The sequence below is a fragment of the Cystobacter fuscus DSM 2262 genome, from assembly GCF_000335475.2.
Classification (GTDB): Bacteria; Myxococcota; Myxococcia; order Myxococcales; family Myxococcaceae; genus Cystobacter; species Cystobacter fuscus.
Genome location: NZ_ANAH02000009.1, coordinates 112736 through 169815 on the forward strand (window position 1 = coordinate 112736; position 57080 = coordinate 169815).

Consider the following 57080-nt stretch of genomic DNA (forward strand, 5'->3'; position numbering starts at 1 on the left):
GTCCGGGCCCCTTCCTCGCGCCGGTCGCGCGGGCTCGAGGTGAGCTGACGGAGCCCACGAAGGCCCCGGTAGAGCAATCCACTGCTGGCGAGCGCCATGACTGTTCCTCCCAATGAACGGCGCTGGAGGCCGAGCGTCAGCAGCGCCCCCCCGAGCACCACGGATGCCATCTTCTCGAGTTGTTCCTTGTCGACCCGCGCGGTCAGCCGGGTCGCTTCATCCTGGACGAGTGCCTTCATGTGCCGCTGCGCTCCTTCCTCGTGGCGGCTCCTTCCGGCACGGCCGGAGGCAAGCGCCTCGGCGGCCATGAGAAGTCCTGCCTCCGTGAGGGAGCGCCCACACTGAAGGTGGGAGGACCCCCTCTGCGCGACAACCGGGGGGAACTCCTTCGAACAATCATCGGGGAGGGCCCTCGCTCCGCCGCCTGCTGCCGGGCGCGGGGGGCCAGCTCCCGTCAGAAGCTCGCGTCGAGCTGGAGCCGGGCGAGGTGGCGCGGCTCGCCCGTGGCGCCGAAGATGTAGAAGTAGTCGCCCTGCAGCTTGAAGGCGTGCCCATTGAGATAGACGTTGAAGCCCGCGCCGACCTGCTTTCCCTGGGTCTCGACGAGCTGGAGGAACTGCGGGTCGGTGCCCCTCCGGGCGAAGAGCTGCTCCCAGCGCGCGGTCAGCTCCACCTGGGGGCTCACCAACTGGCCCCCCTGCACGAAGTAGCCGTAGCCCGAGCGCGTCACGTCCCGGGTGGGGGTGGTGCCGGTGGTCTGCTCGAGCACGTCCGTGTTGGCCTTGCGCCACAGGCCCTCGGCGAGCAGTGAGAAGCCCCGGTACTTGAACACCACGTCCGCGGCCAGGTGGCTGTAGTTGGCCGTGCCGGCGGTGAAGGCCGTTCCGATGGTGCTGTTGCGGCGCGACGTCCGGTAATTGTAGGCCGCCGCGACCCCCAGGCTCAGGCGGGGCTTCGCCGAGCGCGTCAGGTCCGCTTCCTGGTCGTCATCGAAGGCGCCGAAGGGCCGCAGCGTGAGCCGCAGGACGGTGAGGGGGCCCGGCGCGTACGCCGCGAAGCGGTTGCGCCCGTCGCCTCCACCGATGAAGAACTGGTAGCCGAGCCACTCGTTCAGACCGAAGAGGTTGTTGGACGAGAGCATCACGCCCACGTCGCGGTCGAGGTTCAGCTCGCGCACCACCTGCTGCCGGTCCACGAACTGGAGCGCGAACTCGCGGATGGTGCGGGCCCGGTCGAGCGGCACGAAGAACTGACCCACGCGGATGTTCACGTCGCGCCAGCGCGTGTACTCCACGAAGGCGTCGAAGATGGGTGAGGAGCTGCCCGTCTCGAAGTCATTGCCTCCGAAGGCGAGCTGGATGTTGTAGCGCAGCTCGGGCGCCAGCACGTTGCCACCCACGATGAGGCGCAGCGTGCGGACCTGGATCTCGTGGGTGTCGCTCTGGTCGAAGTGGAGGAAGGTGTCGCGCAACTGGATGCGTGCCCGGAGCCCGAAGGAGAAGCGCTCCCCGGCCTTCACCACGATGCCGCGACCGGGCTCGGCGGTGATGGTGGTGGGGGGCGGGGGCTCGGCCGCGGGCGCGGGGGTGGAGGGTGGCGGACCTTCCGGGGAGGGCGGCGTGGGGGCGGAACCGCCCTGGCCCCGGGCAGGGGCCGCCACCGCGAGGAACAACGCCAAAAGCAGACGGAGCGCGCCCGAGGCGCGCGGAGAGACGTGCGAGTGCATGGAGGGATTTCCTGAAGGTCACCGCTGTCGCGGCGGGGTCTTCCATCCGCTCGGACGCGCGAGGTCGGCCCGGGCGGGAGGCGTGGCGGGAACGATGAGGGTCAACACCGGAGACGGCAGACGCTCGTCATGGACATGTCCAATATAGCGGATGCCCCCGGAGGGAAGGGCGGTCCGTGGCATCCGTTATAGCGGATGATGGCCCGGCGGTCTTCAGGAATCGAGCAGGACGCCGGGCGGACGGTGCCCACGGGGCGAGCCTCCAGGCAGGCCGGCCCATTCGGGTCGGGCGCGTGCCAGCCTGCCCTGTCGTCTCCAGCTTCCAGGAAACTCCTCGTGTGGACAGGGGGGCGGCATGTCTTCGGAATGGGCGCAGGAAGCGGAGCGGCAGGCGAAGGCGATCACCCGGGATCTCATCGAAGTGGGCCGGGTGAAGGGCTTTCGTGTGATGTACCAGAAGAGGGAGGCGCGCTTCGCCCTCCGGGCGGGGACGATGACGGCCTACTTCTCCGCCCATACCTATGACACCCCACGGGGCATGGATTGGCTCCAGTTGCGCATCGACATCCTCATGCATGTGCGGCGCGGGTTGCAGCTCGAGCCGCGGGAGGAGTCCGCCCCGGCGTCTTGAGCTTGTCTGGGACCTCCGCCGGGGGCGAGGCTTCAGGAGACCCCTCGGGGCCGCGTGTGCCGAGGCTGGTGACACGGGCCGTGTGTGGTGACCTTCACTCGTGCCCGGACGCGGGTCCGGCCCATCGTGGAGGCACAATCACATGGCACAGAGCATGGACTCGAAGATGTTGTCGTCTCTTCAAGAGCTGCTGCACATCGACGTCGACGCGGTGATGCTCTACGACGCGGCGCTGCGGAGCATCACCCACCCGATGGCGGAGCAGGCCCTGATGGAGTTCCGCTCCGATCACCTGCGTCACATCCGGGAGCTCAACGATTGCATCGAGCAGTTCGGTGGGGAGCGGGCGTGCATCGGGGTCAATGCCGAGCAGTGTGATCTCCACGGCTTCACCCCCATCGAGGAGGGAATGCCCCTGGAGGCCGTCTTCATGGCCCTGGTGGATGGCGAGCAGATCACCAACCAGACCTACGAGCGCATCCTCAAGGAGGAGTGGACGCCGGAGATCCGCTCACTCATCGATCGCAACTTCGTCGACGAGCAGCGCCACCTGCTCTGGGTGCTGAAGGCGTCGCGCACGCGGATGTGGGAGCGGGACGCGGGAGTCAGGCCCGACGTCTGAGCGCCTGATGTGGACGTTAGGCTCCGCGCGTGGACGTGGTGTGTGAGTCTCGCTCCTCGGGGACGGTCTGGCAGGGCTTCTGCACAGGCTCCCGGGAACCTGTCCTTCCCGAGGTGCCCGCATGCCGCGTCTGGCCTTCCTGCTGTGTCTGTTGTTCATCCCGCTCGGGTGTGAGGCTTCTCGTCAGGAGTGGCTCGGCCTCTACGAGATGACCGGCACCGCCCACTACAGCATTCCGGGGCTGGGTCACCTGTCTTCACCCGTGTCGGCGACCTGGCGCGTGTCGGAGGGGACGGCCGTGGAGCTCCTCCTCTCCGACGTGGCGGGCGGGTGTTCCCTGGGCGCTCACGTCGAGGAGGAGCGGGCCCAGCTCGAACCCGGAGCCTCGTGCACCTGGAATGAGAACGGTGTCCTCTTCACCCTCTCCGCGGTGCACGGTTCGATCGTGCTCGCGGACGGCCGGGGCCACTTCGAGATGGCGGGCCGCGTGACGGCCACCGCCTGGGGGAAGCTCTACCCGGGGGAGTTCTTCCAGAACGCCACGCTGACCCGCGTGGGGCCGTAGCCCCGCGGGTCCGCGGGCCCGGGACTACTCCCGCAGGGGCAGCACCCACAACTCGGCGCCGTGGCCCGGCGTGTAGGCCGTGAAGTAGACGGAGGCACCGACGCGGGTGAAGTCGTGCGGATAGGAGAAGTCCTGCCCGGGGGCGAGATCCTGGAGCTGCCGCGTTCCCTCCGCCGTTCCGTCGCTCACCCAGGGCTCCAGTCCCTGTCCCTCGCCGATGTTGCTGTAGAGGATGCGATCATCCAGGGTGAACAGCTCGCTCTGGAATTCATCCGACAAGCTCAGGGGCCGGGACACCTGCTGCGTTCCGTTCGCCGTTCCATCGGTCATCCAGAGCTGCACGTCCCGGGGCGCCGGTCCCGACGAGGAGATGTTCACGCTGAAGAAGAGCCGGCCACCCGCCACGGTGGAGGTGCCGATGAGGGGATCCGAATCGGGCTGCTCCGAGAAGGCGTTGGGCAGCGTCGCCACGAGCCGCTCCTGTACCGCGCCCGCGTCGTCCACCGTCAGGGAAGACAGGCGCAGGAGGTGATCCGACGGCGTGGAGAGCGTGAGGAACAACTGGCTGCCCGGGCCCTCCATCAGGTTGGGGATGGGGCCGTCCGAGTCCGCGGACAGCTCCCGCACGCGCACCGTGCCCTCGCTCGTGCCGTCCGTGCGCCACAGCTCGCTGCCATAAGAAGGCGTCGAGGTGAGGAAGAACACCGACGTGCCCAGCTTCTGGAGGTGGGCCGGGTAGGCGCTCGCGGGACCGGCCTGGATGTCCTTCACCAGCACCGTGCCCTCGGCCGTGCCGTCCGTCCTCCACAACTCGGTGCCATGCTCCGCGTCCGTGAAGACGAAGAAGAGGGTGTTGCCCACGAGCACCTGCGAGAAGCTCAGCGAGGAGTCCGGCCCCATGTCGCGCACGAGCACCGTGCCCGCCTCCGTGCCATCGCTCCTCCACAGCTCGGTGTGGCCGCTGTCCGTGCCGGGGATGTAACGGAAGAAGAGCAGTTGGCCGCCCACCACGGTGAGCTTGTAGGGCGCCGAGTCGCCGCCCGTGCCCGGCGTGAGCTCCTTCACCTGCCGCGTGCCGCCGGAGGTGCCGTCGGTGACCCAGAGCTCCGGGCCGTGCGCCGCGTCTCCCGCGACGAAGAAGAGCTGGGAGCCCAGGGGCGTCAGTTCCGTCACGAGGTCCGTGGTCGTGTCCGCGAGCGCGGGAAAGTCCTTCACCCGCGCGGTGCCCGCTTCGGTCCCATCACTCGCCCACAGGGCATGGGTGCCGTCCTCGTAATGGGTCGCGAAGAAGAGCCGTCCCTGGAAGTCCACCAGGCTCGAGGGGCCCGGGTCGGTCCGGGAGGGGCGATCGGAGGGCGGGAAGACATCCTTGACGAGATGCGCGGTGCCCAGCGTCGGACGGGCCGGTGGAGCACTCGCGCGGTCGCCTCCTCCCCCAGCGGGCACACCCGCGGGCGGAAGTTCGCTCTCCGGTGTGGGGGTTTCCGAGCCCAGCCCACCACCACAGCCCACCATCAGCGAGCAGAGCAGTACCGCGCTTCGCCACGCATCCATCCCCACCTCGACTTGTCTGGGTTGAGAGGAAAGGTTGGGCAGGGCGTGGCAATCCGTCCAGTGGTGGTCAGCGAGAAACCCATCTCCGCATTCCCCTCGTGGAGGGGGGCTTCACTGCTCGTCCTCGGAGGAAGAGACCCCGCTGGGATGCAACGTGGCCTCTTGAACAGATGGGCGCGGGGGCTCGGAGTTCAACTCGCGGTGCTGAGGATCACGGCGGACCGCATCGGCGATGTCTGTCCTTGGCGGGCCCGCAGGGAGCCGTAGTGGCGGCGGAGATAGTCATGGAGGACGAGCTCCTGCGCACGGACCGCGCAATGGGCCATGCGGTTGGCATTCATGTGCAGCAGACTGCCCGCCAGCTCGGCGAGCGGTACTCGCAGCCTTCCCGCCTCGGACAGGGCCCGGAGCGCGGTGGTGATGGGCGCCTGCCGCTCTGATCTCCGAGCGAGCACCGCCAGGCCCTGGGCGAGCATCGGCTGTTGGACCCGGCGCGTGACGAGCAGTTGCTCGAGGCCGCGCCGCTCGCGGCGATAGCGCTCGCTCAACTGGTGCTCGGTGGCGCGCTGGACGTGGAACTCGCGGCCGAAGCCCTCGCGCAGCGCGGTGACCAGCCGCAGCTTCGCATCCAGATCCATGCCCAGGTCCGACAAGAGGGAGTCCATGCTGGCCAGCATCAAGCGCCAGCGCGCCTCCGCGCGGTCGTCGTCCCGGAGCAGCGCCAACAACTGGAGTGCCGCCTCGCTGTCCACCTGGAAGAGGCGTTCGCACAGCCTCATGCCCTCCATGCCCCCGTAGCGCTCCACCTCGCGCTCGTAGGTGTCGAGCTGCACCTTCCAGACGAGCCCCTCCCGACGGGCTCGCGACAGCATGCTCATCAGCTCGTGCTGCACCTCCTGGAGCCGCTCGGGCGCGCCGTGGAAGCGCAGCCGCAGGTGCCAGTCCGGGTCTGCTTCGCGGACGAAGAACCACCCGTCGGCCGCGGAGGAGCCCAGCGCGGCGCGCACCAGCGGCGCCACCAGCCCGGTCAGCAGCCGGTCCGCGGTGGCCGCGCCGGTGTAGAGCCTGGCGTCCAGCCACTCCGAGCCGGGCAGGAAGCCGCGGGCGGAAAGCTCGGGACGCGGCCCCGGCACCTCGTGGAGCCGCCGGGGCTCGGCGGGCGCGGGGCGCGTGCGGCCGAAGGGCACCACCACCTCGTGGTGGAAGCGGCCCTCGGGGCCGTGGGCGCACAACTCCTCGGGCCGGGGGAACAGCTCCACCAGCGTCACCCGGGGCCGGTCCTTGATGCGCTGCACCAGCGTGTCGACGCTCAGCACGTTGTCCAGGTCGACCGGCAGGATCTGGTCGCCCTCCTCCAGTGCGATGAAGCGGGGCAGGCGGTATTCGGCCCGGAGCGCCTGGATGGCGGCGAAGCGCCGGGCGCCGGTGATCGTGCCGAGTCCCTCCAGGGTGTCGCGCCAGAAGTTCCACCGGGCGACGGAGAGCACGAGCCGCCCGTGGGTGACGCGCGGCAGGAAGTGGGCGTGGGCGAGCGGGCCCCAGCTCCATTGCAAGGCGCCGCACTGGTGCTGGGTGGCCAGGGTGCACAGGAACCTGTACAGGCCCAGGCTCCGCGCCCCGTGGTCGTGGGCGTTGGTCATCCGGGGGATGATCTCGAGCCCCAGCCGCCGCGAGCGCAGCACGATGCGGCGGCCCTGGAGGGAGATGAGCAGATCGGACGCGTCGATCTGCTGGTCCTCGGGGGCGCCGGAGCGGCCCAGGTAGGTGAGCTCATGGTCGCGCAGCACCGGGCGGGCGAGGATGTTGCCGACCCGGCCCTGGGGCAGGTGGACGATCTCCGCGTAGACCGCGTCCGGGCGCGACGACTCCTCGGCGCGCAGGTGCTCGCGCACCTTCTGGTGCAACTGCTCGTCCCCCAGACACAAGCGGCCCAGGACGTTGGCGCCCGAGGGACCCGCCGCCATGAGCAGGCGGACCTGGAAGCGGCCCCGGGCGAGCGACTCCTCGGACTCGGCCGCCACGGTGGCCATGGCCATGAAGGCGTCCGGCAGGGGCGCGCGGGACGCGTTCTCCAGTTGGGCGAGGTCCTCGTCGCTCAACTCCATCACCTGGCTGCCCGTGCGCTGCACGTGCTCGAGCTTGTGCAGCAGCCGGGCCTCGCGTTCGCCGAAGCTGGCGCGTGCTTCCCGGGGAGCGCCCAGGCTCAGCCCCTCGAGCAGGGGGACGGCTCGCGCGTCCGGGGCGCCGGACGTCACGAAGCCGATGCCGGATTCCTCGTCCAGCACCTCCAGCAGGGGCAGCTCCCGGCCCGCGTAGCGCTGGAGGAACGCGTCGCGGAAGGCCTCCAGGCCATCCTCCGGAGGCGAGGGGTGGAGGCGGTGCAGCAGCCGCACCCCCTTCTCCAGCTCGCGCAGCACCTCCTTGCCCAGCACGGCCTCGGGGGCGGGCTTGACGAGGTCCACCTGGAAGAGCCGCGGCAGCTCGACGGGGGCGGGCAGCTTCGCCAGCATGCGCGCCACGTCCAGGTAGCGCTCGCTCGACGCGCCAAGCCCCTCGCGGTCCAGGTGCTCCAGGCAGGATTGGACGGCGCCCAGCGTCTCGGTGAGGGACGTGGTGCCGGGCAGCTGGCGCAACTGGGAGATGAGCTCGGGGAGTGCCTCGGGCCCGGTGACCGGGGGGTGCAGCTCGGACACGAGGAGCTGACTGTCGATGAGCTCGTCGACGTAGCCCCTCGCCTCGTGGAGGCTGACGTCGGGGTCCAGCTCCACGAGGAAGCGCGCCAGCTCCTCGGGCCGCGCGCCGTGACGGGCCCGGGCGAGCGCGGCCTCGAGGTACTCGGTCGGCTCGATCGCCATGAGGTGGTAGGCGCGGTGGCGTGCCGCGAGGCGCCGCTCGGCGTAGCGCAGCTGGTTGCTGGCGCGGTAGAGGCTGGTGCTGGGCCGGTGGGGGATGTGGGGGCGCAGCGTGGGCGAGCGGGAGAACGCCTCCGCGAGCAGGCACGCGTAGTCCATGTCCAGGCGGGTGTGGCGTTGGTAGCGCTCGCGGGGCCCGGTGCGCAGCCGGGTGTGCTCGCCCAGCTCTCCCACGGAGTAGCCCGCGAAGAGGCCGAAGGGCGTGGGCCGGCCGGCCATGCGCGACAGGTAGCGCACGAGGCCGCGCTCCAGCTTCACTCCCTGCTCGCTCTCGGGGGCGCGCTCCCACTGCTCCAGGTGATCGTGGAAGCCGGGCGAGGCCACGAAGAGCGCCTCACGCACCTCGGGCCGGCGCACCAGCTCCGCCAGGCGCGCGCGCAGCGTGGCGCGGTCGCGTTGGAGCGCCGGCTCCAGGGGCAGGCCCGGCGGAAGGCGGGGGGCCTCCATGCCCTGTCCCCAGGTGTCCAGCTCATCGAAGGGGAGCAGGGGCGTGCGGAGCACGAAGAAGCCGGAGGGGGCGAAGGGGAAGTCCCACGACGTGTTCTCGGTCTGTGCGGTTTTCATGGGGAGCGGACCGGATCAAGCGGGGATGGAGGCCATCAACATGCCGTCCCACAGCGGGGTGTGGGGCTGAGCGGCGGCGAGCAGGGCGAGCGCGGTGCCGGTGACGCCGTTGAGCAGGCTCTTGTCGGCGATCCACCCCATGTCCTCGTTCTTGCCGGTGGGCGAGGACCAGAAGACGAAGCCGGCCACGCCCTCGCCGGGGCGGCGCATGCGCAGCGTGCGGGTGAACCACTCGGTGGCGGTCTGCTTGAACGTGGCGTCTCCCGACACCTGGTAGAGCCGGTTGTAGATGTGGCCGAGGCCGGCCGCGCCATGGCACAGGCCCGCGTCGCACACGCCGGACTGCTCCTCGGGGCGCAGGGCGGCCTCGCGGGCGATGGCCAGTGCCTCGCGCTCGAGCTGCTCGTCTCCGAGCGCTTGCGCGGTGACGACGAGGCACAGGACGACGCCGGGGTCGCCGTGGCACCAGGCCGAGCGGCAGGGCGTCACGTCCACGCCCGGCGCCACGGCCGAGGGAAAGCGCGCGCCGGGGCTGTGCGGGAGCGCGTTGGCGAGCAGCCAGCGCGCTCCCCCCTGGGCGAGCTCACGTGCCTTCTTCTCCGCCACGCCCGTGCGGGAGATCAACGCGAGCAGGGCGACGACGGCGGGCACGCCGTGCGCGGCGCCCAGGTTGAAACAGCCCGCGGTGTACATGGCGCGCTGCTGGGGCGGCAGGTGATGGGGCGGCGTCCACCACGACAGGCCCGAGCCCGCGCGGGTGGAGCGTTCCTCCAGCCGCGCGACGATGGCCTCCAGGCATTGGACGGCGAGGGGGCGCGGCAGGCGCTCCAGCGCGTAGACGCCCAGGCCCACCAGGCCCTGGAGGAGATCGTACTCCGCGCTCCACGGCTGCCGCGTGAGGAGGTCGAGCAGCACCTGGTCGATCTCGTCCATGTCCTCGAGTCCGTGGAGGCCGAGGGCGCCGAGCCGCTCGATGGACCAGGCGATTCCGGTGAAGCCCCCGTGGAGCCAGGGCAGCAAGGGTTTTTCCTCGATGGCCAGCGCCGCCTGGTGGATGAGCCGCTCCGCGTGGCCGCCGTGGCCGAGCTGGGGCCGGCCCCGCTGCAACTCGGCGAAGAGCAGGGCGCGTCCGGCGAGTCCCCCCACGAGCGAGGGCCCTTCCAATCCCTGACTGAACTGGAGCACCTCGGCGATCTCATCCACGGTCCGCAGTGCTTGTTCCCGCAGCTCGCCGTCCAGCAGTGTCGTCCAGTTCTTCATGGATTGCCCCCCGTCCCGATGTGTTGGGTATTCGTGCTCTGGAATACGGCGATATTGGCCGCTCTCTCGTCTTTCTCAGGTTTAACGGTTCTCTGCCTGGAGGGAAATGCGCTCGGGGGGCAGGTCAGTGTCCCCGTGGCGACATGCCGCGGGAGTCGCGTGAAAGGAAAAACCCCCGGGGGCGTGGGCCGCCTCCGGGGGTTCTCCGCGTGTCCTCTGTCTTGTCGTTCGGGCTGGGAGAGGTGTCCGTGGCGTGAAGCGTTTCACTCACTGTTCGCAGAGGCCGCAGTCCTGGGTGCAATGCGCGGCGTCCGTGCCAAGGCCACACGACTCGGTGAATTGGCAGACGCCATCGCCACACGTGTAGATCTCCTGGGGGCGGATGCGGGTGGTGATGGCCGCGTAGGTGGTGCCGTCGAGGGTGCAGTGGGTGTAGTAGGTGTTCGTGGGATCGGGCGTGCACCGTGAGGCGCAAGGGCCCACCTGGGTGATGGGCGCGCACGCGTTCTGGCCGGACTCGAGCGCGCAGGCGCGCACGCTGCTCTCCTGGGGCGACAAGAGCGGGTCGTCATGTCCCACGAAGACGCCCTCCGCGGTGAAGAGGTTGCCGAAGAAGCACCCCTCGCGCTGGGAGAAGGTCTGGAGTTCCTCGGCCGAGGTGGCGATGGGTTCGTCGTGCGCGCTGCGGCCCAGGACGGAGATGGGCACGGTGCGCCCGAACTTGTTCACGTGGGCGGCCAGGCACGCGGAGACGAGCTGCTGCTCCGTCACGGTGGCGGGACGGCCGCTGACCCAGTCCGGCGCCAGCCCCAGCGAGCCGCTCCAGACCCGGACCTGACCCTGGCTGTCCGTGTACGTGCGCGTCTCCCCGGCGGGCGCCGCGCACGCCGTGACGTACTTCATGACGTTGTCGGCCAGGGCCGGATCCTGGTCGTACCAGGAAGAGAAGGCCGCGCTGTTCAAGCCATTGAAGGCCAGGCCATTGAAGGCGAGCCCGTTGAAGGCCAGGCCATTGAAGGCGAGCCCATTGAGGGACTCTCCGTTGTCGGACGAGAGCGTCTGGCTCGCGGAGGCGATGGGCTCGAGGGCACTGGAGGTCTCCAGGGGCTCCTGCCGCATCGGACCGCACGCCACCGTGCCGCAGACCCACAGCACCCCCGCCATCCCCCATTCCCGCCTCGAACGGCTCCCCTGGCTTTCGACCGCCTTCATCTCCGACCTCCTGGAAAATATCGGGAAAAACCGCGCAATCGGAAATACGGTCGCCTGCTCGCTTTTGGTGAGGTCAATGGAGACGAAGCCCGGGGAGAATGTCGTTCACGGACGGTTTCCGGTCCGGGTGCTGCCGGCGGGAAGAGGACTCCGTCCTGCGCGAGACACTTGGGTAGGATGGGGTGGCCGTCAGGGAGGGCGGCCGCATGTCCGTACCCAAGCAACAGGCCGCGTCCATGTTCGTCGATTTCGAGCGCGATGCGTGGAGGGCGTTGCGCGCGTCGACTCCGCTGCTGCTCGACGCGGCGGAGGTCGAGAGGCTGCGAGGACTGGGCGAGCAGCTGGACTTGAAGGAGGTGGAGGAGGTCTATCTGCCCCTGTCCCGGCTGCTCAACCTGCACGTGGCGGCGGCGCAGAGCCTGTGGACGGCGCAGCAGGCGTTCCTGGGCGGCTTCACCCAGCGGGTGCCGTTCGTCATCGGCATCGCGGGCAGTGTGGCGGTGGGCAAGAGCACCACGGCGCGCATCCTCCAGGCGCTGCTGTCACGCTGGCCGGACCACCCCCACGTGGAGCTCGTCACCACGGACGGCTTCCTCTACCCCAACCGGGTGCTCACCGAGCGCGGCCTCATGCTGCGCAAGGGCTTCCCGGAGAGCTACGACCGGCGCGCCCTGGTGCGCTTCCTCGCGGAGATCAAATCCGGCCGCGCCGAGGTGAGCGCCCCCGTCTACTCGCACCTCGTCTACGACATCGTCCCCGGTGAGTTCCTGTCCATCCGCCGGCCGGACATCCTCATCCTCGAGGGGCTCAACGTCCTGCAGACGGGGTCCGTGGAGGGGGGGAAGCTGCCGCACACCTTCCTGTCGGACTTCTTCGACTTCTCCATCTACGTGGACGCGCACGAGCAGGACATCCGCCGCTGGTACGTGGACCGCTTCCTGAGCTTGCGCGAGACGGCGTTCCGCGACGAGCGCTCCTTCTTCCGGCGCTTCGCCGAGCTCTCCGAGGAGCAGGCCACGGCGCGCGCCCTGTCCATCTGGGCGGAGATCAACGGACCCAACCTGGCGCAGAACATCGCGCCCACGCGCTCACGCGCGCGGCTCATCCTGCTCAAGGGCTCGGACCACAAGGTGCGCCGCGTGCGCATGCGCAAGATGTGAGGCGGCACTCCTCGCGGGATGTGCCGCCCCCCGCGCGCCGTCAGCTGCGGTAGTCCGCGTTCTCGCTGATGTACTCGTGGCTGCGGTCCGAGCCGAGCACCGTGCACGCCGCCGAGCCCAGCCCCAGGTCCACGTCGAGCTCCACCGCGCGCTCGTGCGGGGGCCACGTCACTGGAGGCCGGAAGGTGAGCCCGTCCGCGGGCGCCACGCTCGCGTACAGCTCGGCCTCCTTCATGTGCGCCACCAGGGCGCGTTCGGCCTCGTGGTCGAGCCGGAAGGTGCCCTGCTGGAGGATGACGCGCCCGCCCATGCGCAGCGTGCAGCGCGACAGATCCATCCCCGGGTGGTGGGCGCCCACGTACTTGCCGATGGCCATCACCAGCCGGCCCACGTTGGGATCGTTGCCGTTGACGGCGCACTGGAACAGGGGCGAGTTCACCACGGACTTGCCGATGCCGCGCGCCACCGCCTCGTCCGGCGCGCCGTGCACGCGCACGCGCATGACGTGGTGGACGCCTTCCCCATTGCGCACCAGGTCCTCGGCGAGGTCGGCGCACACGCGCTCGAGCGCGGACTCGAACTGCTCCAGGGAGGGGCAGGGCACCTGGCGCGAGGAGAGGAGTGCCACGGTGTCCGAGGTGCTGGTGTCGCTGTCCACGCTGATGCAGCCGAACGTCCTGGCGGCCACCGAGCGCAGGGTGGCGCGCAGGGCGTCGCGGGGCACGTCCACGTCGGTGAGCAGGTAGACGAGCATGGTGGCCAGGTTGGGCTCGAGCATCCCCGCCCCCTTGGCGATGCCCACGATGCTTCCCTGGCCCACGGAGGCCCGGCGCACCTTGGGGTAGAGGTCGGTCGTCATGATGCCCTCGGCGGCGGGCATCACGGAGCGGGCGTCGAGCGAGGCCACCGCCGCGGGCACCGCGCCCACCATGGCGTCCACCGGCAGCCGCCACCCGATGACGCCCGTGGAGCAGGGCAGCACCTGCGTGGCGCTCAACCCCAGGCCCCGCGCCACCTCCGCGCACAGCCGCTCGGAGGCCTCGACGCCGCCCGGCGCGCACACGTTGCTCACCTTGTTGTTCACCACCACCGCGCCCAGCGTGGGCTCGCGCAGCCGCTCACGGCCCACGAGCACTGGCGCCCCGGGGAACGCGTTCGTCGTGAACACCGCCCCGAACGCCGGCGTCGGCTCGTCGAGCACGATGAGCGTGAGGTTCATCTTCGCGGGCTTGTCCACCTCGGCGGGCACGAAGTCGAAGCGCGTCCGACCGACACGGAATCCTCGCGGCAGGGCGGACTGCTCCTCCAGCCAGGTGCGGTGGGCCTCGACGGACGAGAAGGTCAGGTTGGTGCTGGGAATGACGGTACCTCACGGCGAAAGGACTGCCGCTTGGTGCCGCAATCCCCGCCCTGAATCAATCCAACATTCCGGGCCCTGAAGTCTGGACCTGTAACAATTTCCACCAGTCGCCGCGTACGCCCCGCCAAGTCTCCGGAATCACGAGGGATGGGGGTGGCCCGATTCGTGCTCAAAGGGTTGGTGAACACTGAGTGCCTGCGCATGAACCCCACTGCCTACACCGTCGAGATCGACCCGTCAGCCTGGAGCCAGTTGGCCCTGCTGCGGGGGGATACGTACCGCCGGGTTCGCGAGGCGCTCACGAATGTGGCCTCCACGGTGACGCCCGCCGAGGTGGCCTGCCAGGCGGGGTCTCCGCTGGTGGTCGACGGCACGGTGGCGCACTACGACGTGGACCACCTGCGGCGCCGGGTGTTGCTGCGCGAGGTGGCACCCTCCACGCAGGAGGCCTGAGCGGCCCGGGTGAAGCGCGGCCTCAGGGCTGGGCGTCACCCGCGAGGTTCGGAGCGCCGGGCTCGGGCGGGGGGACGAGCTCCTCGCCCTCGATGGGGGCGGGGGTGATGGCGCCGTCGCTCGTGACGACCCAGGAGTTGTAGCGCCGCGCGCTCATGTTCTGCAGCTTGCCGTCCACGTAGCAGAGCGTGGTCAGGATGAAGCTGGCCGCCTTGAGGCTGGGGCGGCCGTACTGGAGGCATTCCTGATCGCCGCGCTGCTCCCGCCCGACGGGCGGCCCGAGGATGCCGGAGACCTCCTGGGGCGTCATTCCCCGGAGGACCGTGCGCATCCCCTGGTGGGTGTCCACGCGGAAGGGGGTGGCTTCCGGCTGGAAGGTCACGGCGACGTAGGCGAGCACCGCGAAGATGACCAGGCCGAGGCCGTAGGAGAGAACCTGTCGGCGGGTGAGGCGCCGGCTCCGCGTGTCCGTATAGGCACTGAAGAGGTCGTCCCCCGACGTGATGCGGACCGCGCTCGCTCCCACCTGCTGCTCTGGCTGGCTCACGCCTCTCCACATGCCCCGAGCAGGGGGCGGGATGCAAGGCACACCACACGCCGGGCGGGCCGCCGAGCGCCCTGATTGTCCTCGGGACAGCGTGCGGGCCGCTGTGCTCTCTTGTGCGCCATGCCGCGTCCACTCGTCTACCGCCGCTATGGGGGGTCCCTCCAGGTCTCCATTCCTTCCTTCGAGGTGTTGGTGGAGGCCGTCCACATTCCCGAGACGCAGTGGCTCGCGACGGCGTGTCCCGTCGAGGGGCTCACCTGTGATCGCCGCTTCCTGGAGTACCTGGACACCGACAAGAACGGGCGCATCCGGGTGATGGAGGTGCGGCAGGCCGTGCGGTTCATGGCGGAGCAACTGCGCTCCTTCCAGGGGGCGGACGCGGGGAGCGACGTGCTGGTGCTGGACATGCTCGCCGATGGGGCGGTGAGGGCCCGGGACGCGGCCGGCCTGTTGCTGGACACCTTGAAGGCGGAGGATCGCACGCGCATCTCGCTCGAGCAGGTGCGCGCGAGTGATCGGGCGCTGCGCGAGGCGGGTCACAATGGGGATGGCATCGTGGCACCGGCCTTCCTGCCCGCGGCCGTGCAACCCCTGGCCTTCCGGCTCATGGGGGCCTTTCCCGAGGTGAAGAACCGCGCGGGGCTGTCCGGGGTGGATCTGCCCATGCTCCAGCGCTTCCGCGAGGAGCGGCGGGCGTTGCTCTCCCACCTGGCCGAGCGGGCCGCGGTGCTCGTCTGGGGCGCGCCGAGCGTGGAGCGGGCCCGGCGCATCCAGGAGGTGCGTCCGCTGCTGGACACGTACTTCCTGCAGTGCCGGCTGATCGCGGCCCAGCCCGAGGCCGTCACGAGCCTCAAGCTGGACGGGGGACGGGTGCAGGGGGCGCTCGGAGACCTCCAGGCGCTCTCGCGCGTGGTGTCGGAGCTGCCCGTGGCACCTCCCGAGCCGGGGGGGCTGTTGCGCTGGTCGCGGATGTACCGGGGCCCCGCGTTCGAGAAGCTGGATGCGTTCCGGCGGGACGTGGCGGTGCCGGTGTCCAATGATCAGGCGACGCTGTCGGACGCGTCCTGGCGCGAGATGTCCGCGCGGGCCGACGCCATCCTGGCCTGGCAGGCGCGGCTGGAGGCGAGCCCCTTGCGCGACTGGGCGGACGTGCTGGCGACGATCTCCGAGTCCGACCTGGACGCCATCGAGGCGAAGTGCCGGGAGGATCTGGCGCGCAAGGACACCCTGGGCGCGGTGGAGGACCTGGAGCGGTTGATCCTCTACCAGCGCTGGCTGCTGACGTTCGCCAACAACTTCATCAGCATGCCGGACCTCTACCAGACGAAGCGGCGCGCGCTGGTGGAGCGCGGCACGCTCATCCTCGGAGGGCGGCGCTACCGGCTGTCGGTGCTGGTGAAGGACCGGGCCGCGCACTCCGCGCTGACGAACCAGGGCACGACCTGCACGCTCTACGTGCAGGTGATCTCCCGGGAGGGCGGGGAGAGCTACGAGGTGGCGGTGCCCGTCACGCGCGGGCGCAGCACCGAGCTGTCGGTGGGCAAGCGCGGCGTGTTCTACGACGTGGAGCAGCGCGAGTACGACGCCGTGGTGACGCAGATCGTCCGGCAGCCCGTGTCGTTGTGGGAGGCGATGACGATGCCCTTCGAGCGCATCGGCAAGTTCATCTCCTCGAAGATCGAGGGCATGGCGGCCGCGGGCGAGAAGTCGCTCGATGAGTCCCTGGAGAAGAGCTACACGCACGGCACCGGGGTGGCGGCCTCCGCGGTGGCCACTCCGGCCGCGGCGCCCGCGGCCCCGGCTCCGGCTGCAGCCCCGGCCGCGGCGCCCGTGGGAGGGCCGGGAGGCTTCCTCGCGGCGACGGGCATCGCGTTCGCGGCGGTGGGCTCCTCGCTGGCGTTCATCGTGTCGCAGGTGCGCTCGCTCACGGTGTTCGATGTCCTCACCGCGCTCATCATCGCCGCCGCCGTGGTGATGCTGCCCTCGGGCCTCCTGGGCTGGCTCAAGCTGCGCAAGCGCAACCTGGCGCTGCTGCTGGAGGGCTCGGGCTGGGCGCTCAATGATCGGCTGATGCTCACGCGCGACCTGGCGATGCTCATCACCCGCCGGCCCCGGCTGCCGAAGACAGCCACGGTGGACCGGGCGGACATGTTGCGCTCGGCGCTGGTGACGGTGCACGAGGACGACGAGGGCGAGCCGCGCTCGTGGGGCCTGGGCTTCTTCATCCTCCTGGCGGTGCTGGCCGCCCTGCTCTGGCAGTTCCGCGAGCCGATCGCCCGCGAGGCCTGCTCGCGGCAGTGGATGCGTGGAAGCCTGTGCGAGTGGGGACGTGCCCCGGGCACGGCACCGGCGACGCCTCCCACGGCGCCAGCGCCTGGAGGGGCGGGGGCGCCCTGACTACCAGCCGAGCCACTCGCGCAACAGGGGCGTCATCTGCTCGGCCGTGCGCTGGTGCGTCTTGCGGCTGGGGTGCCACAGGCAGCCGAGGCCCTCGTCCTCGCGGTTGGCGGGCACCTCGGCGAAGTGCACGCGGCTGTCGCCCCCCTGGTGCAGGGTGTCCACGAGTCCGGAGAGCAGCTCGCGCACGCGGGTGCGCGCCTGGACGTCCTTGGGGTGGGTGTCGCTGACGCCGGAGCCGAGGACGCAGACGATGTGGGCCCGGGGGTAGTGGCCGCGGATGTCCGCCACGAGGGCGCGGTAGGCGTCGAGGAAGCGCTCCTCTCCCGGGTGCTCCTTCCAGAAGTCATTGGCGCCGAGCTGGATGACGACCGCGTCGGGGACCCAGGAGGAGAAGTCCCAGGGGGCGTCCTCGCGGTGGGGCAGGGTGCGCGTGTAGAGCTGGGGCAGGGGCGGCGTGGGATCGTTGCCATAGTTGACGGCCACGCCCTTGCCGGAGAAGGCGACGAAGGAGGCCTCGGCGCCGAGCGCCTGGGCGGCGAGGGCGCCCCAGGTGAGCGAGGCGCGCTGGGTCTCCGCGTTGAAGCTGCACTGGGCGTTCTTGCCCTCGATGCCGAAGCCGGTGAGGCCCGAGTCCCCGACGAACTCGATGCGGCGCGGGGACGCGGGGGGCGCGGGCAAGAGCCGGGCGCCCGGGTCCAGCTCGAGTCCGAGCAGTTGCGTCTCCCCGACGGCGGGCTCGGTCTCCTTCTCCAGCCGCAGCACGTGCTCGCCCCGGGGAAGTCCCTCGGCGATCCGGTAGAGGATGGGGCCCTCGCCGACATAGAGGTCGCGGAAGGGGGCGCCGTCCACGCTGAAGCGGAAGCGGTTGGGGGCGGCCTCCTCGTACTTGGGCAGATCCAACAGGCGGATGCCGAGCGAGGTGCCGGTGAAGCGCACGGTCAGGGACGAGCCTCCCCAGCCGATGCGGGGGCCGGAGTTGTCCCTCCAGTCCACGCGGCCACTGAAGCGCAGCGCGGGGGATTGGGGAGACACCTGGACGGGGACACCGCGGCAGCCGGCGAGCAGGGCGAGGGCGATCCACGCGCGGGAGCGGACCCAGGCCAGGGTCTTCTTCCAAGCGCCGATGACGGAATTCATGCCCCCATCCTAGACGCCCCCACCGCCCCCGAGCGCGTCAACTCGTGGGGGTGGAGCCGCCGAGGGGTGGACGGGAAATCCACGCGGCGATGAAGAGATCCAGCTCGCCGCGCAGCACGTCCTTCACCCGGGGCGTGCCAGCGCCCGTGCGGGGATCCTCGACGCGGGCGCTGCGGCCCAGGTGGTAGCGCCGGGCCTCGTCCGCGGTGCCGCTGCCTCCCTGGCCTCGCACCACTCGCGAGGCGATGTCCTTCATCTCCTCCAACTCGCCCGCGCCCGCGAGCGTCATCACCCGGCCGCTCGTCTCGTCGCGCACCGTCACCTCCGTCTTCACCCGGTTGACGAAGGTGCCCTCGTACCGCCGCACCTCGCGGCCGTCCACGTCGAGCTGCTCGAGCTCCTCCACGGGTCCACCCCGGTGCACCCGCACGTAGGCGCGCTGCCGCTTCTCGTCCTCGATGCGCCGGTGCAGGCCCGCCTCGCCCGACAGGTAGCCGTAGGCCCCGGGGCCCGTGACGCGCACCACCACTCGGGAGGGCTCCTCCGCCTCCGCCACCGCGAGCGCCTCGTAGCCGCGCCGCTCCGCCCAGCCCAGGTACATGGACGCCAGCTCCTGCACCCACGCTGCCTGCCCCTCGCTCGTCTCGCTCGCGCAGATGTCCACCAGGGCCTCGTCTCCCTGGTCCATCTCCCCGGAGGTGCCCAGCACCTCGGCCATCTGCACCTCGCGCGCGACCTCCTCCACCTGCTTGGCCGCCGAGGAGAGCTGGGCCTCGCCCTTGGCCTCGCGCACGAGCCGCCGCGCGAACGTGGAGCGCTCCTCCAAGCGGTCCAACTCGTTGAGCTGCGCCTCCACCGAGCGGAAGGCCCGCAGCGTCGACGCCGCGCGCTGCGGGTCATCCCAGAGGTTGGGCGCCTGGGTGGCCGCGAGCAGCTCCGCGCGCCGCTCCTCCAGCCGGGGCCGGTTGGCCGAGACGGCGAGCGCGCGCGCCCGTCCCACCAGCCGATCCATCTCGGCGAGCAGGGACTTCTTGTCCAGGCGCCGCTTCACCGCGGACACGGACTTCTCCGTGGGCAGCGCGAGCTGGGCCGTCTCCTCGCGGGGGCGCGGGGCCACCTCGGCCACCGCCACCACCTTGTTGCCCGGCCGCGTCTCCACCCGCACGGGCGTGCCCGGCCGCAGCGGCTTGCGGGCGATCTCCACCGCGAGCGCCGCGGTGAGCGTCTTCTCGATTTCCCGCTGCAGGTAGCGCGCGCCGAACTGCGGCGAGTAGCCCCGCTCCACGAGCAGGTCCACCACCCCGGGCATCACCTCCACGTCCAGGCCTCGCGCCCGGATGCCCTCGCGCTCGAGCACCCGGCCCACCTCGCGCTGGGCGATCTTCCGGATCTCCACCTTGCTGAGCGGCTGGAAGTGGCAGATGGCGTCGAAGCGGTTGAGGAACTCGGGACGGAAGGCGTCGGCGATCCTCCGGTCCACCTCGACGATGAGCTCCTCGGCGCGGCGCGAGCCCACGAAGCCGATGGACGGCTCGCGGTACACCTCGGAGCCCACGTTGGACGTGGCCACGATGACGGTGTTGTTGCAGGAGATGGTCTCTCCCGCGCCGTTGACGAAGGTGCCCTCGTCGAAGAGCTGGAGGAAGCGGTCGTGCACGCTGCGCGCGGCCTTCTCGAACTCGTCGAGCAGCAGCACGGTGAACACCTTGCCCTCGAGCAGGGCCGTCAGCTCGCCGCGCTTGGTCTCGATGGCGGGGGCCCAGGCGGCGCCGAAGGGGACGCTCTCGTCGCCGTCGTTGGGGAAGTCCGCCATGTTCAGCCGCACGAGCCGGTCCGGCGAGCCGAAGAGGTACTCGGCGAGCAGCTTGGCCAGCTGCGTCTTGCCCACGCCCGTGGGGCCGGCGAAGAGGAACACGCCCAGGGGCCGGCGCGGATCGTTCAGGCCCGCCTTGAGCAGGGCCACCGAGCGCAGCACGGCCTGCACCGCGTCGGTCTGCCCGAGCAGCCGCTCGCCGAAGAAGCGCTCCGTCTCGTCGAGATCCAACGCCATCGCGTCGTCCACGACGAAGCGGGGCAGCCGCGTGGTGGCGCAGAAGCGGGTGAGGATGTCCTCGGGGCCCACGCGATCCTTGGCGCTGCCCGCGGCCTCGGCGGCCGTCTCCTTGAGCAGCTCGATGGCCTTGCGCGGCAGTCGCTGGGCGAGGAGGAACTTGGAGGCCAGCCGCAGCGCCAGGTCGCACGCCGCCGGATCGATGGGCAGGCGCAGCTCGCGCTCCTGCTCCTCGGCGACGCGGTGGAGGATCCACCGGGCGCGCTCGGTGGGCGGCTCCTGGAGGGGCACCAGGTGCAGCCGCTCGGCGAAGGACTCGTCGGCGCGCAGCAGCTCCTGCACGCGCTTGGGCTCGGTCTCGAAGATGAAGCGCGGGGTGCCGGTGCGCAGGGCGCGGAAGGCCACGGGCGCGAGCGGGCCGCCGATGACCGCGGGCAGATCCCGGATGTAGACGATGGGGCAGGGGTGGCGCTGGAGCCACTCGAGCAGCTCCTCGAACGTCTCGGCCGCCTGGCGCTGGGTGCTGCGCGCCAGGATGTTGGCGACGGACACCTCCACCATGCGCGCCGAGGCGAGCTCCGCGTCCACGCGGCCCTCGATGATGCGGCGCGCGACTTCCTGGACCAGGGCGGACTTGCCCACGCCGGTCTCGCCGGACAGCAACGGGTGTTTGCCGCCGCGCGCCAGCAGACCGAGCACCTCCGTCACCGCGCCGTCCAGGCCGTGCGCGGCCGTGAGCCGTCCCTCGCGTGCCAGGGCCGTCAGATCGCGGTCGATGAGCCGCTCGTTGTCCTCGCTCTTTCGGGTGACCATGGTTGGAAACGCCCCCGGGGCAGGGCGCGCACTCTAGCCCGCCCGGCGCGCGGGACGCGCAGCTCAACACGCGCGTGGAATGCCAGCGCCTGTGCGTGAAGTCGGCACGGCCCACGCGATAAACCCGCTTATCTCCCCGACGCGGTTTTTTTCCCGGGTTTTCCGCGCGCGCGGCTTGAACCCGTCAGCAGGGACTTTCATAGTGCTGACGCCGTTCAGGCAAGCTCCGGCCCCCTGGGACGGAGCACCCCCCCCCACGGAGGTTGGAAATGAAGAAGGACACGACCAAGAAGCCGTTCTTCGCGAAGTTGCTCGAGGAGCAGGAGTTGGAGCAGGTCACGGGAGGCGTCGGGAACGCGACCCAGAAGTACCCCTCGGACGGTGACGATCACGATGCGACGCTGGTCAAGTCGCCCCCCGACACGACCCAGAAGTACCCCTCGGACGGTGACGACGACATCGCGGTCTGAAACCCTCACGGGGCGGATTGAGCCCCGAGCTCTCTCATGCCCACCGCTCGCGACACCGTCCTGCTCTTCACCCATAGCGGCGACTACTTCACGGTGGATCGCGTCGCGCAGGAGGTGTCGCGGCGGGGGCTACGGCCCCTTCGCATCGACACGGATGGCTTTCCCTCCGAGTGGGAGCTGACGTCGATGCTGGGGCCGGCGCATCAGGACGTGGTGTTGCACACCCAGGCGGGCGAGGTGCGAAGCGCCGAGGTGCGCTCGGTGTGGCTGCGTCGGCGTGTCCCTCCCCGGCTCGACGAGACGTTGGAGCCCGCCTGGCGCGAGAGCTGTGCCCGGGAGTCGAGCGCGGCCCTCGTGGGGGCCCTCGACGGATTGACGGGGGCGGGCTGCCGCTTCATCAATCCCCTCGGCGCGGATGAGGCGGCGGGCAACAAGCTGCTCCAACTCCGGCTCGCCCGGGCTCATGGGCTCGAGATTCCACGCACCCTGGTGACCAACGACGCGGAGCGGGTGCGCTCCTGGTTCGACGAAGTGGGCGGCCGGATGGTGGCCAAGATGCTGACGCCGCTGACCCAGTCCATGGGGGGCGGACAGCCCTTCGTGTACACGACCGCCATCGGCCCCGAGCACCTGGATGAGCTCGAGGGTCTGCGCCACAGCCCCATGGTGTTCCAGGAGCGCATCGACAAGTCGCACGAGCTGCGTGTCGCCGTGGTGGGCGAGCATTGCTTCGTGGGGGCCATCGACGCTTCTCGCTCGGTGGAGGGGCAGGTGGACTGGCGGCGCTCCCGCCCGGACGAGTGCGCCTGGTCCCCGGGTCGGCTGCCCGAGGACGTGGCCCGGCGCCTGGTGCGCCTGGTGGCGGAGCTGGGGCTGGTGTACGGCGCCGCGGATTTCATCGTCACACCCGATGGCCGCTACGTCTTCCTCGAGGTGAACCCCGGAGGGGAGTGGGGAATGCTCGAGCGGGACCTTGGCCTTCCCATCGCCGCGGCCCTCGCCGACGCGCTCGCTTCCGAGGGAAGTTGAGCCGCGGAATCGTTGTAAGGAGCAGGGATGACCATCCTCATCGTGACGCATTCCAAGGACAACGACGCGCCCTTGTCCGTGGCGCGTGCCCTCGAGTCCCGGGGCGAGCGGGTCTACCGTTTCGATACCGACCTGTTTCCCACCGCGCTCCAGCTCTCGCTGGATGAGCGCGGGGCGGGGCGGTTGTCCGGCCCCGCGGGAGAGCTGTCCCTGGAGGACGTGACGGCGATCTGGTACCGCCGCAACTCGACGGGCAGCGCCATACCCCAGGAGCTGGATGCCCAGCTGCGCCGCCCGTCGGTGGAGGAGAGCCGGCGCCTGGTGTTCGGCATGATGAGCGCGCTGGGGGTGTTCCAACTCGACGCGCTCGAAATCGTCCGGCGCTCGGAGCACAAGCCGTTGCAGCTCAAGCTGGCGCGGGCGCTCGGGATGGAGGTTCCCCGGACGCTGATGACCAACGATCCGGTGGCGGTGCGGGCCTTCGCCGCCGAGTGCCCTGGCGGCGTGGTGACGAAGATGATGTCGTCGTTCGCCGTCTATGACGAGCGGGGCCGGGAGCAGGTGGTCTTCACCACGCCCCTCACCTCGGAGCAGCTCGCGGACCTGGAGGGACTGGACCTGTGTCCGATGACCTTCCAGGAGCGGTTGACCAAGGCGGTGGAGCTGCGGGTCACGGTGGTGGGGGAGCGGGTGATGGCGGCGGCCATCGACTCGCAGGCGCTGCCGAGGGCACGCGAGGACTGGCGGCGCGAGGGCGCGGCGCTCGTGGAGGCCTGGCGGCCCTACACGTTGCCCGAGCCGCTCCACGCCCAGGTGCTGCGGTTGATGGACGCGCTGGGACTCAACTACGGCGCGTTCGACTTCATCGTCACGCCCGAGGGCCGGCACGTCTTCCTGGAGGTGAATCCCTCGGGGGAGTTCATGTGGTTGATGAAGCACCCGGGACTGCCCGTCGACGAGGCGCTCGCGGACGTGCTCGGTGGCCGCGCGGCGCGGCGGCTCGCACCGAAGCCGCTGACCGGGGCGTGAGCCTATGGCCGGAGGCGAGGGCTCGGTGCTAGGGTGCCCGCCCCATGGCCAAGTCCCCCTGCCCCGTGACCCTGTCGCAGTTCCTCGAGAAGGCCGAGCCGCTCAAGGTGACCATCAACGGTCAGGAGATGCTCGCCGAGGTGAAGTCGTTCTCGACCGGCTCCTTCGGCTGGTACATCAACGGCAAGACGACCGTCACCGTCGACGGCAAGCCGGTGTCGGTGCAGATCGGCATGAACATGACCGTGGTGGGCTCGAAGGAAGCGGCGCGCTGAGCCGCGCGGGGCTCAGCTCACCGTGGGCGTCACCGCCACGAGTCCCACCAGGGTGTCGCGGCGCACGCCGTGCTTCACGAAGTCCTGCACCGTGCGCGCGAGCGTGGCGCCGAGCTGGCCGATGAGGGGCAGGTGTTCTCCGCCCTCGCACGTGGCCTGCCCGGGCGTGTCCTCGGCGTCCGGGACGAAGCGCTCGTCCCAGCGCACCAGCCCGAAGGTGCCGTCCGCCGCCAGCGCGCCGTGCACCAGGGGCTTGCCCGCCGCGCGCGCGAACGCGCTCAGGAGCAGACGGCTCTCCTGGTTGTCGAAGCAGTCGACGAGCAGATCCGCGCTCGCGCCCAGCGCCGCCACGTTGTCGCGCGTCATCCGCACGCCGAACGCCTCGGCCTTCACACCGTACAGGTTGAGCAGTTGCAGCTTGAGCGCCTCCGCCTTGTTCTTGCCCACGGAGGGCTTCACGAACGCCTGCGCCCGCAGGTTCTTGGACTCCACGCGGTCGAAGTCGATGAAGACGAGCGTGGCCTCGAGGTTGCGGCACAGCACCGCCGCCGTGGAGCCGATGGCCCCCACGCCACAGAAGACGATGCGCATGGGTGGGCCTCCTCACGCCCCGAAGGGCACCTTGGGCCGCAGGTAGATGCGCTCCTCGCCGCCCGGGGCGCGGAACCGGTCCACCACGTAGTGCTGGAAGGAGTCCGTCTGGGCGGGAGCCAGCAGCTCCACCGCGATGCGCCGCACATCCGCGTCCGTCAGGAGGGTTTCCCGCTCCAGGGGCACGTCCGTGGACAGGCCGTTGTAGGTGATGTTCAGCGTCGTCATGTCCCCGCCTCCCGGGGCCCGGACCGCCGCGAGGGAGGGCGGGGCCGGGGCCGTCCGGGCAGGGACGCGCGAGCGGGGCGGATTCCTGACGCTCAGTGATCGCCGTAGCGCTTCTCGCCGGCCTCCACGCGCAGCTTCAGCTTGTTCTGCGCGGGCGGCAGCGGGCAGGTGGCGTAGGGAGAGAAGGCGCAGGGCGGGTTGTAGGCGCGGTTGAAGTCCAGCACCACCCGGCCGTCCTTCGTCGGCTGATCCACGTACAGGAAGCGGCCCGCGCCGTACGAGTCATTGCGGTTGGTCTGGTCGCCGAAGATGACGAAGAACGGCCCCGAGTCCGATTCGAGGACGGGATCCAACCGGTACTCCTGTCCACCCACCTGGAAGACGAGCGTGCCCGGGGAGTTCATCTCCTCCACCGTGCCGAGCACGTTGGGGATCGAGAGCTTGCGCGGTGTCGTGGCCGGCTCGAAGCGGCCCTCGATGCGCCAGGCGGCGCTCGCCGGCCAGGTGGGGATGCCGTGGAACTGCTTGCGCGCCGGGGCCTCGGGATCCTTCACGCGCAGCCCCATCTTCTCCCCCCGCGGGATGAGGTAGAAGCGCAGCGTGCCCAGCGAGAGCACGTCCTCGGGGCCCTCGGACGTGCCCAGGGCGCCACCGGTGAAGGGCTTGCCCGCGCGGGTGAGGGTGACTCCGGGCTGGAGCGTGAGCGTCACCTGGTTGCCCTTGCGCGTGAAGGTTCCGATGCGCGCGGGCGTGCCCTCGGGGAAGACGAAGTCGTTGTCCGCGGCGGAGCCGAAGCGGTTGTCCCCTTCGTTCAACCAGTGCAGGCCCACGAGCGACAGCCAGCCCTCCTCGGAGGTGAGGTTGGCGAGGCGCTTCTGGTGCCAGGCGCGCGTCTCCGTTTCCAGGGAGGAGGGAGTCTGTCCGGCGGGCTTCGGGTCGGCGGGTTTCGTCATGGCGGGCTTGGCGGGAGGCGCGGCGAGGGCGGGAGTCGCGAACGCGAGTCCCGAGAGGGTGAGCAGGCGGGCGATGCGCATGGCCGCGACGATGGCAAGCCCGGCCGGTCTCGTCCACCACCAGGAGGGGCGCCCGGGTTTCGTTCGGTGTGAGACGTCTCTCCAATTCATCCACATCCCGACGTTTCCGCGCATACGCTGCGCCGCCCTATGCGCTTCGACGACATCTCCATCGAATCCACCCGCATCACCTTTTGGGGTCCACGTACCGCGCTCGAGGTGCGTAGCCCCGTGCCGGGCGTGCTCCGGCTGCGCCATGCCCCCGCGCTCAGTCACTCCGCGCCCGCGCACCGGGAGCTGCTGCCCAAGCAGTCCTGGTCCGTCGTGGAGCACGCGGAGCTGCCGCTGTCCCTGCGCCGTGAGCAGGAGGGCGCCGTGGCGGTGGTGGTGGCGGAGGGCTTGTCCCTGGAGGTGACGCTCGCCACGGGCGCCTGGCGGCTGCGGGATGGCTCGGGCCGGGAGCTGGGCCGGTGCGAGAGCTTCTCGAGCGAGGTGATGCCGGACTATCCGGTGACCCGCTTCCGCTCGCGGCTGTCCCTGCACACGCCCCCCGACGAGGCCTGGCTGGGCTTCGGCGAGAAGGTGGGCTCGCTGGACAAGCGCGGCATGCACTTCACCTTCTGGAACACGGACGTGGTGCCGCACCACCCGGACACGGATCCGCTCTACCAGTCCATTCCCTTCAGCATCGGCCTGCGCGAGGGCGTGGCCTGGGGCGTCTTCCTCGACGAGTCGTGGCGGATGGAGGCGGACGTGGCGGCCGAGGATCCCTCCGTCCTCTGCTGGGAGTCCTCGGGTCCCGAGCTGGACACCTACGTCATCGCCGGCCCGCTGCCCGCGGACGTGGTGCGGCGCTACACCTCGCTCACCGGACGCATGCCGTTGCCTCCGCTCTGGAGCCTCGGCGCGCAGCAGTCGCGCTGGGGCTACGAGAACGCCCGGGAGATCCGCTCCGTCCTCCAGGGCTACCGCGCCCACAAGGTTCCGCTCGACGTCGTCTACCTCGATATCGACTACATGGAGGGCTACAAGGTCTGGACGTGGGATCGCACGCGCTACCCGGACCCCGCGGGGCTCGCGCGCGAGGCGGCCGCGCAGGGCGTGCGCCTGGTCACCATCATCGATCCGGCCGTGAAGCAGGAGCCGGGCTACCGCGTCTATGACGAGGCGCTCGCCAACGACTACCTGGTGCGCAATGACCGGGGCAGCGTGCTCGCGGGCGAGGTGTGGCCCAAGCCCGCCGTGTTCCCGGACTTCACCCGCGAGGCGGTGCGCGCCTGGTGGGGCCAGCAGCACCGGGCCTTCCTGGACGTGGGCATCTCCGGCTTCTGGAACGACATGAACGAGCCGGCCTGCTTCAAGGTCATCAATGGCGACGAGACCTTCGGCGTCATCGGCACGCGCTCGGTGGACAAGGGCAGGGTGGAGGGGCCCACGCTGCCCCACGATGCCCGCCACGGAGACAAGCGGCACCTGGAGGTGCACAACGTCTACGCGCTCGGCATGGCGCGCGGGGCGTACGAGGGGCTGCGCGCGCTCGCCCCCGAGCGGCGGCCCTTCATCCTCACCCGCGCGGGCTCGCCCGGCATCCAGCGCTACTCCGCGGTGTGGTCGGGCGACAACTCGAGCTACTGGGCGCACCTGGAGCTGTCCATCTGCATGCTGCTGGGCCTGGGGCTCTCGGGCGTGTCCTTCGTTGGCTCGGACGTGCCGGGCTTCCTGGGTCGCCCCACCGGGGAGTTGCTCGTGCGCTGGACGCAGGCCGGCGTCTTCTACCCGCTCTTCCGCAATCACTCCGCCAAGGGCACTCCGTACAAGGAGCCGTGGCGCTTCGGCGAGCCCTACCTGTCCATCGCCCGCGAGTGGTTCGAGCGGCGCTACCGGCTGATGCCCACGCTCTACTCTCTCATGCACGAGTCCTCGCAAGAGGGTCTGCCCGCGCTGCGGCCCCTCATCATGTACGCGCCCGGGGACACCGAGGCGCTGCGCATGGATGACGCCTTCTTCTTCGGCCGGGACCTGCTCGTGGCCCCCGTGGCGCGCCAGGGCCGCACGCACCGGCATATGTACCTGCCCGAGGGCAGGTGGTTGCCCTTCTTCAACCTCGGCCAGTCGGGTGGGGAGGTCATCGAGGGTCGTCAGCATGTGCTCGCCGAGGCGCCGCTGGACACGGTGCCCATGTGGCTGCGGGCGGGAGGGGCCCTGGCGCTCACCGAGCCCGCGCTGCACACGACCACGGCCAACTGGGCCCACCTCACCTGGCACATCCACGCGGCGCCGCGCGTGGAGGCCCGGCTGTACGAGGACGCGGGCGAGGGCTACGGCGCGTCGCGCCTGACGCGGCTGGCCGGTACCTGGGCCGACGGCCGCTTCGTGCTGGAGCGCACCACCGAGGGCAAGCTGCCCCCGGCGCGCGAGACGGAGACGCTGTGCGTGTACGCCCTGTCCGAGCCGCGGGAAGTGCTCGGCGCGCGCGAGTACCGCTTCGTGGACGGGGTGCTCCTGGTCGAGGTGGAGGCGGGCTGGACGCGCCTGGAGGTCAAGCTGTAGCCATCCCCGAGCGGGCGCGCAGCTCCGCGGTCCAGGCGGGCTCCTCGGCGCGGAGCCTGTCCTGGCCGTGCTCGCGCACGAGTGTGCCCTCGGGGGCCACCACGGAGAAGCGCACGGGCCGCCCGAGCGCCACGAGGAGCGCCTCCATCGTCGTCTCGTCCTCGGGGCTGAAGCCCAGGGGGCCGAGGGGATGGCTGTGGGCAATCTCCTCCAGTTGCTCGCGCAGCCGCCACACGGCTTCCCAGCGCGCGCGCGAGTCCGGCAGGGACACGGCGCTGTCGGAGGCATCGCTCCACAGCACCTCCCCGTCGCGGCCGATGAGCAGACAGACTTCCCGGTGCCGCATGGTTCACACGTGCCGGGTGATGACCAGCACGTCCTCCTCGATGGCCTCGCGGATGACCGCGGGCAGGCTCTCCAACGTCACGAGCGCGTCCGCTCCCGCGAGGCACAGCCCCGCGTCCACCACCCGCAGGGTGTCCGCCTCGACGATGCTCTGGAAGCGCTCACCCATGAAGTCGAACGTCACCTCGAGCTGACCGCCGCTCAGCCGCCTCGAGTCGAGCAGCCACGCTCCCGCCCGTGAGAGCGCCCGCTCCACCCGCGACGCTTCCTCTTCCCGCCCTCGTGCCGGATGCGTCCGCTCCTCCCGTGAGTCCGGGTGCCGTGCCCGCGTCACGTGGATGGACCGCTCGAACGCCAGCGTGCGCAGCCGGGCCTCCGCCACGGCGGCACCCTGCTCCGCCACGCCTCGCACCACGCCGCGCACCTCGGCCGGGGCGAAGCGGATGTCGAGCGCGCGTGCCCGCGTCTCCAGCAGCGCATAGCCGAAGGCCGCCCGCAGTGAGGCGGGCACGCCCTTCAGCTCCGTGAGCGTTTCCCGCCGCTCCAGGCGCAGGCGCGCGGTGGACTCGGCCTCGCTCTCGAACTCGGAGGTCTCGAACACGAGCCCGCCGTCATGCCAGCGCCGGGCGAGCAGGGGCGCGAAGCGCGGCGGCGTGTCCTCGGGCAGCAGGCGCACGGGTTCGGCCACCGCGCCCTCGTGCACGAGCCGCGTCCCCCAGAGGTGGCCTCGCACCCGGGGGAGCCCGTCGAGCCCTTCTGGCCCGGCGGACTCCCGCGCGGTGGCGGTGCGGCCGCGCACCTCGAAGCGATACCAGCCCGGTGCGGGAGACGTGGACACCCGGAGGCGCCGCGAGGGCTGATCGACGTGGGCGCCGCCGAAGTAGGGCAGCACCACCGACTCCACCTGTGCGAGGAACTTCCGGTAGTCCACGACGACGCCTCCCTTGCGTATGTCACGCCACCTTCTTCAACAGGGGCGTGCGCATCACCCGCTCCACCCAGCCGGACGGGCCGGCGCCGGCCGCCGTGGGCGCCTCCAACAGCGCCTTGAGCACGCGGGGCACCTGGTAGGGGTCGGCGAACTGATCCACCGACACCTCGCTGAACGGCACCCGGAGCGTGCTCGCGCACGAGCGCACGGTGTTGCCCCGTGAGTTCGCCACGCTCACCATCAGCGCGAGGGCGGCCACGGTGTAGCCGCACTCGGTGAAGATGCTCGCGAGCTGGGCGCCCGGCTCGCCCTGCTCGTCTCCCACGACGATGACGATGAGCTTCGCCTCCGGCGGCACCCGCATGCCCGCGCGGTGCAGAGCCTGCACTCCGGCGCCGTGCGTGGTGCCACCAGTCGCCTGGAGTCCCTGGAGCATGTGCTGCACGCCCGTGCGGCTGGCCGCCTTGGGCTTGAGCACCGTGCCCACGGTGTCGAACGAGGCCACGTGCAGCTTGTCCAGTGGGAAGCCCGCGAGGATGCGCGTGAGCGCTTCCTTGGACTGCTCGATGGCGCCCTGCATGGAGCCCGACTTGTCGATGAGGAACATCACCCGCACGTCCGTTTCCGCCACCGCCTCGGCCACCGCCGCCCTCGCCGCGTTGTCGCTCGCCTCCTCCAGCTTCGTCTTCAGCTCCTGGCCCCGCACGTTGCGCGCGATGTTCAGCGCCCGTTGATCGCTCGCCGCCCGCACCGCCTCGTCCCAGCGCGCGCGCACGGACGCGTCCCGCAGCAGGCCCAGCTCCTCGAGCGTGGGCGTCATCAGCAACAGATCCTTGTTCGACAGCGACGGCAACAGCGCCGCCAGGATGGCCGGCGTCAGTCCCACGCCCGCCGGCAGCCGGCCCACCACCTCCTTGTAGGAGAGGCGCTCGCGGACGATCCGCTCGCAGATCTCCACCTCCTCGAGTCCGTCGAAGCGCTCGCGCTTGACGAGCGTGAGGCCGGAGAGGCCCACCGTGCGGTGGCCCTCGGGGGCCTGCTTCTGCTTCCAGCCGAGCACCTCGAAGAAGGCCTGCGTCTGGGGCTTGTAGCCCGCCTTGCGCGCGAGCCGCTGGAGCGTGGTCTTGTAGCCCGCCTTCACCAGACCCTGGAGCTGACCCGGGTTCTGCTCGCGCGTGCGCAGCCACCGCGTCGCCGCCGTCTTCCACCGGCCGAGCGGCGGCTTGCGGGAAGCGGGGTCTCCGAAGCCGGCCTCGCGGTTGAGGCGGGCGATCTCCGGCGTCTCGAGCAGCTCGGCCACCCGCAGCACCGCCTTGGGCGTGAGCATGCGCGTGGACTTGCGCTCGTAGTGCAGCACCATGGCCTCGCCCAGGGCGCGCAGATCGTCGTCATGGAACGCGACCGAGCCATCCTCCTCGCGCACCGGCTGGCCCGAGTGGCGCTGCACCAGCATCAACGCGCTCGTGGCCACCTGGAGATCCCTCCAGTCCGTCTGGGTGAGCGCGTAGGACGCGAAGTGCGCCATGAGGTCCGTGTTGAGCTGGTAGATGTCCAGCAACTGCCGGTAGAGCTTCACCGCGGCGGGCACGAAGAGGCCGGGCTTGACCGGCGTGCCCTGTCGAGCGATTTCCGCGGAGGCGCCCCGCGCCGGGTACCAGACTCCCCGCAGCTCCAGGCCCGGGCGGTTGTGCCACAGGTGCGCGGAGCCGCCGAGCACGAGGTCCAGCAGCTTCTCCGCCGGGCCGCGCTGGGCCTCGGGCAGGGTCTCGGGGGTCGGATGGTGGATCGTCGTCATGTGCCCCTCCGGCACGAAGGCCGTGGTCCCATCTCCTCGACGGGACCGGCCGGGCGAAGGGACGCCGGGCCTTTTCCTTCCTGACCGGGAGCGGGAAGCAGGCAGGCGGGCGATACCTGTCCTACAGGACAGACGACCTTCCAATCACCGTCCCCCTACCTTCTTTTTTACAGTCCTCGACCGAGAGGATTGACGGTAAACAGCCGGGGATTCGCCGCCGCCTGGAGACCAGACGGTCATCCGGGTGAAGAGCCATCCCTTCCTGTCTGGGACGGCGGCTGCGCCGGACGAGTGCCATTCGTCGTTCATACGGTGTCGTGGGTAGAGAGAGCGCGATGAGCACGGAATCGGCTGGAACAGCTCAGGTGGCGGACCTCACCAACTGTGACAAGGAGCCCATCCACATTCCGGGGGCCATCCAGCCCCATGGCGTGCTGCTGGTCCTGCGTGAGCCCTCGCTGATCATCTGCCAGAGCAGCGAGAACACCGAGGCGCTGCTCGGGTGCGGCGTCCAGGAACTGCTGGGCCGCTCCCTGGACTCGCTCCTGCCGGCCTCCCAGGTCGCCAGCACCCGGGCGAGCCTCCTCTCGGATCGGCTCCAGGACAACAACCCCCTCAAGCTCACCTTGAAGGGCGGGGGCCGCGAGCGGCTCTTCAATGGCATCGCGCACCGTCACCAGGGCCGGCTCTTCCTCGAGCTCGAGCCCGTGGCGGATCCGGAGTCGCTGCCCTTCTCCAGCTTCTATCAGCAGGCGCGCGGCGCCATGTCGCGCCTGCGTGACGCGAAGGATCTGCGCGCCCTGTGCGAGGAGGGCGTGCGCGAGGTCCGCCGGCTCACGGGCTTCGATCGGGTCATCATCTACCGCTTCGACTCGGACTGGAACGGTCAGGTGCTCGCCGAGGACCGGCGGGAGACGGCCGATCCGTACATGGGGCTGCACTTTCCCGCCTCGGACATCCCGCGTCAGGCGCGGGAGCTGTACGTGCTCAACCTGCTGCGCATCATCGCGGCGGTGGACTACGTGCCCGCGCGCATCGTGTCGCTCCCGGAGGAAGCCGCGCAGGGGCCGCTGGACATGTCCTTCTGCGTGCTGCGCAGCGTGTCGCCCATCCACCTGGAGTACCTGCGCAACATGGGCGCGGGCAGCTCCATGAGCATCTCGCTGCTGCAGGAGGGGCGGCTGTGGGGCCTCATCTCCTGCACGCACATGTCCGGCTCGAAGTACGTGCCCTACGAGGTGCGCACGGCGTGTGATTTCGTGGGCCAGTTCATGTCCTCGTTCATCTCCAGCAAGGAGGGGCACGAGCACTACGATCAGCGCATCCGCACCAAGTCCATCCAGGGCCGGCTGCTCGAGCGCATGACGCGCGTGGCCGACTTCGCCGCCGAGCTGTGCCAGTCGCCGCCCGATCTGCTCGAGCTCACCGGGGCCACGGGCGCGGCCGTCTATTTCAACGGGCGCATGACCATCATTGGCAAGGCCCCCGAGGACGAGCAGCTCCAGGGGCTCATCCGCTGGCTGTCGAGCCGGCCCGCGTCCCAGGACGTGTTCGCCACCAATTGCTTGCTGCGGCACTACCCCGAGTCGGAGAGCTTCAAGGACGTGGCGGCCGGCCTCATCGCGGCCTCCATGTCCCGGGGCCGCCACAACTACGTGCTGTGGTTCCGCCCGGAGGTGGTGCAGACGGTGGAGTGGGGTGGCAACCCCCACAAGCCGGTGGACGTGGAGGACGATCAGCTGCGGCTGCACCCGCGCAAGTCCTTCGCGCTCTGGAAGGAGACGGTGCGCGGCAAGTCGCTGCCCTGGAAGGACTACGAGCTGGAGGCGGCGCGAGAGCTGCGCCGCAGCATCATCGACATCGTGCTGGAGCGCAGCGAGGAGCTGCTCAAGCTCAACACGGAGCTCAAGCGCAGCAACGTGGAGCTGGACTCCTTCGCCTACGCCGCGAGCCACGATCTCAAGGAGCCCCTGCGCGGCATCCACAACTACGCGAGCCTGGTGTTGCGCGAGGATGCCGAGTCGCTGCGGCCCTCCAACCGCACGCGCATGGACACGGTGGTGCGGCTCACCCAGCGCATGGAGAGTCTCATCAACTCGCTCCTGCACTACTCGCAGGTGGGCCGCATGGAGCTGTCGCTCCGGGAGACGGACCTCAACGACGTCCTGTCCTCGGTGCTGGAGGTGCTCAAGCCGCGCATCGAGGAGGCGCGCGCCGAGGTGCGTGTCCCCGAGCCGCTGCCGCCCGCGCGCTGTGACCGGGTGCGGATGATGGAGGTCTTCACCAACCTCATCACCAACGGCCTCAAGTACAACGACAAGGAGAAGAAGTGGGTGGAGATCGGGTCCCGGCGTGACCCGGAACTCGGCTCCGTCTACTACGTGCGTGACAACGGCATCGGCATCAAGCCCGAGTACCACGAAGCCATCTTCCGCATCTTCAAGCGGCTGCACGGGCGCGACAAGTACGGCGGCGGCACGGGCACGGGGCTGACCATCGTCAAGCGCCTCATCGAGCGGCACAACGGCCGGATCTGGGTGGAGTCCGGGCCTGGCGAGGGCACCACCTTCTTCTTCACCCTGGACAGCGAGAAGGAGCCCGTGTCCGAGCTGCGGCCCTTTGGCGGAGAGAGCGGACGATGAACCGTGACCTGCCCATCCTCGTCGTGGAGGACAACGACGAGGACTTCGACATGCTCCAGATGACCTTCCAGGGCGCGGGCATCCCCAATCCCCTCTACCGTTGTACCGAGGGCGAAGAAGCCCTGGATTTCCTGCACCAGCGGGGCCGCTACGCCGCCGTCAACAGCGCGCCGCGCCCGGGACTCCTCCTCCTGGACCTCAACCTCGCTGGTCTGGATGGCAGGCAGGTACTCGAGCACATGAAGAACGATGGCCGCCTCAAGAGCATCCCGGTGCTCGTGTTCTCCACCTCCGACAATCCCAAGGACGTGCAGAGCGCCTATGCCAATGGCGCCAGCGGCTATCTGCTCAAACCCGTGGATTTGGCGCGATTCGAGAGAATGATCCGGCTGTTCAAGGAGTTCTGGCTGGACCACATCGTGATGCCCGAAGACGATGGCCGAGAGGTCGCGCACGGATGAATTCCCGTTTGCTGACGGTGCTGCTGGTGGAGGACAGCCCGGAAGATCGGGACGTGTTTCGGACCTACTTGGAGGAGATGGGGGAATACTCCTACCGTTTCCTCGAAGAGGACTCGGCGGATGCGGCGCTCGCGCTCTGCAAGCGTGAGCAGGTGGATTGCATCCTCCTGGACTACGATCTGCCCGAACTCAGCGGCCTGGCCTTCCTCAAGCGGATCGTGGACGAGGAGGGCCTGTTGCGTCCCCCCGTGGTGATGGTGACCGGGCGAGGCAACGAGCGCATCGCCGTCGAGGCGCTCAAGGGCGGGGCTTCGGACTATCTGGTGAAGTCCGAGGTGACACCGGAGAGCCTCTACCGCGCGGTGCGCAACGCCGTGGAGAAGGAGGACATCCGCAAGCGCCTCACCGAGCAGCGCGCCCTGACGGGAATCGCCGAGGCCCGGCTCCAGGCCGCCCTGGAGGTGCTGGAGCGCGGGGATGCCCTGCTCGTGCTCGACAAGGACTTCCGCATCCTGCTGGTCAACAGCAGCCAGGAGCGCCTCAGCGGCAAGCGGCGCGAGGACACGCTGATGCGCTCCCACTGGGACGTCTGGCCCGAGACCACCCGGCCCGAGAGCCGGTACTGGTTCGAGTACCACCGCGCCATGCGCGAGCGGGTGACCACGCACTTCGAGGAGTACTTCGAGCCCCTGGACATGTGGACGGACGTGAGCGTCTACCCCACGCGCGAGGGCGGAATCGCCATCTTCTTCCGGGACGTCAGCGACAGGAAGCGGGCCGAGGAGCGCGTCCGGGCGGAGGAGCGGCGACGCGCGGAGTTCGAGCAGCAGCTCATCGGCATCGTCAGCCACGACTTGCGCAATCCCATCACCGCCATCTCCCTGGGCGTGTCGCTGCTCTTGCGCCGGGATGACCTGGACGAGCGCATCCTCAAGACGCTCGTGCGCGTGCACTCCTCGGCCGAGCGCACCATCCGGATGGTGAGGGATCTGCTCGACTTCACGCAGGCCCGGTTGGGTGGGGGCATCGTCGTCAACCGGGAGCTGGCCGACCTGCACCCGTTGCTGCGGCTCGTGGTGGACGAGGTGCAGATGTCCTTTCCCGACCGCGAGGTGCGGGTGGAGATCGACGGGGATGGACAGGGGGCGTGGGACACGGATCGGATGGCGCAGGTCATCACCAACCTGGTCACCAACGCGTTGAAGTACAGCCCGGCGGGCACGCCCGTCACGGTGCGCGCTCGCGGGGACTCCGACTCGGTGTGTCTGGAGGTCCACAACGAGGGGGACCCCATTCCGCCCCAGGTCCAGGAGCACCTGTTCGAGCCCATGCGGCGCGGGAACGATCAGTTGGACCGGACGAGCCGCAGCATCGGGTTGGGCCTGTTCATCGTGAACCACCTCATCCGCGCCCACGGGGGCACCGTCAACGTGCGCTCCGTCGCGTCCGAGGGCACCACCTTCGGGGTGCGGCTGCCGCGCAAGGCCATGACCGCCTCCATGCGGCGCGCGTAGGCGGGCACCGGCGGCGGCGCCACCTCCCCGTGGACTTCCTTGATGCGAAAAAGGTGGGCACCCGAGTGGTGAAGCCGGGATGTGGCTGAATCCTGAATTCAGTGCCTGAACCGTCGGCGACACCCGCTCGCGCGGGTGGGTGGAGTCGAACCACCGAGCATGTAGGACCTCACCGGCCGGGTGCCCGTTGTCCCCCAGACTCCCCGGGGCGGATTTTCCTGACGAGCCGCCCCTGTTCTCCGGGGAAAAGTCCGTCTGGAAAATCACCGTGAAATTCCCGTCAGGAAACCACGGTGGTGCTCGTCCCTCTGCTGGATGGCCCCCCGCCCGCCGTTGTCGCATATCCGGGGGTCGTGTCATCGGGAGGCCGTGTTCGGATGCCGTCGTGCTACCTTGACCCGCCGTTTCACCGAACCCCACCCCGCCCAAGCGGGGGGCTCGTGCCTCCTGGCGGCGCTTCAAGGAACCTCCGGTGTTCGAAGATCTCACGGATGACGAACTCTTCGCCGAAGTGCTCCAACGCCGCGCCACGGGCGGGGTGGTGGGAGATGCACTCGGCGCGCTCTGCGAGCGCTGGGCCCGGCCGGCCCGCTATGTCATCTCCAAGATCCAGGCCAGCTACGGACGGGGCTCTCCGGCGGACGCGGACGAGCTCTACCAGGACGCGGTCGGCAAGTTCCTCGACAAGGGACTGGATCAATTCCGCGGCGTGTCCGAGCAGATGCCCGGACGCAGCGCGTCGCCCAAGACGTTCTTCCTGCGCATCGTCAAGCACGTCGCCATCGACTTCTACCGGCGGCAGCGCGAGGACCTGGCTCCGGCCGCGGCCGACTCCGAGGACGCCTTCGAGGAGCCGCCCGCCCAGGTGGCGCGCGCGGTGGAGTCCTCGCGGCGGCGCGAGGAGCGCTCCGAGGCCCAGGAACTCTACTGGCGCGCGTATGAGCGCCTGCAGCGCGAGCATCCCAAGGAAGCCGGTGCGTGGGACCTGTACCACCACCAGGACGTCGAGGACCACGAGGAGTGCGCGCGTCGCCTCAACATCACCGTGGTCAATTCGTACAAGCGCGTCAGCCGTGCACAGGCCTACCTGCGGCTCTATCTGCTCGACCTCCAACAGGAGGGCGGGCGCGAGTGAGCCCCACCGTACCCCAGGAGGGTACCCTCATGGTCGTTGACCCCTTCTCCAGATATCAGGCCCGGCGTGAGCAGCTCTCGCGGGGCGGACTTTCCCAAGGTGACGCGCTCGAGGTGATTGGAGACCTGCTTCGGCGCGGCGAACGGTTGGGAGGAGAGGGAGTCGAGCAGGCGCTTCGGGGATTGAGTCGCGGGGACATCGAGGGGTGGCTCCGCTCACGTGAGCCCGAGGCGCTCCAGCCCGTGTTGTTGCGCGCCGCTCAGGAGGCCGCCGAGGCCGCCCTGGGCGAGGACGTCGACGAGTCGGACGTGTGGCGTGCCTCCGCGTTCGAGGGACTGACGGCGCGCGACCGGGCCGAGTCCACCCTGCGCGCCATCGCCCGATGGGAAGCCGTCCACGGTGCGTTACAGGGCGAGGCGGCGGCGCGCTTGAAGGCGCTGCGCGAGGGGCTCGAGCGATTGGACGGCGCGATGGGTCCGCGGGCCCGCTGGTTCATCCCCCTGAATTCCCAGCGCCGGGCGGAACGCGACCTGTTGGACTCGGCGGAGCGAGCCCGGGCCTGGTGGTTCAGTGCCCGCGCCGAATGTGACGACTTCCTGGGCGCCCTGAGCCCACGGGGTGAGCGGCCCGGTGCCCATGTGCAGGGGTGCCGCGAGTGCCAGGAGGACCTGGCGAAGAGCGCTCCGGTGGATGCGCCTCCCAAGCGGCACCTGAGCGCGGATGACCTGTGGCGCTTCGACATGGGCACCCTGTCCGCCGCGGAGCTGCGCTGGGTGGACGGTCACACGGAGAAGTGCCTGGACTGTGCCCAGGCCATCTGGGCCCTGGAGGAGGGAGACGAGGCCATCTCCCAGGCCTCGTCGATGGAGCGTGAGCCCACCGCTCCCGCGGCGCGGACCTCGCGAGCCCCCGCGCCCGCCATGCGTGGAACCGGTGCCGCGCGCCATGCCGAGCAGCGCGACATCCTGGAGGATCGGCGGGAGTTCCGCGTGGTGCTCATCCGCGAGCGTCAGCGGGCCCGGCTCCTGGTGCAACCCCTGCCGGGGCGTACCGTGACGGCGGCGGTCTTCCTCGCCCCCGGCAAGCCCTCGCTCAAGCCCCAACCCGGCCCGGAAGGTCTCCAGTTCGACCTGGGCACCGCCGGAGGCCGCTCCGCGCACCTGATGGTGCGCGTGGGCAACAACGAGATCTTCGAGCGCGACTTCACCTTCTGACTACTGGCCCAGGGCCTGCAACTCGCCCGAGGGCACCACCCGCACGCCCAGTTGGGCCTCGCGCGCCAGGGCGACCATCGCCCGCGCCACGGTGCGCGCCTCGATGGGGCGGCTGGCCAGCGGACGCAGCAGCGGCGCCAGGGCCCGGGAGACGGCGGCCGCCGCGCGCTCGCCGGTGCGGCGCTCGGGGCGCTCTCCGAGCAGGAGCGAGGGCTGGAGGATGACGAGCGACTCGAAGCCCACCGACGCGAGCGCCTCTTCCACCTGGCCCTTCACACGGTTGTAGAAGATGCGCGAGCGGGCATTGGCGCCCAGGGCCGTCACCACGAGGAAGCGCTGGACGCCCACCGCGCGCGCCGCCTGGGCGAAGGCCAGCACGGCGTCATGGTCCACGGCGCGGAAGGCCTCCTGGCTGCCCGCCTTCTTGATGGTGGTGCCCAGGCAGCAGAAGGCGTCCTGCGCCGTGGGCAGGGCCTCGCCGCCCAGCCGGGCGAAGTCCACGGTGTGCTGGACGAGCTTCGGGTGTTGCCGGGGCAGCGCCCGGCGGCCGAGGGAGTGCACCTCGCGGTAGCGTGAATCCGCGAGCAGGGCATCGAGCAGCCAGCCTCCGACCAGGCCGCTGGCTCCGGCCACGAGCGCGGTGCGTGTAGGGGTGTCCATGTCCGGGATGCTCATCACATTCCCCTCGGGGGCGCCAGAGGAGAGCGTCCCACGCGGCCCTCAGTTGACGGCCGGACTCTCTCCCGAGGCCCACTTCATCCGGGACACCTGGACCACGCCCTGGCAGCGGGCGCACACCACGCCCTGGGCGTCGTACATGCGCGCGGAGGCGAAGACGGTGGTGGAGCCCATGGTGTCGATGGTGGCCTCGGCGCGCAGGAAATCGCCGCGCAGGGGGCGCTCGAAGCTGATGGAGAGCTGCACGGTGGCGGCGCGGCGGGTGGGATCCCTCAGGGCGGGCGTGCTGCCGATGACGAAGTCGAAGAGGGCCGAGATGACGCCGCCATTGACGGCGTCAGCGCCCAGGCCGCCGCGGTGCTCGGGGCGGACCTCGGCGGTGACGACGACCTTCTGGCCGCCGGGAAAGCTCATCCGGGCACCGAAGTGCTTCAGCGTCAGGCTCTGGTTGAACTGTTCGGCGTAGCGATCGAGTTGCTCTTGCGAGGGGTAGGTCTCTGCGTCGGACATGGCGCGACTCTACTGGTAGAAGGTGGCTCATGCCGCGTCCACCGCGACTCCTCGCCGTGCTTCTGGCCGCTTCGGGATGCTCGGGACTCCAGGACTGTGGGGCTCGCCCGCCCGCTCAGCTTTCCCGGCCCGCGACCGCTCCGGTGGCGGCCCCCTCCTCCTCCCCGGACCAGGCGGCCCTGACGGCCGCGGCCCCCTACGCGAAGAGCTGGTGGGTCCTCCTGCATTCCTCGGCCACTCCGGGCGAGGGGGACGAGGCGCTGGAGGCGCTGAAGCGGACGGGACTGCCCGCCGAGCCGCGTCGCCTGTCCACGACGTCGTTCCGGGATCTGCGTCCGTGCCTGGAGGCGGTGGTGGCCCGGACGTTCATGAGCCGGGCGGAGGCGTTGGATTTCCAGGCGCGGCTGCGCGAAGCGGGGGTGGTGGCGGACGTGAAGTACGCGGGTCCGCTGCAGGCCGGACGCGGCGTGGCCTGCCGTGCCGGAGAGGAGGCCCAGCGCGTGCTCATCGAGGGTCCGCGCCGGCGCGAGGCGCCGCGTTTCGTCGAGTCCCATGTCGGGCGCACCTTCATGTTGCTGGCCGGGAGTCAGGAGAGCCATGTGCTCGAGCCGATGGACGTGCGCCGTGGCGTCTGGATGGCTCCGGCGCCGGGCGATCCCACCGGGCTGTTCTCCCCTGGGGATCGGGTGGACGTGTATGGCGCGCGGGGGCTGCTCCAGGGGGGCTGCCCGGTGAAGGGCTTCGCGTGGATCAACCGCGGGGTGCCTGCCTTCGACTACCTCCTGCGCGAGCCGCCGCCCGAGTCACCGGGCTGTGGCCGGGCCTGGGCCTTCGCGGAGCTGGACTGCGAGGTGCCGCCGGAGGAGTGGGGCTTCGCGCTGCCCGCGGGGACGCCCGCCCCCGTGTTCTTCACCGCCAGCGAGGCGCCCGCCGGACTCGTCACCACCCACGAGTCCGCGCTCCGGGGCTCGCCGCGCTTCGTCGAGTCGCGCGCGGAGGCGCTGCTCCAGGCGGAGCGGGTGGGGGAGAAGCTGAATGTGGAGGTGAGCTCGTTCAGCTACAACTCGGGGGAGTGGCGAGCGCTCTTCTCGGTGGCGCACCTGCGCGTGGGCGAGGGTCATTCGCTCTGCGGCATGGACTATGACCAGCAGGTCACCCGCGCCGTGGTGATGCAGCCCGGGGCGGCCGCGCGCGTGCTGCCCTTGGACGACCTGTCCGGCGACACGGTGGTGGGCGTGATGGACCTGGAGGGGGACGGGCGCATGGAGTTGCTCCTGCGCGACTCCTGGCCCTCACCGTGGGTGCGCCTGGTGCGCGAGGATGGCACCGAGGTGGCCGGCGCCGTGGTGGAGAACTGCGACAGCGGGTGTTGAGCCCACACGGAGCGTCGAGGCTCCTCGACAGGGCGGGCGGGCGCTCCCCTTCGTGGAACGTCCTTCCGAGCGGACGGAAACTCGTTAGAAACAGCGTTTCCCCCTAGATATGGCGCTTGCCTTGAACGCCGAAAACGAACTCCTCAAAGACCTGAACGAGCCCCAGAAGGAAGCGGTCCTCCATGGGGATGGACCCCTGCTCGTGCTGTCGGGCGCGGGCAGCGGCAAGACGCGCGTCATCACCCGCCGCGTGGCCCACCTGGTGCGCTTCCGCGGCGTCTTCCCCTGGCGCATCCTCGCCGTCACCTTCACCAACAAGGCCGCACGCGAGATGCGCGAGCGGCTCGTCCAGTTGCTCGGCCCCCAGGCCCACGAGCTGGTGGTGAGTACCTTCCACTCCTCCTCGTCGATGATCCTCCGCCGGGCCCTGAAGGATCCCAAGCTGGTGGACCACAAGGTGGCGGAGCTGATGGGGCTGACGCCCTCGTTCGTCATCTACGACGACGGGGACCAGCTGCAGCTCATCAAGCGCGCCATGCGCGAGGCCCGGGTGGATCCCATCATGCAGCCCCGGGAAATCCTCCACCGCATCGACGGGGAGAAGAACGCGGCGCGCCTGCCCGACCAGATGGTGGTGGACGTGGACGACGCGCGCGGCGTGGTGGTGCAGAAGACCTACCACGCCTACCAGAAGCTCTTGCGCGCGGCGAACGCGGTGGACTTCGGCGACCTGCTGCTCTTGCTCGTGGCGCTCCTGCGCCAGCGCCCGGACGTGTTGGAGCAGTACCAGAAGCGCTTCCGGCACATCCTCGTGGACGAGTTCCAGGACACCAACCCGGTGCAGTACGAACTGTTGCGCCTGCTCGCTCCGCCCGAGCGGCGGCCCAACCTGGTGGTGGTGGGCGACGACGACCAGTCCATCTACCGCTGGCGCGGCGCGAGCGTGGACAACATCCTCGACTTCCCGGAGCACTTCCCGGGCGCGCGCGTGGTGAAGCTGGAGCAGAACTACCGCTCGGACCAGAACATCCTCGACGCGGCGCACGCCGTCATCCGGCGCAACTCCCGGCGCATGCCCAAGAAGCTGTGGAGCGACCGGCCCAAGGGCGACAACCTCACCCTGCTGCTCAACCGCGACGAGCGCGCCGAGGCCCAGGAAGTCGCCCGGCGCATCCACGGGCTGCAGCGCGAGGGCTTCATCAAGTACTCGGGCATGGCGGTCTTCTACCGCACCAACGCGCAGAGCCGCGTGCTCGAGGAGGCCATGCGCCTGGCGCGCGTGCCCTACACGCTGGTGAGCGGACGCAGCTTCTACGACCGCGCCGAGGTGCGTGACGCGGCGGCCTACCTGCGCCTGATGGTGAATCCGCGCTCGGACGCGGACCTGCTGCGCATCATCAACACGCCGGCGCGCGGCATCGGCGACACCACGGTGGAGCGGCTGGTGGACTTCGCCAACCAGTCCGGGGTGAGTCTGTACGAGGCCTCGGCGGCGCCCGAGCGCATCGCCGGCCTCAACACGGCGGCGGTGCGCCGGCTCTCGGGCTTCCACGCCCTGGTGTCGTCGTTGCACGCCTTCGCCCAGGAGTCCCAGGACGCGGCGAGCGCGGTGGACCAGATGCTCAAGGAGACGCACCTGGTGGAGTCGCTGCAGACGGAGGGCAGCGACGAGTCGATGACGCGCGCGGAGAACCTGCGCGAGTTCCTGGGCGCGGCGCAGGAGTTCGATCTCAACCGGGCGGCGGCGGCCGTGGCGGCGTCCACGGTGGGTGATGGGGACGCGGCGCCCGTGCCGCCGGAGGAGGCGGACCTGGACATGTCTCCGCTCACCGCGGACATCCCCCCGCTCAACGCCTTCCTGGAGCAGATCAGCCTGGTGGGTGACGCGGACGCCGAGGTGGGCGAGGGCCGGGTGGCGCTGATGACGCTGCACGCGGCCAAGGGGCTCGAGTTCGACGCGGTGTTCATCACCGGCATGGAGGACGGGGTGTTCCCGCACTCGCGCGCGCTGCACGGGGGCGAGTCGGAGGATGGCGGGGAGGAGATGGCCGAGGAGCGGCGGCTGTGCTACGTGGGCTTCACCCGCGCGCGCAGGCGGCTGTTCGTGAGCCTGGCGCAGTGCCGCTCGCTCTTCGGCGAGCTGCGCTACAACCCGCCCTCGCGCTTCCTGGCCGAGGTGCCGCAGGAGCTCTTCGGCATCGCCGAGCAGGAGCTGCCCCCGGCGCCCAAGGAAGCGCCCTTCACGAAGAAGAAGCGCAACTGGGCGGACGAGGACGACGGGCCGCGCGTGGACCGGACCTACTCGCAGGCGGCGGAGGGGGAGGGGATTGGCGGGGACGTGCGTGGGATGCGCGTGCGCCACGAGCAGTTCGGCATGGGGCGCATCATCTCGGCGGATGGCCAGGGGCCCAACGCCAAGGTGACGGTGGACTTCGGCGGGCAGGTGGGCCTCAAGCGCGTCATCGCCCGCTTCCTCCTGCCGGGGTAGGGCCCCGGCCCCCGTCGCTCACGTCCCGAGCGCGGCCACCGGCGCCGGCTCGGCGGGCGACACGAGCGACTTCTTCTCCCACGCCCGGCTGCGCCAGCGCATCCACATGATGATGCCGCGCGTCCACTCGTCCGCCGCGATGGCGAGCCACACGCCCGCCAGTCCCAGGTGGAGCTGGAAGGTCAGCACGTACCCGAGCGGCAGGCTCATGCACACCATGGAGCCGAAGGCCGCGTACACGGTGAACGTGGCGTCTCCGGCGGCGCGCAGGGCGTTGACGAGCACGAGGTTGAAGGACCGCCCGGACTCCAGCACGAGGCTCAGGACGATGACCTGGGAGGCGAGCTGGATGATGTCGCCATTGGCCGTGAACAGCCCGAGCAGGGGCTTGCGCAGGAGGATGGCCACGGCGTCCACCAGCACGGTGAGCGCCACGGACCACTTCAAGCTGCTCAGGGCGCGCTGGTAGGCCTCCTGCGCGCGGCTCGCTCCCACCAGCCGTCCGATGAGGATGGACGTGCCGATGCCGATGGCGAGGCTGAACAGGAAGATGTACTGCGAGATGGCCATCGCGTACTGCCGCGACGCCAGCGCCACGGGTCCCAGGAAGGTGACGTAGTACAGGAAGACCGTCTGGCAGACGTGGTACATCACCTGCTCCCCGGCGGCGGGCAGGCCCACCTTGAGGATCTTCCGGATGTAGTCGCGCGAGAACGTCACGTAGTCGCGCGCCATCATCCGCACGTCCATCACCCGGTAGAGCATCCACACGAACACGACGAGCGCGATGGCCCGGCTGAACACGGTGGAGATCGCCGCCCCGGCCACGTCCATGCGCGGCAGGCCCAGGTGACCGAAGATGAGCGCCCAGTTGCCGAGCACGTGCAGCGCGTTCATCCCCATGGCCACGTACATGGACTCCTTGGTGAAGCCGTACGTGCGCAGCAGGCTGGAGAACACGTTGATGAGGGCCTGCAGGAAGATGAAGCCTCCGGTGATGCCCATGTAGGTCCGCGCGTCGGTGAGCACCACGCCCTGCAGGTTCATCCGCCCCAGCATCGCCCCGCCGCCCAGCAGCAGCGCCGCGCTGACCATGATGCCGAGCAGGAAGTTGAGCGTGATGGCGAGCGCGGAGATGCGCGCCGCCTCCTCGCCCCGGCGCGCCCCCAGGTACTGGGCCACGACGACGGAGGCGCCGTTGCTGATGACCTCCATGATGAGGATGCAGACGAAGAGGTACTGGTTGACCACTCCGACGGCGGACACCGCATCGTCGGAGACGCCGCTGAGCATCAGCGTGTCCGCCGTGCCCATCAGCATGAACAACAAGAACTCGAGGAAGATGGGCCAGGTCAGCCGCATCAATCCGGGAGCGGAGTGCGCTGACGTGGTGTCGGTATGCATGGACGCGTATTTCCTTTGCCGCCCCGGCTCTCTCATGCCCTCGTCGGGCTGTCGAGCGACAAGGCCCTGACCGTTAACCGCTGGGGTGAGACAGCGCTCCTCTATCTGCTCGCCTTTCCTTCCTCGTCCTCCTCACCAGAGGTGCGGCTGACACCTCCACCAAACCCCATCTCCCATCACCGGGCGTGCGAGCCAGGCCGTGTGCCATGGGAGCGAGCGGCCAGGAGCCCGCGCCTCGTGTGGGGACCAACCACTCTCCCTCCCGGGAAGCGCCCCTCCTCGGTCCGTGCGTGCGGGCCTGGGAGGAGGGCGGCCTACGGGCGGCGAGTAGCGGCAGGGCGAAGGCGAAGGCGGAGCGCGAACGGATGGGAGACGACAAGGTTGAGAGAGGTTTTCCGGACCCCTAGGATGCCCGGCAAGGAAGGAACCCGACATGGCTTCGATTCGTGACGACGAGCTGCCCAGCTCGACTGGCATACCCTCATCCGCGCGCCGGGTGGACTGGGTCGCGCCCCCGGCGCTCCCCGTCACCGAGGAGCTGCTGCGCGCGCTGCCCAAGACGGATCTGCACTGCCACCTGGATGGCTCGATGCGGCTGCGCACCATCCTCGAGCTGGCCGAGCAGCAGAAGGTGCATCTGCCCGCGGACACCGAGGACGGGCTCGCCAAGGCGATCCACATGGGCGAGGTGTGCAAGAGCCTCGAGGACTACCTGGTCGCCTTCGACGTGACGCTCTCGGTGCTGCAGACGGCCGAGGCGCTCTACCGCGCCGCCTACGAGCTGGCGGTGGACGCGGCGGCGGAGAACGTGCGCTACCTGGAGGTGCGCTACTCGCCCGCCCTGCACCTGAAGAAGGGCCTGAAGATGACGACGGTCATCGACTCGGTGCTCGAGGGCCTGCGGGTGGCCAAGCGCGAGACGGGCATCAAGTACGGCGTCATCGTCTGTGGCATCCGCCACATCAACCCCCAGACGTCCATGCGGCTGGCCGAGCTGTCGGTGGCGTACAAGAACCGCGGCGTCATCGGCTTCGACCTGGCGGGCGCCGAGGCGTCCTTCCCGGCGAAGGATCACAAGGAGGCCTTCCAGCTCATCCTGCGCAACAACGTCAACTGCACGGCGCACGCGGGCGAGGCCTTCGGGCCCGAGTCCATCTCCCAGGCCATCCACTACCTGGGGGCGCACCGCATCGGCCACGGCACGCGCCTGCGCGAGGACGGAGATCTGCTCAACTACGTGAACGATCACCGCATCCCGCTGGAGGTGTGCCCCTCCTCCAACGTGCAGACGGGCGCGGTGTCGAGCCTGGACGCGCACCCGCTGAAGTTCTACTTCGACTACGGCCTGCGCGTGACGATCAACACGGACAACCGGCTCATCACCGACACCACGGTGACCAAGGAGCTGTGGCTGTCGCACAAGGAGATCGGCCTGTCGCTGGAGGACTTGACCACCATCATCGTCTCCGGCTTCAAGAGCGCCTTCCTGCCGTCGCGTGAGAAGCAGGACTTCCTGCGGCAGGTGAACGAGGAGATTACCCGCACGCTGGCGGCCTTCGAGAAGCGGCCCCAGATGGTGAAGCAGCCGGCTTGAGCCGGAGAAAGGACGCGGTCGTCATGGAGTTGGAGTTGGGTGGCAAGGTGTTCCTGGTGACGGGGGGTTCGGATGGGCTGGGCGCGGCGGTGGCCCTGCGTCTGGTGAAGGAAGGGGCTCGCGTGGCCATCTGCGCGCGCAACCCCGAGCGCCTGGAGGCCTCGGCCTCGGTCCTGCGGGGCGCGGGGGGCGACGTGCTGGCGGTGGTGGCGGACGTCACCCGCGCCGAGCATGTGGATGCCTTCGTGGACGCGGCGGCGGCGCGTTGGGGCCGGGTGGACGGGTTGGTGAACAACGCGGGCGCCGCGGCGGCGCGGCCCTTCCCCGAACTGGACGACGCGGCGTGGGAGGCGGACCTGCAGCTCAAGCTCTTCGCCGCGGCGCGGGCGTCGCGGCGCGCGCTGCCCCATCTGCGCGCGGCGGGGGGTGGAGCCATCGTCAACGTGCTGGCCATCTCGGCCAAGGCGCCGGGGCCCCAGTCGATGCCGTCCTCGGTGTCCCGGGCGGCGGGCATGGCACTCACCAAGTCCCTGTCGAAGGAACTGGGCCCCGAGGGCATCCGGGTGAACGCGGTGTTGCCGGGCCTCATCGAGAGCGGCCAGTGGGAGCGTCGCGCGCTCGCCACGAACCAGCCGGTGGAGACGGTCTACTCGCAGCTGTCCAAGGGCTCCGGCATTCCGCTGGGCCGCGTGGGCAAGGCCGAGGAGTTCGCCGACGTGGTGGCCTTCCTGCTCTCGCCGCGCGCGGGCTTCGTGAGCGGGGTGGCGCTCAACGTGGACGGTGGACAGTCTCCTGTCGTGTGAAGTGTGAAGATTCCCTGGCGCTCTCCCCGGCCTCCGGGTGGAATCGGGCGGCGCGGGACCCGTGGGGCTCGCGACCGCTTCATGCACTCACACGAGGGGAACGCACATGGATCCATTTCCTGAGAATCAGCCGGGCGCGCCGGGCCCGGGCTCGAGCGCCACGGCCCGGGAGCAGGTGAACGCGCCGGCCATCCTGTTGATGGTGACGGCCGGACTGGGCGTGCTGATGGCGTTGATCGGTCTGGCCCAGTCCGTCCTGGGGCTGAATCGGATTCCCCCCGAGATGTTCGACGACCCGAACATCGCGCGGTACCGCTCCATCATCGAGACGGCGCAGGGCATCGGGGGCTTCTCCAACGTCATCACCCTGCTGCTCAGTGGACTGACGTTCTTCGGCGCCCTGAAGATGAAGAACCTGGAGAACTTCGGCCTGTCCATGGCCGCCGCCATCATCGCCATCATCCCGTGCTTCGGGCCGTGCTGCTGCCTCGGCATCCCGGTGGGCATCTGGGCGCTGGTGGTGATCAACAAGCCGGAAGTGAAGTCCGCCTTCCGCGGCTAGACGCCGGACGCACGACGGCCCGCCCCCACGAGGCGTGGGAGGCGGGCCGGGTAGTCACCGCGGGACTCAGGCGACCTTCATTCCCTTGGGGATGACGACCACGCCGCCGGAGGTGACGTGGAAGCGGCGCCGATCCTCCTCGATGTCATAGCCGATGGTGGTCTCCTGGGGGATCTCCACGTTCTTGTCGATGATGGCGCGCCGGATGCGGCAGCGCCGCCCGATGGTGACGTTCTCGAAGAGCAGCGAGTCCTCGATCTCGGAGAACGAGTTGACGCGCACCTTGGGGGAGAGCACCGAGCGCTTCACGTGGCCGCCGGAGATGATGCACCCCTCGCTCACCAGCGAGTCCATGGCGTGGCCCACGCGCTTGTGCTCGTGGTCGGCGAAGACGAACTTGGCCGGCGGGAAGTTGTTGGGCTGGGTGTAGATGGGCCACCGGTCGTTGTAGAGGTTGAACACCGGGTCCACCTCCACCAGGTCCATGTTGGACTGGTAGTACGTGTCGATGTTGCCCACGTCCCGCCAGTAGCCGCGCTCCTTCTGCTCCTGGCCGGCGATGACGTTGGTGGCGAAGTCGTACACGTACACCGGCTCGCGCTTGTACAGCTCGCTGATGATGGACTTGCCGAAGTCGTGGGCGCTCGACTCGATGGCCGCGTCGCGCACCACCTCCTGCACCAGCGACTGGGTGGTGAAGAGGTAGTTGCCCATGGACGCCAGGCAGTACTTGTCGTTGCCCGGCATGGGCGGCGGGTTCTTGGGCTTCTCCACGAAGCCGCGCATGCGCCCGTCCGGCCCCACGTCGATGATGCCGAACTCCCGCCCCTCGTGCAGCGGCACGGGGATGGCCGCCACCGTGCAGGCCGCCTTGCGCTCGACGTGGAAGTCGAGCATCTGCCGGCAGTCCATCCGGTAGATGTGGTCCGCGCCGAAGACGAAGATGTGGTCCGGCTCCTCGTCGGTGATGATGTTGAGGTTCTGGTAGATGGCGTCCGCGCTGCCCTTGTACCAGTCCATGCCGGTACGCATCTGTGCGGGCACCGTCTCCACGTAGTGGTCCAGGAACGCCGACATCCGCCAGGCGCGCGACAGGTGCTTGTTGAGCGAGTCGCTCTTGTACTGGGTGAGCACCTTCATCCGGTAGATGCCGGAGTTGGCGAAGTTGGAGAGCACGAAGTCGATGATGCGGTAGCGACCGCCAAAGGGAACGGCCGGCTTGGCCCGTTCACGGGTCAGGGGTTCGAGCCGGGTTCCGGCGCCCCCCGCGAGGATCATTGCGAGCAATTTCGCCATAGAGCGGGCCAAGTTACCTGGCAGGCAACACCCCGCAAGTCCGCTCTGGGGGCATCGTTGAGTAGCGAAACTGTGCCCCCCCTGGCCGGCGCTCGTGGCTTCCCACGGGGCAGCCGTGCTATGTCTTCCAGGCGATGGCTGGCGACGAAACCCGAGTAACCAAGATCTCCGCGATCAAGGATCTGGCGAGCACGGTCGATGAGGAATGCTGCATCGTGCAGATTCACGGGCCGGAGCTGGGCAAGAAGTACACGCTCCTGGAGCACGAATTCACCATTGGACGTGAGGAGGGCAACCACATCGTGGTGGACCTCGACAACGTCTCGCGTCGGCATGCGCGCATCATCCGCATGCAGGGGCGGATGTTCGTGCAGGACCTGGGCTCCACCAACGGCACCTACCTCAACGACCAGGAGGTGACGCAGGAGACCCCGCTGCGCAGCGGGGATCTCATCAAGGTGGGGGGCTCCATCTTCAAGTTCCTCACCGGTGACAACGTGGAGCTGCAGTACCACGAGACCATCTACACGCTCACCATCCAGGACGGCCTCACCGGCATCAACAACAAGCGCTACTTCCTGGAGTACCTGGAGCGCGAGATGGGCCGGTGCCACCGCTACGGGCGCCCCCTGACGCTGATGCTCTTCGACATCGATTTCTTCAAGAAAATCAACGATGTCCACGGGCACCTGGCGGGCGACTACGTGCTGCGCGAGCTGTCGCAGACCCTCAAGCGGCTGGTGCGCAAGGAGCAGTGCTTCGCGCGCTACGGCGGCGAGGAGTTCGCGGTCGTCATCCCCGAGGACGGCGGCGAGAAGGCCCGCATCTTCGCGGAGAAGATCCGCCGCACCGTCGAGGAGAAGCAGTTCGTCTTCGAGAACCAGGAGATTCCCGTCACCGTGTCCCTGGGCGTGGCCGACATGACGCCCGACATGGTGGATCCGCTCCAGTTCATCAAGGTCGCCGACGCCAACCTCTACAAGGCGAAGAAGGCGGGCCGCAACCGCGTGGTCTTCTAGCCACCCCGGGCTCCCTCCCCCTGGAAGCGGGGAGGGTGGGGTGAAAAGGACTCAGGTCCCCTCGCGCCGCTCGGCCAGCCGGCCCTTGGTGCCGGGCAGGTGGCCCGGGGCCATGCGCGTATAGAGGTACTTCACGGTGTCGTGGAGCGTCTCGTGGACGTCGCGGGCGTGGAAGCCCAGCTCGCGCTCGGCCTTGGCGCTGTCCAGCCAGAACCAGTGCTCGCCGATGTCCACCTCCTGGGGATCCAGGGTGGGCTTCGTCCCGCGCCACTTCGCCACCTGCTCGAGCAGCCTGGCGCCCAGCACGTTCACCCGCGGGGGCAGCTTGAGCCGGGGGGCGGGCACGCCGGTGAGACGCTCGAGGCGCTGGAAGAAGTCCCACATGGACAGGTTCACGCCCATGAGGTGGCGCCCGTACACCTCGCCGCGGGTGAGGGCCTGGACGAAGGCGTCCGCCAGGTCGCGCACGTCCACGAAGGAGATGCCGCCGCCGGGCATGGCGGGAATCTCCCCCTGGAGGAACTTCATCACCGTCCACGTGGACGACAGCCGGTCATCCCCCGGCCCCATGAGGAGGCTGGGGTTGAGCACCACGAGGGGGATGGCGTGCTGGCGGCAGAACTCCAGCGTGAGCTTCTCCTCGTAGATTTTCGACAGGTAGTAGGGCCAGCGGCCCACCACCTCGATGGGGTAGTCGTCCTCCTCGGTGCGCACGCGCTCGTCCTTGGAGACGGCGATGGTGCCCGAGGTGGAGGCGAGGATGACGCGCCCGACGCCCGCCTCGCGCACGTCGTGGAGGAGCGCGCGCGTGCTGTCCACGTGCAGCTCGTACATGCGCCGCGCGTCCTTGTCCTGGAAGGAGACGAGCCCCGCCAGGTGGTAGAGCACCTGCACGCCCTCGAGCGCCCGTCGCACGGCCTCCCGGTCCTTCAAGTCCCCGGGGATGAACTCCACGCCCTCGAAGCCCGGGCCCTTGGGACGGGAGCGGCCGATGACGCGCACCTCGTGGCCGGCGGCCACCAGCCGGGGCACCAGGTGCGAGCCCAGGAAGCCCGTGCCTCCGGTGACGAGCAGCTTCACGATTCACTCCTTCCCGTGGACAGGGCGCGGCGCTGGTCCTCCACCGTCGCCGAGTCGTCGAAGCTGAGCACCCGGCCCGCGGCGAGCGCCCGGATGGCGTCCTCGGCGAGGCGGGTGGCGTAGCGGTAGCTCTCCGAGCGCGACATGCCGTGCGTCTTGGCGCGCAGCATCTCGTGCGTGAGCACGGGGCCGATGTGGCCCTCCAGCTCGCGCGACTTGGGGAGGATCCTCCCCTTGGGCAGGGCCTCGTAGGCGCCCTTGAGGTAGATGGGCAGCACGTCCACGTTGTAGGTGAGTGACAGGTAGCCGAGCGTGGGCTTGAACTCGAGCAGCTCGCCCGTCACCGAGCGCGTGCCCTCGGGGAAGATGAGCAGGTTGTAGCCCTGCTGCAGGGCGCTGCCGGCCATGCGCAGTGACTCGCGCAGCGAGCCGTGCCGGTCCATGGGGATGAGGTCCGTGAAGTTCTCGAAGTACGCGCGCTTGAGGGGCGTGTCGAAGAAGTAGTCGCGCGCGGCGATGGTGGTGAGCCGCTGGCCCTGCTCGCCGAGCACCAGCTTGACGAGCCCCATGTCCAGGTGGCTCGTGTGGTTGGCGATGACGAGGAAGTTGCGGTTCTGGGGGATGAAGGGCTTGCCCGTCACCTTCACGTCGAACAGGCCGCCGAAGATGGCCTGCTGGCCGAGCCGCACCACCTGCCGGCCCAGGGTGACGAGGGGCTCGGGCACGGGGATCTCCACCTCCTCGCTCTTGGCGGTCTCGCGGGAGATGTCCTTCGCGCGCGTCTCCGCGCTCGGCTTGCGGCCGCTGGCGAGCACGAGCTTGCGCAGATCCTCCACCGTCTGCACGTGCGTGAGATCATTCGCGGAGGGCAGGGGCACCCCCGCCTGCTCCAGGGCCACGGACAGCTCGGTGAGCATGAGCGAGTCCACACCCAGGTCCCCACTCAGGTGGGCCTCGGGGCGGATGTCGGCGAGGGGCCGGTTCACCACCTCGGCGAGCAGCGGGTAGAGCCAGTCGGCCACGCCGCCGGTGCCCGCGTGCTGCACGCGCTCGCGCGCCTTGTCTCCGGAGGCGACGAGCCGATCCAGCTTCTTGAACTCCTCCACCACCTGCTTGCGCTTGACCTTGCGCGAGGACGTGCGCGGCAGCTCCATGTCCGTGAAGCGCAGCACCTTCACCCGGCGGTAGAAGGGCATCTCGTGGCCCTTCTTGCGGAAGTGCTCCTCCAGCTCGCGCCGCACCTCCTCGCGCGGCCGCTCGAGGTAGTCCGGCACGCACAGGCAGGCGACCTTCTCCCCGCCGGCCTCGTCCGGGAGCCCCACGATGGACAGCTCCTTGATGTGCGCGTGGTCGCCGTACACCTCCTCGAGTTCGTCCGGGTACACGTTCTTCCCGTTGGCGTCGATGATGACGTCCTTCTTGCGACCCACCAGGTACAGCCGGCCCTCGGCGTCGATGCGGCCCAGGTCTCCGGTGTAGAGCCAGCCTTCCTTGAGGACGGCGTCGGTGGACTCCTTGTCGCCGAAGTAGCCGGCCATGACGCTCGGGCCGCGGGCGATCACCTCGCCGATGCCCTCGTTGTCCGGCTCGAGGATGCGCAGCTCGATGCCCGGCAGCGCCTTGCCCACCGTGCCCGGCAGGCGCTTGTTGACGTTCGTCTCGGACACCGTGAGCACGGGGGCGGCCTCGGTGAGGCCATAGCCCTCGATGATGTTGAAGCCGAGCTGGTGGAAGGCCTTGTGCACGTCATCCGGCAGCGCCGAGCCGCCGGACACGAGGAACTTGATCTTCCCGCCGAACTTGCGGTGCACGGGCCAGAAGAGCAGCTTGCCCAGGTTGAGGCTGCTGCGGTTGCGCAGCTCGCCGTGGGTGGCCATCAGCGTCTTGATCGCCTGCTCCACCAGGGGCGGGCGGCTGGCCATCTCCTGCGTCACCTTGCGGTGCAGGAGCTGCCAGAGCGCGGGCACGCCGATCATCGCCGACACGCGGCCCGTCTCGAACACCTCGCCGAGTTTGTCCGACGTCAGCTCGTCGATGTACGTCACCTCGGCGCCGCGCGAGAAGGGCGTGAGGAAGCCGGCGGAGAACTCGAAGGTGTGGTGCAGGGGCAGCACGGAGAGCACCCCGTCGCCGACGCCGATGGCGAACGCGCCCGCCAGCTTCGCGATGAGCGAGGCGAAGTTGCGGTGGGTGAGCATCACGCCCTTGGGGGTGCCGGTGGTGCCCGAGGTGAAGATGAGGCTGGCCACGTCGTCCGCGGCGGCCGTGCGGCGCACCGGACCGATGCTGTCCGGGTACTGGGGGTCTCCACTCATCGCCTCGGCGAGGCTGACCACGCGCGTGGACACGCCCGCCTGGGCGAGCAGCTCCGCGAGGTTGGGCATCTCCGCGGCCGTCTCCTCGGACAGCAGCAGCACCCGGGCCTCGGAGCGGCGGGCGATGTTCACCACCTCGGACTCGTTGAGGCTCGAGTCCACGGGCACCGCGGTGCCACCCGCGCGGAGAATCCCGAAGTAGGAGATGGGCCACTCGGGCCGGTTCTCCGACAGGAGCATCACGCGCTCGTTGCGCTTGACGCCTTCCTTCAGGAGGAAGCTGCCCACGCGGTTGGCGTAGCGGTTGACCTCGCCGTAGGTGAAGCGCTCTTCCTTCTCGTTCGCCGCGAAGCGGAAGGCCACGCGGTGGCGCCACGCGTTGACGCTCGCCTCGAGCATCTCCAGCAGGTCGCGGTGGGCGGGGATGACGGTGCGCCGCTTCGTCTCCTCCTCGAGACCCGGGAACACCCACTTCTCCAGGCCGGGCAGGTGGGTGTCGAGGAAGTAGACGCGCCAGTCGATGGCCTCGGGGGCCCAGGGGATGCGGGCCCGGTCATGCGGCGCCATGTGCGCGTAGACCGAGCGCGTGTTGTCGCAGCGGAAGACGTAGCGGTTGTCATAGAGGAAGGGCATGAACAAGTCGATGAGCCCCATGAGGCCCTCGCCCTGTTCCTCCACCTCGGTGAGCGCCTCGCGCGCGCGCTCCATGACGGCCTGCACCTTGGGCGCTCCCCAGGCGGGCTTCACCTCGTCGATGGCCTGGCGCAGCAGGCGCGCGCCCTTGACGAACATGGGGGCGCTGAAGTTCTCGAAGACGAAGCGGCTGGCCGGCATGGGCTCGATGCGCGAGCGCAGCTCGTTCATCAGCGCACTGCCCGTCTCCTTGTTGCGGTAGTAGCGGCGGCGGTAGAGGCCGACGAGCTCGATGGAGCGGCTCGCGTAGAACGGATTCACGTCGCCACTGGACAGGTGGTAGACGCGCCGCTCCTCCACCTTCATGGAGTGGGCGGTGATGCCGATGGTGGCGCCGGCCACGTGGTCCACCGGGATGATGTCCAGGATGGCCTTGTCCCCGGCGGGGATGTTGCGCTGGCCCTTGATGCCGGCGAAGGCGAGCGGCGCCGAGGTGGTGAAGCCCTCGTTCCACCCGGGGAAGGGGAAGTGCTGGGCGGACTCGACGATGGAGGGCCGGACGATGGCGTAGCGCAGGCCGGGGGTGCTGGCCATGACCTGCTCGCCCAGGCTCTTGGTGTACGTGTACGTGTTGGGCCAGCCCCAGTGCCGCGCCCGGTCCATGCCCGCGCGCACCAGCTCGCCGGACAGCCACAGCTTGCGCTCGCGGCCCACGGCCAGCCGCAGCGTCTTCTCGTCGGTGGCGTCGCGGCCCTCCTGCTCCAGCCGCTCCAGGGCCTTCTTGCGGAAGAGGGACGTGAGGGTCTTGTCGTCCGCCTGCTCGCGCAGCCGGGCCACGACCTTGTCCGCGTCCGCGAGCTCCTGCTCCAGGCTGAAGTCGCGGCCGTCCAGCTCGTCCTGGCGGGGGAAGTAGCCCACCACGTCCTCGTCCTCGAAGACGAGCCCGTTGCGGTTGCCCGCCACGAAGGCGGTGGACATGTGCACCAGCGGCACCTTCCACTTGAGCGCCAGCTCCACGGTGTTCTTCACGCCGTGGGTGTTGACGTTGAGGCCCACCTCCAGCGAGGGGTTGAAGGACACCAGGCCCGCGCAGTTGATGATGGCGTGCACCTGGCCCACGAGCGCGTCGGCCTGCTCGGGCGTCAGGCCCATGAGCGGATCGGTGATGTCACCGTCGAGCACCTCCACCTTGCGGCGCAGGAACTCGAGCGCGCCCTCATCGCCGTGCGCGTCGCGCAGCGGCTGGAAGGGCTCGCTGGTGGCCACCTTGTCGAAGAAGCGCCGCTCGGCGGACGGGGCACTGCCCTTGCGCACGAGCACGTAGAGCTTGTCGAGCTGCTCGCCATAGCGCGACAGGAGCATGGACAGGGTGACCTTGCCCACGAAGCCGGTGGAGCCCGAGAACAGCAGGCGCTTGCCGGTGAAGACCTCGGTGACGTTCAGCTCGGGGGTACTCATCGTGTGGCCCATCCCGGGGGAGGCTTACTTCACGTCGACCATGACGGTGGGGGCGATGCGCAGCAGGCTGATGCTGGCCGAGCGGCCCATGAAGCCGCGCGCCTCCTCGATGGCCTCGGTGAGGGTGTCGGTGCGGTCCCAGCCGAGCAGCGCCGGGACGTGGTTGTTCTCCGCGCCCGCGACGATGACCTTGCCCGCGTGCTGGCGACCGTTCTCGCCCCAGTACCACATGTAGAGCGGGTGCACGCCGTGGTAGGCGTTGCCCTTGCGGTACAGGTGCACGTAGCTGGGGTTCTCGGCGAACTCGCGCTCGTACTTCTTCTCGATCTCCACCGCGTCGCGCGTCTCGGGCAGCACGCGGTTGAAGAACTCGATGTAGCTGGGGTGTTGCACCGGATCGAACTCGTCGAAGGCCGGGTGGGTGAGGATGATGACGCCGCCCTTCTTCACCAGCGGCACGCCGCGGTTCAGGTTGAAGAAGTAGCCCAGTCCCATCACCTGCACGAGCAGCGGGTTGAGGATGGAGTTGACGCTGTAGGGCGAGATGAAGGGGATGGGGAAGATGACGATGTCGCTCTGCCCCTGCACCGGCACCACGTACTGCTGCCAGCTCTTCTCCAGGATCTTCTGGTGCGTGGGCTCGGTGGCGCCGGCGAACACGCCCGTCACGTCATAGGGGGCGGGCACGGAGTTGAGGATGGTGCGGGCCGCGGCGCGCGGCACCTTCGACAGCGCGTAGCGCATGGCGTGGAACTTCAGCCGGTCGCCCTCGGTGTAGTCCTCCTCGCGCTTGTGGAGGAAGTCGGTGGCGGGACCGAACATGCGGTTGTTGAGCACCGACTCGATGTGGAAGACCTTGAGGTGCTTGTCGATCGCCTTGCCGATGCGCTCGTTGCGCCGGTACAGCTCGCTCTTCTTGGGCTCCATGTAGCTGTCGGAGCCGCGGATGGTCTGCGGGTTGTGGTGCGCGCGCAGGCTCGCGTAGTTGGCCAGGCCCGTGCCCATGGACTTGTGCCCGCCGTTCATGGGCACGAAGTTCACGTTGACGTAGACGGTGAGGTCGCTCTCGGCCACGCGCCGGTTGACGGCCACCACGTGCGAGCCGCAGGGGCTGCGCTCCAGCTCCGTGATGCCGTCCGGGTCCTCGGCGTCGTGGTTGTAGTAGCGCTCCGGGTAGTAGGCGTCGAAGATCTTCTGGCCCACCATGCGCCGCATCTCGCCCTCCGTCATGCGGCGGTGCAGGGCGTTGGCGATGATGAGGTGGATGTCGTCCACGCCCGAGTCCGCGCACAGCTCCAGCACCACCTCGAGGATGGACTGGCGCACGTCGGGCGTGGCCATGGGCGGCAGCGGCACCGAGATGTCGTCGATGACGCAGGTGAGCCGCATGCCCGGGCGCAGGAGCGCGTGCAGGGGCTCCATGCCCTCGGGGTGGTTGATGGCCCAGCGGATGGCGGCCTTCACGTTGGGCACGCCCGCCAGGGGCGGACGGGGGAAGATGACCCGGGTGCCCACGGGCAGGTCCTCGAGCAGGAAGTTCTCCCCGCTGAAGAGCGCCCGGGGAGGGCTGCCCTTCTCGGTGATGACGACCTGACTTTCCTCGTCGTAGAGCTTCTGGAGCGTCTTGAGCGGGCGCATGGGAGCGGAGGCTTTCGTTACTTGAGGTCCAGGATGGGCCA

Annotated in this window: 46 protein-coding genes (2 of these 46 running past the window's edge); 22 read left to right on the forward strand and 24 right to left on the reverse strand. The window is 69.7% G+C overall.

Going from position 1 to position 57080, the window contains the following annotated elements; translation table 11 throughout:
- Nucleotides 1-239, reverse strand: the 5' portion of a protein-coding gene (locus tag D187_RS16820; protein ID WP_051256393.1) for an SRPBCC family protein. It extends 493 nt beyond the left edge of the window; 239 of the gene's 732 nt are visible here — the first part of the coding sequence; the start codon lies at nt 237-239; its stop codon lies off the left edge, out of view.
- Between the two features lie 215 nt (nt 240-454).
- Nucleotides 455-1726, reverse strand: coding sequence for a porin (locus tag D187_RS16825; protein WP_002629123.1), 1272 nt, complete (start codon nt 1724-1726; stop codon nt 455-457).
- A 355-nt stretch (nt 1727-2081) separates the two neighbouring features.
- Between D187_RS16825 and D187_RS16830 the strand changes: the two genes are divergently transcribed.
- From D187_RS16830 to D187_RS16840, 3 genes are all read left to right on the forward strand, one after another.
- A complete protein-coding gene (locus D187_RS16830) occupies nt 2082-2357 on the forward strand; it encodes a hypothetical protein (protein WP_002629121.1) in 276 nt (91 codons plus the stop codon).
- A 142-nt stretch (nt 2358-2499) separates the two neighbouring features.
- Entirely contained in the window at nt 2500-2979 is a 480-nt protein-coding gene (locus tag D187_RS16835; RefSeq protein WP_002629120.1) for a ferritin-like domain-containing protein, read from the forward strand.
- 121 nt (nt 2980-3100) lie between these two features.
- On the forward strand, nt 3101-3544 hold the full coding sequence (locus tag D187_RS16840) for a hypothetical protein (protein ID WP_002629119.1): 444 nt from the start codon (nt 3101-3103) through the stop codon (nt 3542-3544).
- Between the two features lie 24 nt (nt 3545-3568).
- On the opposite strand, the gene D187_RS16845 is transcribed toward D187_RS16840, so the two are convergent.
- The 4 genes from D187_RS16845 to D187_RS16860 form a co-directional block, all read right to left on the reverse strand.
- Nucleotides 3569-5098, reverse strand: coding sequence for an ELWxxDGT repeat protein (locus D187_RS16845; RefSeq protein WP_002629118.1), 1530 nt, complete (start codon nt 5096-5098; stop codon nt 3569-3571).
- 191 nt (nt 5099-5289) lie between these two features.
- On the reverse strand, nt 5290-8574 hold the full coding sequence (locus tag D187_RS16850) for a lantibiotic dehydratase (protein WP_002629117.1): 3285 nt from the start codon (nt 8572-8574) through the stop codon (nt 5290-5292).
- A gap of 15 nt (nt 8575-8589) precedes the next feature.
- A complete protein-coding gene (locus tag D187_RS16855; RefSeq protein ID WP_002629116.1) occupies nt 8590-9834 on the reverse strand; it encodes a lanthionine synthetase C family protein in 1245 nt (414 codons plus the stop codon).
- 267 nt (nt 9835-10101) lie between these two features.
- Nucleotides 10102-11046 (reverse strand): hypothetical protein, encoded by a 945-nt coding sequence (locus tag D187_RS16860; RefSeq protein ID WP_063724989.1) that lies wholly within the window; start codon nt 11044-11046, stop codon nt 10102-10104.
- A gap of 206 nt (nt 11047-11252) precedes the next feature.
- Between D187_RS16860 and coaA the strand changes: the two genes are divergently transcribed.
- The gene (coaA, locus tag D187_RS16865) at nt 11253-12206 is read left to right on the forward strand and encodes a type I pantothenate kinase (RefSeq protein ID WP_002629114.1); all 954 of its coding nucleotides are present in this window, start codon (nt 11253-11255) and stop codon (nt 12204-12206) included.
- Between the two features lie 40 nt (nt 12207-12246).
- Here coaA and D187_RS16870 read toward each other — a convergent pair whose 3' ends face one another.
- Entirely contained in the window at nt 12247-13455 is a 1209-nt protein-coding gene (locus D187_RS16870) for a bifunctional ornithine acetyltransferase/N-acetylglutamate synthase (RefSeq protein WP_002629113.1), read from the reverse strand.
- Nucleotides 13456-13767: 312 nt separating this feature from the next.
- Here D187_RS16870 and D187_RS16875 point away from each other — a divergent pair, with 312 nt between their 5' ends.
- Nucleotides 13768-14019: a hypothetical protein gene (locus tag D187_RS16875; RefSeq protein ID WP_002629112.1), complete on the forward strand. Its 252-nt coding sequence runs from the start codon at nt 13768-13770 to the stop codon at nt 14017-14019.
- 22 nt (nt 14020-14041) lie between these two features.
- Here D187_RS16875 and D187_RS16880 read toward each other — a convergent pair whose 3' ends face one another.
- Nucleotides 14042-14566, reverse strand: coding sequence for a hypothetical protein (locus tag D187_RS16880; RefSeq protein ID WP_002629111.1), 525 nt, complete (start codon nt 14564-14566; stop codon nt 14042-14044).
- Between the two features lie 120 nt (nt 14567-14686).
- On the opposite strand from D187_RS16880, the gene D187_RS16885 reads away from it, so the two are divergent.
- A complete protein-coding gene (locus D187_RS16885; protein ID WP_002629110.1) occupies nt 14687-16963 on the forward strand; it encodes a hypothetical protein in 2277 nt (758 codons plus the stop codon).
- Here the strand turns inward: D187_RS16885 and D187_RS16890 are convergent, their stop codons facing one another.
- Together D187_RS16890 and D187_RS16895 are read right to left on the reverse strand one after the other, a co-directional pair.
- Nucleotides 16964-18103, reverse strand: a complete 1140-nt coding sequence (locus tag D187_RS16890) for an SGNH/GDSL hydrolase family protein (RefSeq protein WP_002629109.1) — start codon at nt 18101-18103, stop codon at nt 16964-16966.
- Between the two features lie 37 nt (nt 18104-18140).
- Complete coding sequence (locus D187_RS16895; protein ID WP_002629108.1) at nt 18141-20966, reverse strand: AAA family ATPase; 2826 nt, start codon at nt 20964-20966, stop codon at nt 18141-18143.
- A gap of 269 nt (nt 20967-21235) precedes the next feature.
- On the opposite strand from D187_RS16895, the gene D187_RS16900 reads away from it, so the two are divergent.
- From D187_RS16900 to D187_RS16915, 4 genes are read left to right on the forward strand one after another with little or no spacing between them, the layout of a single operon-like run.
- Entirely contained in the window at nt 21236-21436 is a 201-nt protein-coding gene (locus D187_RS16900) for a microviridin/marinostatin family tricyclic proteinase inhibitor (protein WP_002629107.1), read from the forward strand.
- 36 nt (nt 21437-21472) lie between these two features.
- Entirely contained in the window at nt 21473-22465 is a 993-nt protein-coding gene (locus tag D187_RS16905) for an MvdC/MvdD family ATP grasp protein (RefSeq protein ID WP_002629106.1), read from the forward strand.
- A 27-nt stretch (nt 22466-22492) separates the two neighbouring features.
- The gene (locus tag D187_RS16910; protein ID WP_002629105.1) at nt 22493-23494 is read left to right on the forward strand and encodes an MvdC/MvdD family ATP grasp protein; all 1002 of its coding nucleotides are present in this window, start codon (nt 22493-22495) and stop codon (nt 23492-23494) included.
- Nucleotides 23495-23538: 44 nt separating this feature from the next.
- Complete coding sequence (locus D187_RS16915; RefSeq protein WP_002629104.1) at nt 23539-23769, forward strand: hypothetical protein; 231 nt, start codon at nt 23539-23541, stop codon at nt 23767-23769.
- A 12-nt stretch (nt 23770-23781) separates the two neighbouring features.
- Here the strand turns inward: D187_RS16915 and D187_RS16920 are convergent, their stop codons facing one another.
- The 3 genes from D187_RS16920 to D187_RS16930 form a co-directional block, all read right to left on the reverse strand.
- Nucleotides 23782-24360, reverse strand: coding sequence for a HesA/MoeB/ThiF family protein (locus tag D187_RS16920; RefSeq protein WP_002629103.1), 579 nt, complete (start codon nt 24358-24360; stop codon nt 23782-23784).
- 12 nt (nt 24361-24372) lie between these two features.
- Nucleotides 24373-24588 carry a hypothetical protein gene (locus D187_RS16925; RefSeq protein ID WP_002629102.1) on the reverse strand — a complete coding sequence of 72 codons (216 nt, stop codon included), beginning with the start codon at nt 24586-24588 and terminating at the stop codon, nt 24373-24375.
- Nucleotides 24589-24680: 92 nt separating this feature from the next.
- The gene (locus tag D187_RS16930; protein ID WP_002629101.1) at nt 24681-25622 is read right to left on the reverse strand and encodes a DUF1684 domain-containing protein; all 942 of its coding nucleotides are present in this window, start codon (nt 25620-25622) and stop codon (nt 24681-24683) included.
- A 129-nt stretch (nt 25623-25751) separates the two neighbouring features.
- On the opposite strand from D187_RS16930, the gene D187_RS16935 reads away from it, so the two are divergent.
- A complete protein-coding gene (locus D187_RS16935; protein WP_002629100.1) occupies nt 25752-28151 on the forward strand; it encodes a glycoside hydrolase family 31 protein in 2400 nt (799 codons plus the stop codon).
- On the opposite strand, the gene D187_RS16940 is transcribed toward D187_RS16935, so the two are convergent.
- From D187_RS16940 to D187_RS16950, 3 genes are read right to left on the reverse strand one after another with little or no spacing between them, the layout of a single operon-like run.
- Nucleotides 28141-28497, reverse strand: coding sequence for a hypothetical protein (locus D187_RS16940; RefSeq protein ID WP_002629099.1), 357 nt, complete (start codon nt 28495-28497; stop codon nt 28141-28143). The genes D187_RS16935 and D187_RS16940 overlap by 11 nt on opposite strands.
- A 3-nt stretch (nt 28498-28500) precedes the next feature.
- The gene (locus D187_RS16945) at nt 28501-29427 is read right to left on the reverse strand and encodes a hypothetical protein (protein WP_002629098.1); all 927 of its coding nucleotides are present in this window, start codon (nt 29425-29427) and stop codon (nt 28501-28503) included.
- Nucleotides 29428-29449: 22 nt separating this feature from the next.
- Complete coding sequence (locus D187_RS16950) at nt 29450-31222, reverse strand: vWA domain-containing protein (protein ID WP_002629097.1); 1773 nt, start codon at nt 31220-31222, stop codon at nt 29450-29452.
- Nucleotides 31223-31557: 335 nt separating this feature from the next.
- Between D187_RS16950 and D187_RS16955 the strand changes: the two genes are divergently transcribed.
- The 5 genes from D187_RS16955 to D187_RS16975 all read left to right on the forward strand — a co-directional run bounded on the left by D187_RS16955 (nt 31558) and on the right by D187_RS16975 (nt 38188).
- Nucleotides 31558-33864, forward strand: a complete 2307-nt coding sequence (locus D187_RS16955; RefSeq protein ID WP_020918088.1) for an ATP-binding protein — start codon at nt 31558-31560, stop codon at nt 33862-33864.
- Nucleotides 33861-34325: a response regulator gene (locus tag D187_RS16960; protein ID WP_002629095.1), complete on the forward strand. Its 465-nt coding sequence runs from the start codon at nt 33861-33863 to the stop codon at nt 34323-34325. Before D187_RS16955 ends, D187_RS16960 begins: the two co-directional genes overlap by 4 nt.
- On the forward strand, nt 34322-35839 hold the full coding sequence (locus tag D187_RS16965; RefSeq protein WP_043430218.1) for a sensor histidine kinase: 1518 nt from the start codon (nt 34322-34324) through the stop codon (nt 35837-35839). Before D187_RS16960 ends, D187_RS16965 begins: the two co-directional genes overlap by 4 nt.
- Nucleotides 35840-36311: 472 nt before the next feature.
- Nucleotides 36312-36974 (forward strand): RNA polymerase sigma factor, encoded by a 663-nt coding sequence (locus D187_RS16970; RefSeq protein ID WP_002629093.1) that lies wholly within the window; start codon nt 36312-36314, stop codon nt 36972-36974.
- Between the two features lie 29 nt (nt 36975-37003).
- A complete protein-coding gene (locus D187_RS16975) occupies nt 37004-38188 on the forward strand; it encodes a hypothetical protein (RefSeq protein ID WP_002629092.1) in 1185 nt (394 codons plus the stop codon).
- On the opposite strand, the gene D187_RS16980 is transcribed toward D187_RS16975, so the two are convergent.
- Both D187_RS16980 and D187_RS16985 read right to left on the reverse strand, forming a co-directional pair.
- Nucleotides 38189-38848 (reverse strand): oxidoreductase, encoded by a 660-nt coding sequence (locus D187_RS16980; RefSeq protein WP_043430368.1) that lies wholly within the window; start codon nt 38846-38848, stop codon nt 38189-38191.
- Nucleotides 38849-38908: 60 nt separating this feature from the next.
- Nucleotides 38909-39376, reverse strand: a complete 468-nt coding sequence (locus D187_RS16985; protein ID WP_002629090.1) for a PaaI family thioesterase — start codon at nt 39374-39376, stop codon at nt 38909-38911.
- 29 nt (nt 39377-39405) lie between these two features.
- On the opposite strand from D187_RS16985, the gene D187_RS16990 reads away from it, so the two are divergent.
- Entirely contained in the window at nt 39406-40749 is a 1344-nt protein-coding gene (locus tag D187_RS16990) for a hypothetical protein (protein ID WP_155893398.1), read from the forward strand.
- 109 nt (nt 40750-40858) lie between these two features.
- Nucleotides 40859-43237, forward strand: coding sequence for an ATP-dependent helicase (locus tag D187_RS16995; protein ID WP_002629088.1), 2379 nt, complete (start codon nt 40859-40861; stop codon nt 43235-43237).
- An 18-nt stretch (nt 43238-43255) separates the two neighbouring features.
- Here D187_RS16995 and D187_RS17000 read toward each other — a convergent pair whose 3' ends face one another.
- Complete coding sequence (locus D187_RS17000; protein WP_002629087.1) at nt 43256-44641, reverse strand: MATE family efflux transporter; 1386 nt, start codon at nt 44639-44641, stop codon at nt 43256-43258.
- Between the two features lie 433 nt (nt 44642-45074).
- On the opposite strand from D187_RS17000, the gene add reads away from it, so the two are divergent.
- The 3 genes from add (at nt 45075) to D187_RS17015 (ending at nt 47600) form a co-directional block, all read left to right on the forward strand.
- Nucleotides 45075-46235, forward strand: coding sequence for an adenosine deaminase (gene add, locus D187_RS17005; RefSeq protein ID WP_002629086.1), 1161 nt, complete (start codon nt 45075-45077; stop codon nt 46233-46235).
- Nucleotides 46232-47038 (forward strand): SDR family oxidoreductase, encoded by an 807-nt coding sequence (locus tag D187_RS17010; protein ID WP_245591740.1) that lies wholly within the window; start codon nt 46232-46234, stop codon nt 47036-47038. The genes add and D187_RS17010 overlap by 4 nt, the downstream gene beginning before the upstream one ends.
- A gap of 106 nt (nt 47039-47144) precedes the next feature.
- Complete coding sequence (locus D187_RS17015; protein ID WP_002629084.1) at nt 47145-47600, forward strand: hypothetical protein; 456 nt, start codon at nt 47145-47147, stop codon at nt 47598-47600.
- A gap of 66 nt (nt 47601-47666) precedes the next feature.
- Here D187_RS17015 and glgC read toward each other — a convergent pair whose 3' ends face one another.
- Nucleotides 47667-48896: a glucose-1-phosphate adenylyltransferase gene (gene glgC, locus D187_RS17020; protein ID WP_043430220.1), complete on the reverse strand. Its 1230-nt coding sequence runs from the start codon at nt 48894-48896 to the stop codon at nt 47667-47669.
- A gap of 134 nt (nt 48897-49030) precedes the next feature.
- On the opposite strand from glgC, the gene D187_RS17025 reads away from it, so the two are divergent.
- Nucleotides 49031-49915, forward strand: a complete 885-nt coding sequence (locus tag D187_RS17025) for a GGDEF domain-containing protein (protein WP_002629082.1) — start codon at nt 49031-49033, stop codon at nt 49913-49915.
- Nucleotides 49916-49966: 51 nt separating this feature from the next.
- Here D187_RS17025 and D187_RS17030 read toward each other — a convergent pair whose 3' ends face one another.
- The 4 genes in view from D187_RS17030 to D187_RS17045 are tightly spaced (at most 24 nt apart) and all read right to left on the reverse strand, a layout consistent with a single transcriptional unit that may run on beyond the window.
- Nucleotides 49967-50995: an NAD-dependent epimerase/dehydratase family protein gene (locus D187_RS17030; RefSeq protein ID WP_002629081.1), complete on the reverse strand. Its 1029-nt coding sequence runs from the start codon at nt 50993-50995 to the stop codon at nt 49967-49969.
- Nucleotides 50992-55401 (reverse strand): AMP-binding protein, encoded by a 4410-nt coding sequence (locus D187_RS17035; protein WP_002629080.1) that lies wholly within the window; start codon nt 55399-55401, stop codon nt 50992-50994. The genes D187_RS17030 and D187_RS17035 overlap by 4 nt, the downstream gene beginning before the upstream one ends.
- 24 nt (nt 55402-55425) lie before the next feature.
- Nucleotides 55426-57039, reverse strand: a complete 1614-nt coding sequence (larAH, locus tag D187_RS17040) for an NPN-dependent hydroxyacid isomerase, LarAH14/15/16 family (protein WP_002629079.1) — start codon at nt 57037-57039, stop codon at nt 55426-55428.
- 17 nt (nt 57040-57056) lie between these two features.
- Nucleotides 57057-57080, reverse strand: partial view of an HAD family hydrolase gene (locus tag D187_RS17045; RefSeq protein WP_002629078.1) — the 3' end only. 642 nt of this gene lie beyond the right edge of the window; 24 of the gene's 666 nt are visible here — the last part of the coding sequence; its start codon lies off the right edge, out of view; the stop codon is at nt 57057-57059.

Bases quoted from the DNA above. Each gene is read 5' to 3' on its own strand.
- D187_RS16825 (WP_002629123.1), bottom strand. From the start codon at position 1,726: ATGCACTCGCACGTCTCTCCGCGCGCCTCGGGCGCGCTCCGTCTGCTT.
- D187_RS16830 (WP_002629121.1), top strand. From the start codon at position 2,082: ATGTCTTCGGAATGGGCGCAGGAAGCGGAGCGGCAGGCGAAGGCGATC.
- D187_RS16835 (WP_002629120.1), top strand. From the start codon at position 2,500: ATGGCACAGAGCATGGACTCGAAGATGTTGTCGTCTCTTCAAGAGCTG.
- D187_RS16840 (WP_002629119.1), top strand. From the start codon at position 3,101: ATGCCGCGTCTGGCCTTCCTGCTGTGTCTGTTGTTCATCCCGCTCGGG.
- D187_RS16845 (WP_002629118.1), bottom strand. From the start codon at position 5,098: ATGGATGCGTGGCGAAGCGCGGTACTGCTCTGCTCGCTGATGGTGGGC.
- D187_RS16850 (WP_002629117.1), bottom strand. From the start codon at position 8,574: ATGAAAACCGCACAGACCGAGAACACGTCGTGGGACTTCCCCTTCGCC.
- D187_RS16855 (WP_002629116.1), bottom strand. From the start codon at position 9,834: ATGAAGAACTGGACGACACTGCTGGACGGCGAGCTGCGGGAACAAGCA.
- D187_RS16860 (WP_063724989.1), bottom strand. From the start codon at position 11,046: ATGAAGGCGGTCGAAAGCCAGGGGAGCCGTTCGAGGCGGGAATGGGGG.
- coaA (WP_002629114.1), top strand. From the start codon at position 11,253: ATGTCCGTACCCAAGCAACAGGCCGCGTCCATGTTCGTCGATTTCGAG.
- D187_RS16875 (WP_002629112.1), top strand. From the start codon at position 13,768: ATGAACCCCACTGCCTACACCGTCGAGATCGACCCGTCAGCCTGGAGC.
- D187_RS16885 (WP_002629110.1), top strand. From the start codon at position 14,687: ATGCCGCGTCCACTCGTCTACCGCCGCTATGGGGGGTCCCTCCAGGTC.
- D187_RS16890 (WP_002629109.1), bottom strand. From the start codon at position 18,103: ATGAATTCCGTCATCGGCGCTTGGAAGAAGACCCTGGCCTGGGTCCGC.
- D187_RS16895 (WP_002629108.1), bottom strand. From the start codon at position 20,966: ATGGTCACCCGAAAGAGCGAGGACAACGAGCGGCTCATCGACCGCGAT.
- D187_RS16900 (WP_002629107.1), top strand. From the start codon at position 21,236: ATGAAGAAGGACACGACCAAGAAGCCGTTCTTCGCGAAGTTGCTCGAG.
- D187_RS16905 (WP_002629106.1), top strand. From the start codon at position 21,473: ATGCCCACCGCTCGCGACACCGTCCTGCTCTTCACCCATAGCGGCGAC.
- D187_RS16910 (WP_002629105.1), top strand. From the start codon at position 22,493: ATGACCATCCTCATCGTGACGCATTCCAAGGACAACGACGCGCCCTTG.
- D187_RS16915 (WP_002629104.1), top strand. From the start codon at position 23,539: ATGGCCAAGTCCCCCTGCCCCGTGACCCTGTCGCAGTTCCTCGAGAAG.
- D187_RS16920 (WP_002629103.1), bottom strand. From the start codon at position 24,360: ATGCGCATCGTCTTCTGTGGCGTGGGGGCCATCGGCTCCACGGCGGCG.
- D187_RS16925 (WP_002629102.1), bottom strand. From the start codon at position 24,588: ATGACGACGCTGAACATCACCTACAACGGCCTGTCCACGGACGTGCCC.
- D187_RS16930 (WP_002629101.1), bottom strand. From the start codon at position 25,622: ATGCGCATCGCCCGCCTGCTCACCCTCTCGGGACTCGCGTTCGCGACT.
- D187_RS16935 (WP_002629100.1), top strand. From the start codon at position 25,752: ATGCGCTTCGACGACATCTCCATCGAATCCACCCGCATCACCTTTTGG.
- D187_RS16940 (WP_002629099.1), bottom strand. From the start codon at position 28,497: ATGCGGCACCGGGAAGTCTGTCTGCTCATCGGCCGCGACGGGGAGGTG.
- D187_RS16950 (WP_002629097.1), bottom strand. From the start codon at position 31,222: ATGACGACGATCCACCATCCGACCCCCGAGACCCTGCCCGAGGCCCAG.
- D187_RS16955 (WP_020918088.1), top strand. From the start codon at position 31,558: ATGAGCACGGAATCGGCTGGAACAGCTCAGGTGGCGGACCTCACCAAC.
- D187_RS16960 (WP_002629095.1), top strand. From the start codon at position 33,861: ATGAACCGTGACCTGCCCATCCTCGTCGTGGAGGACAACGACGAGGAC.
- D187_RS16965 (WP_043430218.1), top strand. From the start codon at position 34,322: ATGAATTCCCGTTTGCTGACGGTGCTGCTGGTGGAGGACAGCCCGGAA.
- D187_RS16975 (WP_002629092.1), top strand. From the start codon at position 37,004: ATGGTCGTTGACCCCTTCTCCAGATATCAGGCCCGGCGTGAGCAGCTC.
- D187_RS16980 (WP_043430368.1), bottom strand. From the start codon at position 38,848: ATGGACACCCCTACACGCACCGCGCTCGTGGCCGGAGCCAGCGGCCTG.
- D187_RS16985 (WP_002629090.1), bottom strand. From the start codon at position 39,376: ATGTCCGACGCAGAGACCTACCCCTCGCAAGAGCAACTCGATCGCTAC.
- D187_RS16990 (WP_155893398.1), top strand. From the start codon at position 39,406: ATGCCGCGTCCACCGCGACTCCTCGCCGTGCTTCTGGCCGCTTCGGGA.
- D187_RS16995 (WP_002629088.1), top strand. From the start codon at position 40,859: ATGGCGCTTGCCTTGAACGCCGAAAACGAACTCCTCAAAGACCTGAAC.
- D187_RS17000 (WP_002629087.1), bottom strand. From the start codon at position 44,641: ATGCATACCGACACCACGTCAGCGCACTCCGCTCCCGGATTGATGCGG.
- add (WP_002629086.1), top strand. From the start codon at position 45,075: ATGGCTTCGATTCGTGACGACGAGCTGCCCAGCTCGACTGGCATACCC.
- D187_RS17015 (WP_002629084.1), top strand. From the start codon at position 47,145: ATGGATCCATTTCCTGAGAATCAGCCGGGCGCGCCGGGCCCGGGCTCG.
- glgC (WP_043430220.1), bottom strand. From the start codon at position 48,896: ATGGCGAAATTGCTCGCAATGATCCTCGCGGGGGGCGCCGGAACCCGG.
- D187_RS17025 (WP_002629082.1), top strand. From the start codon at position 49,031: ATGGCTGGCGACGAAACCCGAGTAACCAAGATCTCCGCGATCAAGGAT.
- D187_RS17035 (WP_002629080.1), bottom strand. From the start codon at position 55,401: ATGAGTACCCCCGAGCTGAACGTCACCGAGGTCTTCACCGGCAAGCGC.
- larAH (WP_002629079.1), bottom strand. From the start codon at position 57,039: ATGCGCCCGCTCAAGACGCTCCAGAAGCTCTACGACGAGGAAAGTCAG.